Consider the following 57,671-nt stretch of genomic DNA (forward strand, 5'->3'; position numbering starts at 1 on the left):
ATACCAGCACTTCGACCATTAGCAAATGTTTGCGCCATCAAAAATGCATTTGATGGCCCAGGCGCTACTGCCATTAAAAAACTGGCTAATAAAAATGAGACTAGAAAGTCAGGATTGATCATTGAGTACTTTTAGCCGGGTGTAAAGTATGTGCTTTTTTGCTCATTAAAATAAGCCAAAGCGGAACTAGCAATAATAAGTGAAAAGCAATCAACCACGGTGTGCTTAGCCCTAAATATTGGGTTAAAACAACAAGTATACTCGCGCCACTCATTTGCATAGCACCGAGTAATGCAGAGGCTGTGCCTGCTTGTTTAGGAAAGCTAGACAGAGACATTCCTGCAGCAGAGCCTAAACTTAAAGCAAACCCTAATGCAGCAATTAAGATAGGTAGCATAAGCGCAAATGCTGTTTCTATATGACTCAAGGCTAGCATTAAAATGCCTGAGAAAACCAGTACACTCACACCGACACGCAAAGCACGTTGGCTATTTCGTTTAATGTAGGTAGGTAAAATAAAACTTGCGACAATACTTATTACGGCATTTAACGTAAACCAAAAAGTAAAGTCGGCTACGGTGCCGCCTAAATGTGTAATAAGCCAGCCTGGTGCGAGCGTTACATACACTAATATGGCTGACATTGAGACCATACAAATTAGGCTATTAAACAAAAATACCGGTGTTTTAATAATCGGTGTAAAGCGACGTAAATCTAAAATATGCCCCTGATAATGACTATCAGCAGGTCGAGTTTCTCTAAAAAAGAATAGGGTAACAATAAGGCCCAAAATAGCAAACGCGGTTAAAAACATAAAGTTCATACGCCAGCCAAACTGTACGGTAAGCCAAGCCCCTAAAATAGGTGCCATTGCCGGAATAAAGCACACAATCCCGTTAAGGTAGGTAATCATTTGTCCGCTTCGTTCACTGCCATATTTATCACGCACTATCGCAAATGCGACAACAAATGTGGCACACGCTCCAAATCCCTGAAAAGCACGTGCTATTAGTAATATCTCAAAAGAAGGCGAGTAGTATGCGAGTAATGCAGAGCTTGCATATAAACTAATGCCCACTATAGCCACTGGCTTTCGGCCAAATTTATCAGCTAAAGGACCTGCAATTAATTGGCCTAAACCCACTGTTAGCATAAAAATAGCAACGGTTTGCTGTACTTGTTGTTCAGTAACTGCAAATTGTTCTGCAATAGTAGGGAAAGCAGGTAGGTAAATATCGATTGCCATAGGGCAAAATATAACGAGTAACGCTAAGATAAGTAACAAAGTCATATTAGGTTTAGCGGGCTGTGTTTGCATTGAGTCTCCTTTTGTCGAGTATTTTAGGTGGGCACTCATAAAAAAGAAAGGGCTTATGACCCCTGCATAGGTCGTCATTCTTACTTTTTGATTGGATTAAGCGAAAAAGCCAGCATAAATGCACTTTTTAAAACTGGTCTGATGTGTTAATTTTAAAAAAGTAACTGTTGATGGAAAATAATAATGAGTAATAAATCTGCACTTGTACAAACATGGCATAAATTTAAGCGCCTACCTTTTGGGAATTGGCTTTTTACTAAAGCTGTTTGCTTTAAAGCGCCATATTTTGGTTCGATGAAACCTTACGTACTCGATTTGAGAGAGGGCCATTGTAGTGCGGTGGTTAAAAATCGTCGCAGCGTTCATAATCATATTGGAACTATTCATGCTATTGCGCAGTGTAATTTAGCTGAATTGTGTGCAGGTGTAATGGTTGATGCAACAGTGCCAGTTAAAACGCATCGTTGGATCCCAAAAGGGATGACAGTTAGGTATTTGGCTAAAGTAGATACAGATGTACGAGCAGTCGCTGAAATTGATTTACCACACAAGTGGATTGATAAAGAAGACTTAGTAGTACCGGTTAAACTGTATAATACCCGCAATGAGCTTGTTTTCACTGCAGATATTACTATGTACATTACTGAGAAAAATTAATTTACGTAAAGCTGATTTGACTTAGCTTTTATCAGCGGCTTGTTTATTTACAAATGATAAGTCGCTGCCATCTTCTTTTAATAATGCTTTAACTTCTTTTGCGGGTTTTAGTTCTTTCGAAATTAGTTCCGGCTCTTCTTTTTCAAAGCGTTGCTTTAAACTGCCTTCAATTACTGCGCCTGCATCAATACTCAATGTATCGTGAAATACATCGCCATGAACATGAGCGCCACTTTGTACTTTTACTTCACTGGCATTAATTGACCCAATAACTTTACCTTTAACAATAACGCTTTTAGCTTCAACAATACCTTCAACAACTCCCGCTGAGCCAATAACTAAATGCTCCACTTTTATGTCACCATCAATACGGCCATCAAGCTGTACTTCACCTTGGCTAACTAAAGTGCCTGTAAGGCGTACGTCTTCAGAAATAATAGACGGTGTGTGATTCACTCTTTTTAAATTAGAGCTAACTGTTTTTTGTTTTTTTCTACCAAACACGAGAAAGCGCCTTTGTTATTTTTAGAGGATTGACTTGTTTACCATTAAGTAATACTTCGTAGTGTAAATGCGTGCCTGTGCTTCGGCCGGTGCTGCCCATTAGGCCGATCACATCATGTTTAGTGATTGATTGACCTTTCTTTACTTTAATTTTATTTAAGTGTCCAAATCGAGTCACTAAGCCATTTTTATGTTCAAGCTCAATAAAGTTACCATAACCACCATTACGACCGGCACGAAGCACTACAGCGTCTGCTGGGGCGAATATTTCGGTTTTATGCCAACCGGCTAAATCAATTCCTTTATGAAAGGCGTGATTACTATTCATGGGATCTTTTCTAAGGCCAAAATTACTCGAAATATAGTATTTAGCTTTAGCTAAAGGCAGGGTATTTGGTAGCTCAGTTAAAAAGTTTTCTAAATTATTTAATATTAATAACTTATCAACGATGGCTAAAAAGTGGCTCGGAATTTTTGTTTCGTTAAATATATCAAGTGGCCCACCTTGTGCAGTTGTTTGGGCGCTTAATATTAGGTGTTGCTCAAGCGCAGACTCAATTCCTGCGCCTTTAACCATAGCTAAAATGGCTTGGTGACGTTCACTAATTTGGTTATCTAAATAGGTAAAGCTTTGCTCATAATGATTATTTAAGTTGGCCACTCTTGTTGCGAATGTAATTGGAGCGATTAACTGTGCTTGTTTACCTTTTTGATTTTCATCGACTAATGGTTCATGAAATTCATTGCCATTTTCATTAATAGGTACATCAAGTTCTGTATCAAGCTTAATAACGTCTTTGCTAATTGAAGCAGGAAGGGATTCTATCATGCTTTGCAGTAGCGCCTGCTTTTGCTCAAGAATTGCAAGTTGCTCTAATTGCGTTGCTTGAAGGGCTTGTTGCTCACTGACTTTTTGTTGCCACAGCGTTTGCTCGGTTATTTGATTTTGTTTTATGTCAGAGATTTTATTTGTTTGTGTATAAACACGAAAGCTTGAAATACTCAGCCAAGTAAAAGTGACTAAAATAAGCAACGCTACAAGAAGTTGAAACCAAGAGGCTAAAACAACATGCTTAACTTCGCCATTTTGACGAATAAGTAGCTGACGAGCAGGGAAAAATTTATGATAAAAAGACTTTATAAATACTGACATGGCATATAAACACTGGCTATTAACCGAATTAAGATAGCAATTTGAGTTAAAAAAGCTAGAAAAAAATTGTAACTGTTCAAAAATTAATAAAAAAGGGCTGCTTTTAGTAAGCAGCCCTTTTAATAAATTTTTTAATATGCGTATTATTTTGCCGGCAGTACAGTACTCTCTACAGAGCCAAAACCTATACGTGCATAGCCTTCTTTTTCACACCAGCCACGCATAATAACGTTATCGCCATCTTCTAAAAAGCTACGTTGTTCGCCATTACTTAGCGTGATTTTTTCTTTACCGCCACGAGAAAGCTCAAGTAATGAACCTGCTTCTTCGTGCGTTGGACCCGACTGAGTGCCCGAACCTAGCATGTCACCTGGCATAAAGTTACAGCCATTTACTGTGTGATGAGTAACCATTTGTGCCACAGTCCAGTAAGAGTGCTTAAAGCTAGATGTTGATACGCGCGTTGGGTTATGGCCTTCGCTACGCATTTTTTGCGTTTGAATTCTAACATCCATTTGAATATCAAAAGCACCTTGGTCGCGATTCGCTTTTGATTCTAAATAGTCCATAGGCTGTGGATCGTTTTCATCACGTGTCCAGCTTGTTCTGTAAGGCGCTAATGCTTCGGTTGTTACAATCCAAGGCGATACCGTTGAGGCAAAGTTCTTAGCTAAAAATGGACCAAGCGGTTGGTATTCCCACGCTTGCAAGTCACGTGCTGACCAATCGTTAAATACACAAAAGCCAAATACATGGTTTTCAGCATTTTCGATAGCGATTGCATCGCCCAGTGCATTGCCTTTACCTAAGTAAATACCCAGCTCTAGTTCGTAATCAAGGCGTTTACAAGGACCGAATGATGGCACTTCTGCGTCTGGCGCTTTAGTTTGGCCTTTAGGGCGATGAAATGTTTGACCCGATACGTCAATAGATGAAGAGCGACCATGATAACCAATAGGTACCCATTTATAGTTAGGTAATAATGGGTTATCAGGGCGAAATAAACTACCCACAGCTGTAGCGTGATAAATAGAAGTGTAAAAGTCAGTGTAATCACCGATGCGACAAGGCAAAGAAAACTCTATATCAGACTGTGCAACCAATGTATCGCTAAGCGCTTGTTGGTGCTCAGAGCCTGCTCTTAGTGCTTTTGAAAGCGCTAAACGAAGTGCTGACCAATACTGCCCCCCTAAACCCATAAATGTATTTAGAGTTGCTTCACTTGCTGCATCAGCGGCTGTTTTAGCGTCACCTGTTAAAACATTTAATTTACTCAGTTTTGCTAAATCAATTACTTGGTCACCAATTGCAACACCACCACGAAAGGCCTCATCAGACCCTTTACGGCGAAACTCTGCAAACGGTAAGTTTTGAATCGGGAAGTCGCAATTATCAACATTAGCTGACTCTACCCAGCTGGTTAAATTAATATCGTGGGTTTCGTTAATTAGGCTCATTACATTTCCTTTGGATTTTACTGTATGGCGACAAGGTATAGTTTATTTAATCATACTTGTACTTGGCGCCATACTTTTTAAATATTAAAACGACAAAAAGCAGCGAAGTTCGCTGCTTTTAATTTACTCAAATATTCTATAAAACGCCGCGACGCTCTTGGTCACGTTCGATTGATTCAAATAATGCTTGGAAGTTACCTTCACCAAAGCCACCATCATCAACGCGTTGGATCATTTCTATAAAGATTGGACCAAATAAGTTTTTAGAGAAAATTTGTAATAAATAACAATTTTCACTTTGGCTATCTACGAGTATCTGATGCTCACGAATTTTTTCTTTATCTTCAGCAACCCAAGGTACACGGTCAAAAATAGTATCGTAGTACTCTGGGATAATATCTAAAGTGGCAATTGTTGATTTATCAAGCTTATCAAGAGAGCTTACTAAGTCATCTGTTAAAAACGCTAAATGTTGAACGCCTGGGCCGTTGTACTCACCAAGGTATTCATCAATTTGGTTGTTATCGTTACCTTTACCTTCGTTTATTGGAATAGAGAAGGTGCCGCATGGCGATTTAAGTGCATACGAAATAAGCGCTGTTTTTTGACCTTTAATGTCAAAGTAGCGTACTTCAGTAAAACCAAATACGTCTTTATAAAAGTTAGCCCATTTTTCCATGGTGCCTTTATAAACGTTATTGGTTAAATGATCGATTCGGATAAAGCCTTTATCTTCTACAACATTTTGCGTTTCTAAGTCTTCAAAATCACTTTCGTAAATAGTGCCTTTGTCGCCAAATTGTTCAATAAAGTAAATTAGGCTGTCGCCAATACCATAGATTGCAGGGTAAGGCATATTTTTATGCGTTGAGTCGGTCGCTGGTTTTGCACCACGTTCTACAGCTGTTTCAAATGCTTTTTGCGCATTCTCAACACGCCAACCCATTGAACAAATAGCAGGGCCATGGCTTTTAGCAAATTCTGCAGAAAAACCTTCACGCTCGTTATTCAGTAAAAAGTGAATATCGTTTTGGTTGTAATAAACAATGTCTTTACCTTTGAATTTTTTAAGCTTAGAGAAGCCAAAATCAGTAAATACTTTATCCATATAATCAGCATCAGGTGTTGCGTACTCGGTAAACTCAATACCGACTAAACCCAAATAGTTATTTACTTCACTCATTATTATTACTCCCGCAATTAAGCACTGCGATTATGTGTTGTTGTCATATTGCAGTAGATAATCAACCAGATTTTTAATTTGGGGAAGAGGGGGGCGCTATTTAGTATGTAGTGCATGTGTAAATTTTATAGGACGGTTATTATAAAGTTACGTGTTTGTAATACAGTTAAGTAAAATGAAGTTATATGGTATAAATTCAAGTGGGAGCATTTGTTTTTAAGTCATTGTATTTAAATACTAAAAAGGAGGTTTAACCTGCGCTAAACCTCCTCTTACAATTAATAAGTAAAAGCCTTTTTGTATGTAATTGTTTACACTTTAAGAGCCGTTACCAAAGAACTTGTTCCGTTGTTCTATCCACATGTTAGTTTTAATTGCTGGAGCTGCTTGGTAATGGCGCTCAATGGTTTGATTTAGCACTCGCGTCGGTTGCTCAAAAGACAGCTTTTGTTGTGCGCCGCCCATACTTTTAATTTCATCTCTGGTCATAGCACGTCCTGCATAAAGCAGCGAATTTAAGTACCCTGGTACTGTTTCATAATTGTTATCTGTAAAAAGCAATACAGATTGATGGAGTGCCCAGCGACTATCGATTTCGCCATCCTCTTTTACGCCAGCAAGTTCTCCATCTATATAGACTTCAAACACCCCGTTGGTTGGTGCTGTATAAAATACAAAAGCTATACGATGCCAAGAGTCAGGTTGTGTATTGCCAAAATAGCCGCTATCACTAGTTGCTTGTCCATAGCCGCCGCTTGGGTCAATAAACATATCGGCATCATCATTAAGATAATCAGTTGTATTGGCTTGCATAATTGCACGGTAAATATCTTTACCTTCTGCGGGCCAGTATAAATCCATAACCAAGGTGTAGTCAGACACTATTCCTTCATTTGCAAAGTCACCATTTGCTGGTGTGTTTAAATCAATAAGTAAGCCTTCTGTTGGAGCGTGGCGAGAAAACGCCATAACACCTGAAGGACCATCACTTAAATCATCAATATTTAATTGAGTAGTGGTGCTATATTGTGTCTCTGCAGTGCCCCAGTTTGTTTCATCTGGATCAAAGTAGCTAAGTACCGAAGGTCCAAAATCAGCTGCTAACGGGTTGTTAGTATCGTCAAAGTTCCATACGGTTACATTTGCTAAGTTGTTGCATGAATAAAGTTCGGTGTCAGTGTCAAGGTGTAGGCACTGACTTGTTCTAGCACGTGCATATTTATCAAGTAGCCACCAAGCTTCAGCTATCGGTTCTACGTTTGAGAATGTAACACTATTAAAAAATAAATCAGGATTCAAAGCTGCTCCTTTAAATAGTGCAACTTCGTAATTATTAGTGGGTTGTATATCCTCAGGTTTAAGTAAAAACCAATCTGGTTGACTTGCAAACATCGTTGTTAAGTCGCTTCCCGATACAGTTACTTTATAAATAGAGTTAAACCCTGGCGTATTTGATGGCTGTCTTTCTACGTAAAAAGCTTTATGGAAGTCTTCTTGAGTAAGTGTGCCGGGTGTCCAGCGCTTTTGTACTAGTTCAGGATTAAGTAATGCTGCGCTAATTGTGCTTGAATGTTTTGCGGCTAAGGCGGTTATTTCGGCTAGCTGCGCATCAGTTGGATAGTTTTCAGAAATAGCGATTTCAGTTTCTGCATCGGGAGCATAACGCCCCATTATCTCATCTATAGCTAGTTTTGTTGCCTCATCGCGTTCATCAATTGTATCGGTTTCAATCGTTTTGTAATCAACAACTGGGGATGATTTATCAGCTAAATTAAAATTAAGCGTTAAGTCCGTAATACCTTTAGCGTAAAAGTCCGGTTGTAAAACAATAGCGCCGTTATCAAGGGTTGTGTAGCTTTCCCCACCGTGTGTATGGCCGCCAAGTACTAAGTCGATACCGGGTACGTTTGTTGCCATATCAGTATCTTGGCCTACACCTAAATGGCTCAACATAATCATGTAATCTACATCATCACTGTATTGGTTTACGATGCTTTGTGCGATTTGTTGCCATTGCCAGCTCATTTTAAACTGTTTAATAAAATCAGGGATCGGATCATCTTGAATAGGTTCATCTAGCTCATTCCATGGCACTGAGGTCATGCCAAACACACCAAGTGTAATACATCCTACTTGAACTTTTGCAAATCCTACGCCTGCAAAATCTTGTAGTTGCTCTGCTTCATAACGAGTATTACTAGCAAGTACGATTGCATTCTCGTCTTGGGAATAACTTAGTAATTTTTCAGGGCCCCAAGCATAATCATGATTTCCAACGACTCGTAGGTCAAACTGCATTGCTTTAATAGCTTCTTCTGTCGCGGTACCTTGTGATAATTGCTCAGCAACGGTGCCTTTTTCATAGTCGTCACCACCGTTTGTAAATAAGGTGTGCGGAGTTTGGCTTGCTACTTGGTTGTAGTAGGCTTTGATCCGGCTGAAATATTGCTCTTCATAGCCAAAGCGAGCATGTAAATCTGCAACGTGAACAAACCTTACCGATTGCTCTGTTGCATTAGCGTCGCAAGTTGGGCCGATATTTGCGAAAGCTTCATTGCGCTGCATTTGTATTGCATATGTGCCCAGTGTTGTTACTTGAGCGCTAACAAATCCATCTAAAACTATTGAATTTGTAACAGTATCCCAATTAGCGCCTGATAGTTTTGCGATAAACAGTTGTCCGCCTAATGCATAGTCATCAGGGATTTTTATTGTAATGGTAATAGGTTTTTCAAGAGTAAGCGTGGAGGGCGTAAGCGCATGTAAATCAGAAATTATATTTTGTTGTATATTCGTCTCATCTAATAATGTTTTCTCGTAGGTAAGCTCTACATCACTAGAAATAGCACTGGAAGGTGCATTAAATATAAAATTGCCTTCGTCTAATGTAGCCTCTAAACCATTAGCGCTTGATAGTGTTAATTTGCTAGGTTCAGGCTCAACAGGATCGTTTGGATTAACCGTCACTTCATCACCGCTACCACAGGCAGTTAGAATAAAGCTAAGAAATATAAATATAATAACACGTGATATCGTTAACGATTGCATCTACGGATGTCCCTGAGTCTATTCAATAACCAATCAGGATATAATATCAGTTAACGGGGGAAGGGCAAAGTTGAATAAAAAATTCCCCCATAGAAGCTATGGAGGAATTGTCTTAGGTTATATTGCTACATTTGAAATAAACAATAATTAAGAGACTTTCTCTTCTAAACCTTGTTTTTCCCATACTTTAGCTTTAAAAGTCATTAGTACTAAAACAACACCAACACCAATGCTAAATAATGCAATTTGTAAGTATAAGTTAGGAATTTCATCAACATTATTCGGATCGAAATTACCAGCAAGTAAACCTGCGATGATGTTACCGATTGAGTAAGTTAATACAAACACACCCATCATTTGGCCAGTGTAACGTTTAGGCGATAACTTACTTACAGCACTTAATGCTACAGGGCTTAAACAAAGCTCACCCACTGTATGTAAAAAGTACGTAGTAACAAGCCAGTAAGGCGCAACTTTTAAGCCTTCAGCTGCGTAATGAGCCGCCATAAACATAACTAAAAAGCCTGATGCCATGATAATTAAGCCAATTGCACATTTAACGCTGTAGCTAGGTGATACTAAGCTTTTAGATAAGTTAATCCAAAGCGCTGCAAAAAATGGCGATAAAGCAATAATAAACAGTGAGTTTAATGATTGAAACCACGTTGTAGGGATTTCAAAAGTACCAATAAGACGGTCAGTATAGTCGCGAGCAAATAAGTTTAATGATGAACCAGCTTGTTCAAAGCCAGACCAAAAACATGCAGATGCAATACATACTAAAAATAGTGCCCACATTCTTTGTTTTTCTGCATCTGTTAAATTACCTGTAAAGTAAATAACTCCAAAATAAACAAAAAAGATAATAGTAAATACAATGGCTGTGTAACCTGCAACTACAGTTGGATTAATAACAATAGCGCCGGTCATTGCAGCCGTAGTAACTGCAGCAGCTGCAATTACAAATGCAGCAATACCGCCCCATGCACGTGAAGTACCTTTAGAGCCTAATGGATTAGCCGGTAAAGCACTGTGCTTTGGTAAGTTATTAAGTGTGAGTTTGTACTGTACTAAACCAATGGCCATACCTACAGCTGCCGCACCAAATGCCCAGTGCCAGCCTACGTTCTCCATAAAGTAACCACATACGTAGTAACCTATTAAAGAACCCATGTTAATACCCATGTAATAAATAGCGTAACCGCCATCACGACGCTCATCAGCATCGCTATATAATTGGCCTACCATTGCACTGATATTTGGTTTTAGTAAACCAGTACCTGTTGCTACAAATATTAAGCCAACGAAGAAAGAATAATCATGTGGAATAGCCAAAATAATATGGCCAATCATAATAATTATGCCGCCATACCAAACTGCTTTTTGACCACCAAACAATCTATCAGCTAGCCACCCACCCGGTAAGCCTAAAAAGTATACTGCGCCTGTGTACAAACCATAGATTGCAGCAGCTGATGCAACAGTAAAGGCAAGGCCTTCTTCTTGTAAGCTTGCTGTCATGAATAATACGAGCATAGCTCGCATACCGTAATAACTCATTCGTTCCCACATTTCAGTGAAGAACAATGTCGAAAGTCCTTTAGGGTGGCCAAACCAACCACTATCTGGAGCTGAACTCATATTTACTTCCTAACTTTAAGAATTGTTGTAATGGCCTTATAATTTTTTGCTTTAGCTATCTTAATATTTAGTCATACTAAAATGCTCGACCATCAGTTTATTATTTGTAGCTAAGATAATGATTTGCTATATGGTAGTAACACCAGAAGGTAAGAGACACACCCTTATCCTAGTTACAATTGAGCACAAGTATACATACACCTCAAGGCGAGGGGAAGTACTGAGCGGTGTATCACCTTATGCTAAGTTAGAACTCAGCATAAGGGATAATAGGTGTACCCGGAAATTCGAGTGTCCCGTAAACAGGATTGAAGTAGTAACGGATATACAGTTGGCCAAAATTAGGTTCGTAAAAGTCAGAACGGTCAATAGCTAAATAACCACCAAAGAACCAATGTGGGGTTATTCTGTATTCAAAGCTGCCTTCTAAGTTGTACGATACGCCCGCACTTGTATCTGAATCAAAGGCCGGATCTACACCGGTTTCAAGTTGACGCGCAAAGGCCTCTGCTTGAAGGTCAGGATCATTAGGGAAAAAGTCGATTGCTTGCGTTTTAGTTTGTGAATACGACACGCCTGTTTTTACGCGGTATACAAAGTCATCACCCCATCGTGCATCGTAGGTTAAAGGAACCGATAACCCAATATAGTTCTGTGGGCTGTAGTAGCCGCCGTGGCCCCAGGTTTCTTCACTTAAATTAAATTTATAGGCCCAATGCAATAAACTTGCACCCACTGTAAATTCGCGGTCTTGATTACTTATCACACGATAATAGGTGCCGCCCATCAAGCGGTAGCGCTGGTTATCTTTTACGTTTTGACCTTTATACAATGTAAAGTCAGCACTAGACCAAAATCCCCAATTGCCGCCTAAATCATGAGAAACATTAGCGGTTAAACCGGTTGAGCGCACACCCCCCCAAATTTTACCTGTATTAACGTCTTCAAGACCTGCATAGGCGAGTACTGAGCTGGTTACTGGTCGTTTTTCTAATTCAAGGCTATAACCAAAGTCACCAAAGTCGTCCGAGTAATTAACACCCCACACAATGTCTTCGATTAAAAAGCCCAGTGGTGTTGTCCCAATATCTACGCGCCAGTTTTCGTTTTGCCAACCAATACCAATATCAACGCCATCTTGCTCAGGACTTACTTCGTCAATACCACAGGTAAATATACACAAAGCGCCTTGACCGTATCGACTGCCAGCAAATTGCTCGTCAAATCGTGTTGTTTGAGCGCTAATACTTGTAGGATCTATTTTTACAAAGCCTTGCCCTTGCCAAAGCGGAAAGTACGCTTCAATAGGGACTAAACCAGCGCCCAATGTAGCCTCACTTTCAGTACTTACTTGTCCGCTAAAATTTACACCAACAGCAATGTAGGCTTGGTTTTTGTTTTGTTGGCTGAGTAGTTCTCGTTTGGCACCGTTTATATACCACTCGTCGTTTTCATTAATGCGCGAAAGTGATGCGTAGAGTTCTTTTTCATTTAGTTGACGATTAGGTGAAAGCGTTTGTGCGTACCACGTTTGTGCTTGCTCTGTTTCATTAAAATTAGCAGCAACTTGCGCGCCTAAATAACGAAGCTCTAAATCATTAGGTGCTTTTTGAATAAGCTGTTCAGCTAAGTAAAGGGCATCACCTGCGTAATTAAAATCGTTTAACGATTCCATAATTTGACGCTGAAAATAACTTTCTTGCGTTGTACTTTGTTCAATGGCGAGCTGTGTGACTTCTTTCGATTGGAAATCATCACCAAGTGCTCTATAGGCTTTGGATATTGCCATTAAAGCTTGAGGTTCAATTAACTGATTATTTTTTAGTTTTTGTTCGTATAAAATAATCGCTGATTGGTTTTGATCAAGTGCTAAGTTTGCATTTATTAGCGCAGTTGTTGTTGCTGATGAACTTGGGTATTTTTGATCAAGCTGATTTAGCTTCGCAATAAGATCACTGCCACTAAAATACTTAGAATAATAGGCATTTTGTAATTGCACAAACTGATCTATTTCACCCTCAGAGGCATTTTCAGGAAGCCGATATTGATTAAACCAATCCGTAGTCTGAGCTTTATTACCCTGTGCTAAAAGCCATTCTCCATACAACATATGCCAATAGGCTGATAATGAGGGGTCTTCAGCTAATGCGTCACGCATGAGTTTTAAAGCGTGGTTTTGTTCTTCTATGCTAAACCAGCTTCGTGCTAGCTCCGCTTTCATTGGTGGCGTTAAATTTTGTGCTTCTAACGCACTTAAGTGATAAATAGCAGCCGCTTTATTTTGAGAATTAATAAAACGTTCGCTTTGTGCTAAAGACTCATTAAGTTGTAACTGTTGTTCAAGAGATACAATGTCAGCATCGCGAGATTTAAATGGAATATACTGAAGCGTAGCAAGCGCACCTTGGTAATCATCTAAAGCGCGCAAAAACAGTGCATGGCTATACCTAAGCTGTGAATTTAGCGGAAATTGCCACAATACATTATTAAACAATGAGCGAGCTTTGTCGGTGAGTCCTTTTTGTTGATATATAAACGCTAAGTCGTAATATAACCAAGGCTCTTCTGGTGTTGCCTGAATAGCCTCTTTTAATATTTTTTCAGCCTCTTCTAATTCACCAGCTTCAGTTAGCTTTGTTGCCTTAGCTCTATACACGCTACTTAATGAGCTTAAATATGACGCTCTTAATATTTCTTTTTGTGAAAATGAAAGTCGATTAAAAAAAGAGGTGAGCGTTTTTTCACTTTGTTCAAGCTTTGCAATTTCAAGTAAGCCAAATACGGCGCCTTCGTTTAAAGGCTCGCTTTTAAGCACCACTTGGTAGGTAAGCGCAGCTTGTGAATATAGCCCTTGGGCAAATTGTAAGGTGCCACGATTTACCAATACGGTATTAGGTTCTTCTTCTAATGCGGCGGCTAAATCGAGTTTTAGTTTAGCAACTCTAAATTCACTGCTATCTATAGCGTCTCTTGCTTGGCGAATATACAGCCAAAACTTAGCTGTTTTAGCCATGCTTTTAAGGGTATTTCGCTCTGCAAAGTCGGCAGTGTATTTTTGTGCACGTGTAAAATAATTATAGGCTTTACCATTTTCACCTAGTTGTAGGTAAAGTATGCCTAAGCTGTTCATGATTTCGCCGTCAGTAGGGCGGCCTTTTAATGCTTTTAATAGAAGAGGTTCTGCTGCTTTTAACTTTTCTTGTTCGAGTAGATTATTGCCTTTTAACCAGAGCTGATAAGCCGGGTCGGCTAATAATTTTTGGCGTGCTTTTAATTGCTTTTTAAAGTCTTGATACTGTAACTCTCCCTTATTACTAAACGGGTAAAGTATAAAGTATTGCTGAAATTGCTTGTCAGTATTACTGTTTATTGGCATATTTTTTAATGCAGAGAGCCAAATACCTTCAACTTCATCACTAAAACCCGATGTCGATCCATACTTACTTAAAATACGCATTGCTGCTTTATCGCGTGGGTTACGTCTTAGCAAATGTCTGGCATAAGCAACTTCTATAGTGCCTAGGTTGTCATAGCGTTTTAATAATTGCTTGTAACCATTTTTAACCCCTTGCCATTGAGCGCTGTCTTGTGCATACCAGCCTAAATGCTCAAGCTCAAAGTTTAAAGTAGGATAAACATCATTAAATATTTTATTGTAAATTTGACGTGCTTGTTCATATCTGCCGGCACGAGCAAGCAGCTTTGCTTCTTGAATTACTGCCTTGTCTTTACCTTGAATACGAGACATAACCTTGAGTTTTTTTACGCAAGGTGTTTGTTGTGTTAGTTGGTTATCAAGCTTATTTAATAACAAGTTTGCCTGGTCTGTATTGCCATTCGTAAAGTCGTAATGTGCAAGCGCACATTGCGTTTCTATTCGCGTAGGGGCAATTGCAACCAATTTTTGCAGGCTATCTTCAACAAGTCTTTTGTTTTGTTGTGCTTCACCAATACTAATTTGGTTTAATAACCAATCAACCGATTGTGTATCAATATCATTTATTGTTGCGGCATTTAAATTAGTGCTTAGTGCCAATGTACAAGCTAAGGCCAACCTTAACGACATTCAGTGCTCCAAGTAGGTTGTAGCGTTCCATCAGCCGTTATTTTAAAGCGCTTGTTTACAGCACTTTCACCAAATAAATGCAATACACTGTCGTAATAACGTGTTTGCGTAAAAGACTTATCAATCATTAGCTTTTGCTGAATGGCCATTACTAGCTCATCATTACCTTGCTCTGCTAACAAAGGCAACAGGGCAGCGTTAAAGCCCAAAGGTCCTCTTTTTTCAGATTTACCTGATTGAGCGTACGTATTTAAAGGAACATAGCCGCGCTCTTCAATAGTATCCACAAATGGTGCAAACTGAGCAAGAAGCTCTTGTTTGTAGGGTGCATCTTTTGCCATCATACTTGCCCAAAGGTAAACACGAATTGCATTATAACTACCTAAATCTGTATTTTTTCTGTTGTAGTAAAAACCACGGTTTGAATCAAACATAACCCAATCAGGGCTAACGCCTTGCTGTGCGGTATCTAAAATTAGCTTAGCTGATCCTTCGTGCAGTTGGTGCCACGGTGAATGTGGATAAAGCTTTTTAAATTGCTGGTAAATAAATAACGGCGAGTAGCTAGGATTTAGCTTATAGCGCTCATTGTCAAACTCAAAACCGGCAGGTGCGGGGAGTAAAGACAGGCCAAGGCCCGTTATGTAGGCGGTTTCTTCTCTGATTATACGTTGAGCAAGCACTGCGGCTAAAATACTATAGCGGCGTTCATCCCATAAAATTGCCGCTTGCGATAAACTGTAGGCAATCCATAGGTCTGAATCTGACGCAGGGTTTGAATCTAAAATACCCCCTACGCGGTTTTTATCTAGTCCCCATTTCCATGCTGGTAAACGCGTACTTAAATCGCCCTCTGATAAATGCTCTTGGGTCCAATTTAAAACAGAATCAAAAGCGGCTTTATCGTTGGCAATAAGCGCAAAAAATAGTGCATATGATTGGCCTTCAGAGGTTGTGATACTTTGATCACTGCCCAAGTCAATAACGCGGCCGTCTTGGCTTATAAAATGATTTTTAAACACTTGCCACGACTGCCAAGGTTCGCACTGTTCAACTTGTGCGTTGGCATTGAAAGCAAATAGTGCCATCACAGTAAAAAACATATTAACGAGTGATTTCATTATTCGTCTCCTTCAGCTAAACGCTTGTAAGTTAGTGCTTGTAATAATCGCCATAAGATAAATGAGATCAGCAATAGCGTTAAAATAGACAGTAATGCCAAAATAAATGGATGATCAGATAAGTGAAACCACACTAATGTATGGACTGGGATATGGCCTACAAAGTATTGCTCATCTACCTGAATGGTTTTAATACCCTGTGAGTTGATAATGGCTGCACTACCTTTTACTTGAGCTAATTTTTCTGAGTTCATTAGAACATCGTCAAGTATAGTAAATGCATTTTGCGTCGTAGCACTCAACGAGACGATAGAGCGGTCTGAGTCAAACGGTGATTGAAACCCTGTTATAACAGCCATATCGCCACTACTTTTAATACTAACCTCTACTTTATCGGTCGTTTGTTCGTCGTATGCACCATTATAAATTGCTTGTTTAATTGCGCGCTGATTATTGTTAAGCAAAACATTTGTTTGTGCATCTTCATCTAAGTCATTAGCAATACTGTTAGGTTTAGCAATAACGAGTATGTCTTTATCATCTAAATCAGCGTCCTCATTTAAATGAGCAACACTCATTCTGTGGGTTGGGTAGCCGGTGATTGCGCCAAAGTGCCCCGTTAAGTTAAATAAAACGGTTAAAGCATTAGGTGTTGGGTTTTCATCAATAAGTACAAGTGTTTTTTGTAAATCAGCATATTTGGTAAAAGGAAAGCCACTATTAGCAAATACGTTCAGATCTGGTAATGCGATGTAGTGATCAAATTCACTTACGTCAATGCTTGAATCGCCATCAATAACACCAAACTCACCGCCAGGAGGTGCAACAGCACATTCGCCTTTTTTGAGTACGCCAAACCTAAAGTCAAAGTTAAGTTCATTTCTGTTAGCTAAATTAATGCCATTGACAGAAAAGCCTTCTGTACTTTGTGTGGTGTCAGTATTGGCAACTAGTGGCAACAACGCTTGTGTTGTTTGTAATAAATCGTTGTTTTCATCTAGTAAAAAACCACTTATAAATTCTTGGTTTATTAGCATATTTAAACGAGAGTCGATGGCTTCTGATTCTGGCGTGCTACGGTACTGAAGAGTAATAGGTATTCCTCTTTCACGCCACGTGAATAGATCAGGTGCAAAGCGAATGTTTAGTTTTACTGGACCATTATTAAGACCTTGCGCCTGCAGTTGCGTAGGGTAGTCAATAAGCTCGTCAAAATGCACTGGACGATCGCTTCTAAGCCAGCGTGGTGCATCATACGCTTTTCGAAGTGGCAACTGATTTATGGCTTCAATACTTGCGCTTCTTCCAGTCATTACTTTGTGGCCAAATGCAAGGCCAGTCACCGCTGTTTTTAAATCAGCTTCATCACGGCCCAATATCAGTAACATTTTATAATAACGATTAAATGGGTTTGAAATGATTTCAATCGTTGGTTTTTCAACATTTGGGTAATCTTTCAAAAAATCAGGTTTTGAATCATTAGTAATAAAAACCACACTGTGTTGATCAGGCGATTTATTTAACGTTACGGGAAAATTAAATCCACGCCAATCAGCTTGGGCTCCAAACCAACTCGATAGCGTTGCTGCTGCCTCAATAGCTTGGGTATTGGGTGTTTTAGCAAATACAAATGGAAGGTTAAGCTTGTTGTAATCCTTTTCATCAAAAAACGGCTCTGGGAGGTATTCTAAACGGCTATCGATAGCAAGCTGCTTTTGGTCGAGCGTTATGTTGCTTGATTTATTTATTTCTGTCCAAATAGTACGGCTGAAGTAGTCTTGACATCTAAGGTCGTAATAACCAACCAATTCAAAGCGGACTTGGTTGTAATCTTGAATGTATTTAGCGTTAAGATCGAGGCTATGCTGCACTGTGTTTTTTACAATACTAAGTTGTTCGTTAATAGGTAAAACAGTGACTAAATTATCATTAAAGTATACTTTTAAGTGCGAAACATTCGCGATTAATGAAGGCGAGTTAGTATACGAAAAGTTAAGCTTTAAATTGGTGCTCAATTTATCTATTCGGTTTGTAAAGTCAACGCGGGAGTTATTATTTACCCCGTTGAGCCTAAAACCTGTAAAGCCTAACGCTTCAAAATCTAAGCGTAAACTCGACACCTGAGCGCTCTCAGGGTATCCATTAATGAACATTGATTTATTTTGTAATGGCTCAATTGCATGCGCAAAATAAGCGCAACAAATAAGCGACAATGTTAGGGATATATTAAGCAACTTTTTAATCATAATTATTATGCACTATTGGTCTTTTTGGAGTAAATGAGTTTACGTATACAACTAAATTAGTCATAAACTGAATGATAGGTTGAAGCACTCTTGGTGCGTGGAAGAGCAAGTTACTAAACCCTCTGAGGCTTGTTTTTTGCACTTCTTTAAAACTGTAAGATGGGCGGTCATGTCTAAAGTTATTTTGCCAGTCAAGCCACGCATCAGCTCGTGAAAATGTACATTGTATAAACGCGCGCTGTTTTTCAAGAGATAAATCTTTAATGGTTAAGCCAATTTGATTACCCCGAGTATTACAAACATGGGTAGTAAACGAAAATTGCTTATTACCGCGGCTCATTAATAATTCTATTTTATCGTTTACACGACAAGCATGTGCATGGTCGGTTTCTATTCCTACGCCGTTATCGGAGTAATCTGTAATTTTTACTTTTAATGTGTGGCCATTTGCTAAACGAACTCCCGCTGGGAAGTTTGCTTTAATACGGTGTGAATGCCTCACTTGGCGTGCTTCTGCTGCCACGGCAACCGCAGCACCCAAAATGATAATATTATAAAGCGCCCACCCCATACTAATCAGCAGTACACCAACTTGCGTAGGGTCGCCAAAAAACAGGCGTAAAATACCAATTAACATACCGACTAAATTAATGGCGAGTAAAACCAAATATGGCTTAGAAATACCCCAGTCATAATGCTCTTTATCGTTTAAGCCACCTTTTTCGGTAACGTTAAATTTACCTTTGTTTGGATTAAACAAAGCAACTGTTGTTGGCTTTAATATGTACCAAGCAAGCACAGATTCGTAAACTTCGCCCCAAAACGAATAGCGATACTTACCTTGTATTCGTGAGTTAGTTGCTTTTATCTGAATAAGTGTAGGTACAACGTAGATAAAAATAGCTAAAAATGGCGCGTAAATAATGTATGCATTAAAGTATATAAGTGCCAGGGGCGCGGTTAAAAATACAATGCGCGGAATACCTGATAGAAAATGCAGCATAGCATTTAAGTAACAAAGTCGCTGAGGTATGTTCAAGCCTTTGCCTAACAGCGGGTTATCGAGCCTAAATATTTGCGCCATGCCCCGTGCCCAACGAATTCGCTGGCCAATATGAGCCGATAAACTGTCAGTGGCAAGGCCAGCAGCTTGAGGAATATTTATATAGGCAGTTTTATAACCTGCGCGTTGCATTCGCAGTGCAGTATGAGCATCCTCGGTGACGGTTTCAAAAGCAAAGCCACCTATTTCATCAAGCGCTTCTCTTTTGAGTACCGCACACGAACCACAAAAGAACGTAGCATCCCACATATCGTTTCCGTCTTGAATAAGCCCGTAAAACAACATGTTTTCATTTGGAATTTGACTGTGGTTATTTAAGTTTCTCTCAAATGGATCTGCTGAGAAAAAATGATGTGGTGTTTGTACTAAACACACTTTACTGTCTTTTAAAAACTGTCCCATAGTCATTTGCAAAAATGAACGAGCAGGTACGTGGTCGCAATCAAAAATGGCAATATAATCACCATCTGTGTAGCGCATAGCACTATTCATGTTACCGGCTTTTGCATGGTTATTATCTGGTCTTGTTAAATAACCTGCACCAACTTGTTTAGCAAATTCAGCAAACTCAGGGCGTTTACCATCATCTAAAATATAGACTTTTAGTTTATCTGCTGGCCAATCTATGCTTAAAGCGGCAAGGGTAGTCGGCCTTACAACACTTAAAGGCTCGTTGTAAGTAGGAATGTAAATATCTACCGTTGGCCATAAGTTAGTATTTTTTGGCAACATGACAGGTTTTCTTTCAAGTGGGTTAATAGTTTGAAAAAAACCTAAAATAAGTACCATCCATGCGTATGTTTCTGCTAGTAACAAGCCTGCACCTAATGTAAGTGCTAAAGGGTCATCCCAGTTAAGTGTTTCAGTGTATCGCCACCACAAGTATCGAGAAGATGTAGTGACAGATAAGGTGATCATTACAATCGTGGCCATATGGCCTTTTACGCGTTTGAGCGCGTAAGCAACCAGTAAAATAAAGCTAATAAACACCGCTTGCGCTTCAAGGCTAAAGGGAATAGTAACAAATATGGCAAGCAAGAATAATATCAGTGCAACAACGATGTATTTAATAAGTTTGTTCTGCCAAATACGAGCGTCGGCCATTGTTTTAAAAGCACTTTTTTTAGGCTTGTTGTTTTTGGAAAAAAGGCGCCTTATTAATCGGCCTAATTTAAGGTCGTACCAACGAAGTTGCCTTAGGCTGTAACTGACTCCATCATAAAAATAATTTACAGCATGCTTTTTTATAGACACTGATTTTCTTTTGGGTTTATGAACAGCAAAAAGCAAAAATATGCTCTGAATAACAAAGCGTATAATATTGGAATAGATATAAGTTCTGTATGGCAATCTTAAATGTGGATAATAGTTATATAACGCTAACTCAAAGTTTTCTTTGTTCTTTTTAATATTCACAAATAATGAACCGAACAAAGTTATGAAGGGCATTAAAAAGGCTTCAATTACATTTACTTTGTGCTGATTAAAGTAACTATGAAATTTAAATAAAATGTAACGCACAAGCTTATCAGTGAATAATATACTCAATAGAATATACAATGTACTGTGTATGGGCCTTTTGTAAAAAAGAGTAAAGCTCATCGTCAGTTCGCCGCCTTGCTTACAAGCCAACCGGCCAGTGTTTCAAAGTCATCGTTCGCTACACTGTATGGTGCGCAATTAAGGGCTACATTACGATTAGCTGTGGCCTCTTTAATAACTTCATCACTGTTGATAAAAAACGGCGCCATAAATGGCAATGTAGATTGCCAAAGAGAAAATAGATCAAATTCTAACACTGAGGCTGCGTTGTAACGATTAACGACAAAAAAGTGTTTCCAGCTTGACTCTACTGACTTAAGGGTTTGTAGGCGCTTGTATATGAGGCTATGACAAATTGCATCGCAAGTGACTAGCTCAATAACAATATCGTTTTCTTCTAACGGGTAGCGAGAAATATTAATGTGTGAAGGGCAGTCGAATAATATCCAAGCAGATTCTTTATAGTCCAGTTTTTTGCAATTGTTAATTGTGACTATAATTTCATCTAGCGTTGCTTCGTTATCGCCATGGGGTAAAAAAAGAACGCCATCGCTGTCTTTACGAAAATGCAATAACGCATCGTCAAAAGTACTCTCGTTGCTCCAACCTTTTGTGGCTGTCCACTTAAGGCCAAAGTGCAAACCAAGGTCACTTTTAGCATCTAGGTCTATTGCAACCACATCAACATCAGATTTTTTCAAAACGCACGCTAAGTTTGCAACAACTGATGTGCTACCTATGCCGCCTTTGATACCTTTAATAAAAATCCTTTGCAATGGAGTTTACCTTTTTTATTTTTTTTCTTTAGATGTTTTTATTGCGTCATCAATTTCTTTCAATAGCGCATACTTGTTAATTGTTTTTTGATTTTTTTGTGTATTCATAATTTCTATATAGTCGTCACTTTTTCCACCAAAACGGCGAGCTAGGTTTTCTATGTCACTTGATGTGAGTATTTGTGAGCTTTTTGTAGCTAAATTGTTCATCACAACCTTTGTAAGCGTAATATTTATTTTTATTAAAAGTGGACAATATTTGGCTATTATATATAGAATAGCGGGTAAAACTAGTAAAAAAGTATTTTTTTGAGGGCTTTTTAAGTGCATAACTTTAACATAACGGGTTTAGAGCCGGCTGCAAAAGAGTTAAAATCGGCTTCAAGTTATGCTGTTTTAGCGCCTTTAGACAATTTTGTAGTTGAATTTGCTTTACATGCAATTAACCAAAATTGCGCAAACGATATTTACATTGTTTCTCAAGACGTTGAATCTTTTTTTGAGTCGTCATTTTCTGCAGCAATTAATACTGCGTACAAACGTAGTAAAGTTCATCCATTTTCTCTCTCATCTGAGACACAGCATTACTCAATAGAGCGAATAAACAAAGGTATAATTAAAGAGATAGGCGCGTATAAAAAATTAAAAAATGCGCTAGTGTTTATTCACTTCAATACAGAGCTACTTAGTGCAGCAACCGAAGCTAGCACAAAAGCAATAATGAACGATTACAGTGAGTTTGCAAAAAAAACAGGGGTTACCTTATTATTTTTGTTATCTGGTCCAGAAGTAACACACTATCGATTTTTAATAAGGCAGCTTAATAAATCTTTTGATGGATTAATTTTTGTAGATAATGATTCCGCTACCCGCGTTTTAGAGTACGATTATTGGCATCACACTACGGGTGTATTTGCTGATATGCAGTTTCAACTTTCGCTTGAAGATAATCAGTTTTTGGTACAAGAGGGAACTGTAAACGATCTAAAAGTATTCAATGGCTCGCATTTTCCAGATGAGGACGATGTTTGGTTAGTGCAAAGCGCGGTACCAATCGGTACAAAATTGCCTACGCATTATTATACCGCAAAAGACAATAATGAGCTGTTTGACAAAGGCCCCAAATTAAAAGCGGCAACATTGGTGTTTGCTGTTACGCGTTACACAGATTTAGTACTGCTTGGTAAACAGTGCTTTGAACTCAGAAAAAGCTGCGGTCGTTGGTTGAAATTGGTAGTACAAAATGTTGATGGCGTTATTCGCCATCAAGATGAATGTTTATTTTTAACTTTAGGCGTTAACCTTATTTTGTATAGCTTTTCTGAACCTTCGCGATTATTATCTCAAATTCAATCTATTCAAGGGTTTCAATTTTCTAGACCGTTACCGCCATCTGTCGAGCACGTTCTGAAATATACTGAAAATACGTTTTCTAAAGGCTATTTACCTTTTGATGAATTTACGCGCCAAGTAGAGGTTCATAGTGACTCGGCTGTTAATCTGGGTGTTAGCGGCGTGTTGGTTAAGCTTGAGTTACTACCCCGCATAGAGCCCATTCACCCTTTACACTTGTTTCATATTAAGCGTGAAGGGGATGTATTTAGCCTTGCAAATAACACCGTGTATTTGTACTTGCATGCGTGTAGAGAGAACGACGTAAATAATGCAATTAAGCATTTATTCAAGCTACAAACGAGTGACTTTTTTGTGCAGCAAAATGTTATTTCAGATCATTTTCATATACAGCAAGAATGTAAGCAATTAAGGCGGCTTTATAGCGGTAAACATGTTACTGATTATTCTAAACAGTTAACAGAGAATGATAGCTATAAGTTTGAACCCGGTGTGTCAAAAGGGATTACTGAGTCGTTAGACACACCTGAGTTTACAAATGATGCGCGCCCCGATGCTGTGTCATTTGTAATGAGATTAAAGGCTTAACCAATGAGTATTAATCAGCTTTTTATTACCGTTATTTTGGCAATTATAGTCGGTATTGTGCTTTGTATGTCGGCAACTCAAATATTGGCCAGAGTAAAAACATATTATTACAAGCTTACTTTTAAACACGAAGTACTTGAACCTTATACACCGAATAAAAAAAAGAAGGATGAGCAGTGAAATTATCAGGTTTAGGAGCGTGGAATCTTTATTTCTTAGCTAAATTTGCCTTGTTTTATTACGGCGCAATTGATTTTAATGTATTAACCAATGCTGCCCTTGCAGCACTTTTAGCAATCAAATTTAATAAATCGACTTTTGAAAAGTTAAAACATGTACTTGGTGGTATTTTTGCGATTATCATACTTTACCAAGACTCTTGGTTGCCGCCAATAAATAGGCTGACAAAGCAAGCTGGTAATGTTCAAGATTTCAGCTTTGGTTATTTTTTTGAACTTTTAGCACGTGTAATCAGTGTAGATATGCTATTGGCATTATTCGTTATTACCGTGTGTTTTTGGTATACATCTCAGTGGTTACGTTTTACAACAATTACAATTGTTGGGCTGCTTTTGATTGGATGGCAAGGAGAGGGTGAACAACCAGGCACAGTAGTAAATGCCAAATCTACAAATACAACAATTAGAAATGAGCCTACTAATCAAGCACAAGTCATTACTCGCGAAAGCCAAACGCCTGACCAAAAATTGTCAGACTTTTATCAACAACAAAGCCATTTAATTAGCCATTTTCCTTCGCAAGTTAATGGCGAACTGTTCGATGTCATCGTTTTAAATATTTGTTCAATGGCGATTGATGATTTGAACGCTATTGGCGTTAGTGTTGAAGACATGTTTAATGATTTTGATGTGGTGTTTTCAGATTTTAACTCAGCAACATCATACAGTGGGCCTGCAGCTATAAGGCTTTTACGCGCAAGTTGTGGGCAAACAAGCCAAACGGCTTTATTTAGTGATGCACCAGAGCAATGTTATCTATTTAAAAACTTAGAAAAATTAGGGTATCAAAGCAGCGTTGTGATGAACCACGATGGCCACTTCGATGACTTTAAAGGTTTGGTTAATCGCTTTGGTGGCCTAAACGATAAACCACTTAATATTGATTCGCTTCCAGTAGCGCAATACGGTTTTGACGACAGTCCTATTTATTCTGACGGTGCAGTGCTAGATAGTTGGCTTAAAAATGAAGCGCAAGATTGTGAGCCGTGTGCAATGTATTACAACACAACAAGCCTTCACGATGGTAACCAGCTGGCCAATAAAAAACGCATGAACAGCCTTGAAAGTTACCCAATCAGGCACGCTAATTTATTATCTGATATTAATCGTTTTATTCAAAACCTTGAAAAGCGCGGCCGTAATGTCATGTTAATGGTAGTACCCGAACATGGTGCAGCATTAAAAGGTGACAAGGTACAGTTTGCTGGCCTTCGTGAAATACCAAGCCCTACTATTGTATCTGTACCAGCTGCTATAAAATTTATTGGCCCAGACGTTAAAAGTTATTCGCAAATTATGATTAACGAATCGACTAGTTACTTTGCCTTATCTGAAATTGTTGCAAAAACACTTGAGACAAATGTTTTTGGGGGTAATAACAGCATTGCCAATTTAGTTGAAAACTTGCCAAAAGCACCAAAAGTTGCTGAAAATGCCGGCACAATCATGATGTATGTTAATAAACGACCTTACATACAACTTGATGGCGAAGAATGGTCTGCTTACCCTCAAGGTTAAAAGTAATTTAGCTACGCAGCAGGCTAGCTCTGCTGTGTAGCGTGTTTATGTTGTTATTCTTATGTGTTAATTAAAACGCAGACTTGTCCAAAAATGTTTACAATAAGCTACCTTATCAAAGCGACTTAGCGTATTATTCGGCTAATTTAGTTTTTCCTGCTTTGAGGATGTATGCGTCTAGATATTCACTGTGCTGATAGGATCGGTATAGCCCAAGAAATCCTTAATATTTTAGTTAACTACAGTGTTGATTTAAAAGGTATTGAGGTCGATTCTGTCAATTGCCGTATGTATGTGAGCTTTCCAGAAATAGAGTTTGAGCAGTTTCAAAAGATTATGCCATCGATACGTTTAATCGACGGCGTACATGACGTGCGTACCACTGCGTTTTTACCATCTGAGCGTGAACACAACGAATTAAATACTTTGCTACGTGCATTGCCTGATGGTGTTATCTCTATTGATGCTAAAGGTTGGGTACGCTTATGCAACGATGCAGCATGTAAGGACTTACAGTTAATTGAAAAAGAAGTTATTGGTGCAAATATTAATAACTTACTTAAAGGGTTTAACTTTACGCGTTGGCTAGAAGGTAAAGAAGTGCTTGGGCAAACCACGCGCGTTGAAGTGGCGGGTGAAGATTTTATTGCAGACATTTTACCAATTGCCGTGCCACAAGGCAGTGAAGGCGATGTTTTAGCGGGTGCGGTTATTAACATTAAATCGCAAAGCCGCTTAGGGCAGCAGGTCAGTGCATTTAGACGCTACGGGCAAGAAAGCTTTGCTACTATTCATAACTTTAGTACGGCAATGCGCCGAGTTGTGCGCGAAGCACGCAAAATGGCGCAACTAGAAGCCCCTATTTTGATTACTGGCGAAACTGGCACTGGTAAAGAGTTATTAGCTCGCGCGTGTCATTACGCATCTAATCGCTCTGTTAAGCCTTTTATTGCGCTATCGTGTGCTTCACTTCCTGATGATGTTGCTGAGTCTGAATTATTTGGTTATGCCGGGTACGAAGAAAACGCAGCGCCAAAGCGTGGTGTATTAGAGCAAGCTGATGGTGGAACTGTATTTTTAGATGAAGTTGGCGAAATGTCGACTCAACTACAAACTAAGTTACTGCGTTTTTTACAAGATGGTACGTTTAGAAAAGTAGGCGATGAGAACGAAGTTAAAGTAAATGTTCGTATTGTAGCTGCTACTCAAAAAGACTTACCTGCAATGGTACAAGAAGGGGTTTTTAGAGAAGACTTATATTACCGTATAAACGTGCTTACTTTAGAAATAGCGCCACTAAGAGATAGAAAAGCAGATGTAGGACCACTTGCAGAGCATTTTATTCAAAAATATGCGCAACAAAATGGTCATGCAATTCCTGTTTTATCACAAGAGTGTTTAAGCTTTTTACAAGAGTATCCCTGGCCTGGAAATGTACGTCAGCTGGAAAATGCAATTTACCGTGCAGTGTCGTTACTAGATGATAGCGAGCTTCGCGTAGAGCATTTGCAGTTACCAACTTTTACTCATGATTTAGGGTATTTAGAGTCTGATTTTGAAGGCTCACTAGATCAAGCTGTTAAACGTTTTGAAGCGACTTTACTTCGCAAACTCTACCCTGCTTACCCAAGCTCACGTCAGTTAGCTAAGCGATTGGGCCTAAGTCACACCGCTGTAGCTAATAAGTTACGTGATTACGGGATTAATCGAAAAACAGTAAAAGTGTAATTGGCCTAAATAAATTAAAATATGGGGACTAATTTTTAGTGCCCATATTTTTTGTTACCCCATCAATTGCAATCGTCTCAATACCTTCTTCGTTAAAGTTCATTACGATACTGGCGTTATTACGAGTGAAAAAATAGCTACGGCCATTTAGCTCAATAACATAGTCACCTTTTACGGGATCGCTAAACTGCTGCTTTTTTAAAGTGACTGTATGTTCGCCAATTTGCCATTCAAACTCTTCAATAAACCCATTATTAAATTCTTGAACCCATACTTGGCTGTCATCTTTTGAAAGCGTGATAGCGACAGAATAAGAGCTAGGAATTTGCTCCATATTGTAACTTTTAGATCCAATAGTGAATTTCTCAGCTTTTTGCTGCCATTCAAAACCAAATTTAAATTCTTTAACTACACCGGTAGGGTAAGTTACTGAGCCTTTACCTGGTAACGAAAAATCGGCAAAAGCATTGTAGCTAGGGACTAATAGGGCCAGTGCAGCGATAATTTTTAGTTTTGATTTCATTAGTTATCTTTTTTATTGTAATAATGATTTAAGATTAAAGTAGAATATTCGTCTTCGCAAGGGGCTATGCTACACTCGAATAAATTTAACTGGTAAGACCTTTTTTGTGAACTTATATATTCGACTTTTATTATTATTTTTCAAAATTAAACGCAATAAGCAATATCAAAATCTACTTGATACAGTAGATATTGATTACAAAGCTTTGCCGACTGATTGTGATATTAATTTACATTTAACAAACTCACGCTACCTTGCGATGATGGATTTATCTCGCACGTGGATGACGGAGCGTGTTGGCTTACTAAAGCAAATAATGAAGCGTCGTTGGTTTCCGATTGTTAACGCAACTGCTATTACTTATATCCGCGATATTAAACCTATGCAGCGATATACAATAAGTACTAAGTTAGTTGGTTGGGATCATAAATACTTTTATATTGAGCAAAAGTTTCACTCAGAGCGAGGCTTACATGCTATTGCTTATGTACGCGGTGTATTTAAAAGTAAAAAGGGTATTATAAGTATTGAAGAAATGCTTGAAGTTGCTGGTTTTGATGGGCAAACACCTATATTGCCAAGTGAAGTAATGCACTGGAAAGAAATGTTAGAGCAGAAAAAGTTAAGTAACCTGCCAAATCGCTAATACCCTACAAATGAGAAAAAAGGCCTTTCGGCCTTTTAACACACATTGTAATTGGGTAACTATGTACTACTTCATATATGCTTTAAAAGCTGTACCTAACACCAAACATAGCCACAACAGGGTCAAGCTCAACAGTTGATGTAAGCGATTTTGCACCATTAGCATAAACAGTGGCATCGGTATCAATATCCATAATTGATACCATAGCGTGTAAACCCCAGTTTTTATCAATTTTATAGTTAGCACCTACCTGAGCCACAAAGCCAAACGAATCATCTAACTTTACTTCTACATCGTCTGTTCCTAGTGTTGCTTTAAGTGCTTGAGAGGGTTGCTCATCAAAAAATGTAGTGTAGTTTATGCCTACGCCTATAAAAGGTCTTAGCGCATAGCTTGTATCTAAAAAGTGGTATTGTGCAACCAATGACGGTGGAAGTTGTTTTATATCTGCAATTTTGTTGCCTGCTAAGCCGTCTGCGCCATTTACATCGTGTGAAAACGGTGTTGCTGCTATCAGCTCTAACACCCATTGATCGTTAAATGCATAATCTACGGTGATACCTAGTTGAGTATCTGAATCACCTTTAAGGCCTAGCGTAGGTGCTTCATTAATCGCTGAGCTACTGTTATCAGGGTTTACGTTAATAGCGCCAACATTTACGCTAAAGTTAGCGTGTGCAGCTGGAGAGAGTGCTAATAAAGAGGTTAATAATGCGATGCTAATTTGAGTTTTCATGTTGTTCTCCAAGAACTACTGTTTGATTGGCGCTATTATTACCGAGCAATAAATATGAAAACCTGTTCTAGATCAAAGTTTAAAAAGCATTTGAAGCTTATAAAATATTTTATTGATTTAGATTAATTTTAGTGTCGTTATGCTTTTGTAAAGATTGACATATTTATTTAATTAACAGTCACATGAATATATTAAGGCAGGCACTGCCTTGCCATAATCTCGTGTTTAACCAAGGGCCTTAATAAACAAGAAAATATGTTTTTAGCAGGGTTCAAAAAATAATTAAAACAGCCGACACTTAAAAAAGTATTGGAAGACTTAAATGCGATTGAGTCGGTTTGTATAATGAAATATAAACCGAGTATTTTATAATACATAAAATACTCGGTGCACTGACTTTACTTATCAATAGTTATTCTAAATAACGTTTAGCTTTGTTTTCTTTCACACTTTTAAGATCGACTAATACCAATCCATCAATACAATTATTAAAATCGGGATCAATGCTAAAGCTTAAAAATTGTACACCGCCAGGGTTGCAAAGCTCAGTATATTGTTTAAATAAAGTAGGGACTTGAGCGCCCATATTAGCTAACACATGTTTTAACTCTACAAAATCTTCTTTAACATCGTTTCCATTAAAAAGAATATTGCATTGAGTTAGCTGTTGCTCAGTTAATTTAAGCTCATTATTAGGCGTAGCTAGTTCTATACTGCTTTTATAATAATGTTGATAGTAATAAACGAGCATGGCTTTGGCTTGCTCAGGTAGAGCGTTGGACACGCTTACAGCCCCAAATAAATATCTATACTGTGGGTAGTTTTTTATAAAAGCACCAATACCGTACCATAAATAGTCGAGACTCTTACGTCCCCAATACTTAGGTTGTACAAAACTTCTACCAAGCTCAATACCTCGGTGCAGATAGGGCGTCATAGCGTCGGTGTAAGAAAATAAACTATCGGTATATAAACCTTCACGTCCATGCTTTTGTATTATCTGTTGTGCGCAGGCTAATCGATAAGCACCTACTAGCTCTAGTTGCATAGGGTCCCACAGTACAAGGTGTTGGTAATCCATATCATATTTATCTATATCACGACGCTTACCACTTCCTTCACCTACTGCTCTAAATGCAATTTCTCTGAGGCGTCCTAGCTCTCTAAAAATAGGTGAACTACCTACATATTGATATAAATGAATGTGCATGCCATCGTGTGTCTTACCCAGAAGCTGACATTGCTCAATTGCTCTTTTTAGTTCTTTTCTACACTCGGGCACAGCAATAGGTGTTTGTGTTTTTAGCGGCAGTGTTTTTTTAGTTGTAAGCCTATAAAGCTGCTTACGGATGAGGTTTACAATTTCTTTATCTTTAAGGTTTTCTATCAAGTAGGACTCAGGAGGGATAGAAGCACCAATTTCAAACTCTAAAGATTTTTTGCGCTGCTTAAACATTTCTGTCACTAATAATAAACTTGCCAAAGGTTTATAAATCATTGATGTACCATAAAAAAGCGGACTATTTTTGGCTTTAATAAAAATAGGTAAAATGGGGCAGTTGGCTTTTTTTGCCATACGTAAAAAACCGCTATTCCATTTGCAATCCTTAATACCGGTTGGTCCTAGGCGCGACACTTCCCCTGCTGGAAATATAAGTAAGGCACCTCCACCTTTTAAATGGTTTTGTATATTACTAAGCTCTTGCTTTTTACTCATACCAGATAAGTTATCAACAGGGAGTAAAAGAGAATGCATTGCGCTGACCGACATTAACATGCGGTTTGCGACTACTTTTAAATTCTGCCTTACTGTAGAGAGTACTTTGATAAGTGCTAAAGCATCTAGTGAACCAATAGGGTGGTTAGCAACAATAACAAGTTTACCCTCGCTAGGAATATGTTCTATCTGCTTAGGTTTATAGCGCGTATCAAAATTGAGTTCATCAAGTACTTGCTCAACAAATTCTAATCCTTGTAGGTGAGGGTAGGTATTACCAAAGGTGATAAACTCTTGTTCATGTAATAAGTAACCTAAGCCCTTTTTTACTAAACCTTTTACTTTTGGAGAGTTCTCTAGTTGTGGTAAGTTTGCTGCAATTACTTTATCAACACTTATCATATTAACCTCATATTCCGTTTGGTCTATTCGCTATACATGTAAGATTAAAAAAAGGGTGTGACAGTTACTTTGCAGTAGTGTGACTTTTTAAAGTACTAAATTATAAACTGTGAATTGCTAGGAGAATTTATGTCGGTATTGGTGGCTATAACGGGGCGCAACAACGAAAAGCTAATAACGAAGTTACAAGAGCGATTACCAAATACATTGATAGAGCAATGGCCTGATTGCAAAAACGCAAATAATGTGGATTTTGTACTTGCGTGGAATGCTCCTGAGTCTCTGTGGCCGCAGCTGCCTAACTTAAAAGCTGTGTCGTCATTTGGTGCAGGCGTAGACAGTATCGATTTAACATTATTACCTGAACATGTCGAAGTAGTACGTATTGTTGACATGCAACTTGCTGAAGATATGGCGGAATATGTACTTACACATGTCTTAGCTCAAAAATTACGCTTAAAAGAGTATTACACTAAACAAACACAGCAAACATGGAAGCCAAAACGAGCTTTTAGTAATAAACATGTTGGTATACTTGGATTTGGCGAATTAGGTAAAGCATGTGCGCAAAAACTTGTAACTAATGGTTTTAAAGTAAGTGCCTGGGCGCAAAGTAATAAAAGCGCGGCTAATGTCGAAATTTTTTATGGCGAGGAAGGCCTCAATAGTATGCTTTCTGATGTTGACTATCTTGTATGTCTATTACCCCTTACGCAAGCAACGACAGGCATTATTAATCACTCAATGCTCGCTAAGCTACCTTCACATGCTGTTGTTATTAATGTAGCACGTGGTGCTCATGTGGTTGAGCAAGATTTATTAAATGCATTAAATAACGATAGCTTACGCGCTGCTACCTTGGATGTTTTTGACCAAGAACCTTTAACGCAGAATCACCCTTACTGGGGAAATCCCAAAATAACACTTACACCACATTGTGCAGCGCTATCTGATTTAAATAGCGTTATAGACCAAATAGCCGATAATATTGAACGTTTGAATATGGGCTTAGCACTCAATAATTCAGTGGATAGAACTAAAGGTTATTAGCTGATAGCTAATTAGTTTAAAAAACAGCTTGTTAACATTTGTAATTTTCATTAGTGTAAAAGATATTCTCACTAATAAAAATATAAAGAGGGTGTTATGAAATCCAGTCAAAGTGGGGCTAAATTAAGCCTCGTTGTTATTTCAATTATCGTGCTAGGTGTTTCAGCTTGGTTTAATCAGGCTAACGCTGAAGATAGTCCATCTAAAACACAAACCCAAAGTGAATTAACAATAGCAGATTAACCTAGCTTATTAGGTATTTTCAGTTTTCGTCTTTCTTCTCGTTTCACTCAACAGTACATGCACAGCACCATTATTGCAGTGGTGCTTTAGTGGCGCTTAATACTGTCCTGATCTAACGTGTTTCTAATATTTTAAAAATTCGCAACAAAAAAGCCCAGCAATGCTGGGCTATTAAATATTCTAAGGAAAAGTTGTTAACTTTGGGTTACATTAAATTGCCCAAATGTATAAACTTTAAACAGGTAAAAAGTGTTGATCAACACTAAACTCATATTTGAAATAACGCTCGACGACATAAGATCTAGGCTAAATGATAAGAATAATAAACCACATGCACTAATGGCGGCAACGCGCAGCAGTGTTATCTGGTTAATAAAGAATGCACCTAAACCTAGTGCAAGTAGTGTAGTATTTAAAAGCCAATCTAGCTCATTTAGCATGGTCGTTTCAATAGTTCAGTTGTTGAAAAAAGGAGCGCCATTATGTTGATCTTTTGCACACCTTTCAACCAAGTAATTTTAAATTTTCAGATTAGTTTTTTTAATGCTAAAAGTAACTGCCAATTGCCGAAAACAAACCATTGTCAGCAATTACTTGATACTTCTGACAGCTCTGTGGTTTTTGTAAATCACTGCATAAATAAAGGGATTCACGGCTAGAATCATAGTTGGGGTGCAAGTTGGAATCAATTAAAGTAGCTCCGTAACCTAAAAGTCCAGGCCAGTAAACACTCTCACTTACCATCCCTAATTTTTTATAGGTGAGCAAGGTTGGTTTTGGAAAAGCTAAAATTATTACAATAACAATGGCCAGAGATATAAATAGCCCCTTTTTTGACTTTGTTTTTTGGCTAGTGCCATTGTTTATGTTTGTTTTTTCCTCTGCGGGTATAGAGCGCTGAGTAGGGCGTTGCGGCTTTCTTTTTTGCGCTGTTTTTTTTCTTGTTGGTGCTTTACCTAGCAACGACTGTTTATTTGGGGTTTTAGACATAAAGCAAATCTGGCCTTTTTTCCGTAGGTCTCTATAATTAAATGAGCAAATTTATATACTAAGCTAATTATTATGATAACTTAAAGTTAGCTTATAGCCTACGAGGAATAAAGATGAATACGCAGCTATCAATTTTAATTGTAGATGACGTTAGCACAGTGCGTAGTTTTTTGAGCCAAACGCTCATGCACTTAGGGATAGATAACGTAAAGGAAGCATCTACTGCCTCACAATGTATTAGTGAGTGCCAGGCTGCAAATTATAATATCATTTTTTTAGACATAGAACTGCCGGACGGCGATGGCAAAGATTTGATTGCGCAAATCAATGAATTAAGCCCTGAGACAAATGTAGTAATGGTATCTGCACATTCAGGTATTGAAAATGTTAAGGATGCAATTGATAAAGGCGCTAAAGGATTTGTAGTGAAGCCGTTTACACCTAAAAAAATAGCGGCAATGCTTAAGAAGTTTTATCCAGACTTGGAAAATGTATGACACCAATCTGTTTAAATATTTATGTCGACTGTTATTAAAGTACGAGATTAAATCTTAGATAAAAAAAAACCGGCAAAAGCCGGTTTTTTATATTCTATCAAAAACAAATTATAGAGCTTTAATCTTAGCTGCTATACGGCTCTTATGACGAGCTGCTTTGTTTTTGTGAATTAGACCCTTAGTTGCGTAACGGTCTAGGATAGGTGTAGCAACAGAAAAAGCTTGCTGTGCAGCTTCTTTATCGCCCGCTTCAATAGCAACAATTACTTTTTTGAAGTAAGTGCGCATCATTGAACGACGGCTTGCGTTATGCTGACGGTTTTTTTCGCTTGTGATAGCGCGTTTTTTTGCAGACTTGATGTTAGCCAAGGTTTGCTCCTAACAATCTTAAAATAAAGCTTAAATTAAAGGCCGTGGAATATGCCTGTTTCTATCATGGATGTCAATTTAAATTTAACAATCCAAGAAAAACTGCACCATATAACGAGCATCAATTTGCCGCTTTAGCAGTTAATATAGACATTGTAACAAAGCACAGACCCCCAGCCTAGTGCTTTAAAGCGATTTATAAAAAAGACTGTGGCATAATCGCCTATCTTGAGGATTTTTGAGTAGGTTTAAGGTGTCAAAAGGTTTATTTCGCTCTGGTATGATTGTTAGTTGTATGACTATGATATCGCGTATTTTAGGGCTCGTTCGAGATGCTGTCGTTGCCAATTTATTAGGCGCAAGTGCAGCGGCTGATGTTTTTTTATTTGCTAACCGTATTCCTAATTTTTTACGCCGTTTATTTGCAGAAGGTGCCTTCGCACAAGCATTCGTACCTGTGCTAAGTGAAATTAAAGAACAGCAAGGCGACGACAAGGTCAGACTTTTTGTTGCACAAGCAGCAGGCACATTAGGAACCATTTTACTAATTGTCACTATTATAGGTGTTGTTGCTTCTCCTGTTATTGCAGCATTATTTGGGACCGGTTGGTTTATTGAGTGGTGGCAAGGAGGGGCCGATGGTGAAAAATTTGTTTTAGCCAGTAGTTTACTTAAGCTCACTTTCCCTTATTTATTTTTTGTAAGCCTTGTTGCGCTCAGTGGGGCGGTGATGAATGTTTATAATCGTTTTGCTGTGGCTGCATTTACGCCAGTTTTACTTAATATTTCGATTATAGCCTGTGCCATATTCTTACATGATAAATTTTCAGTCGGTGCCTATGCACTCGCTATCGGTGTATTTGTAGGTGGTGTCGTGCAGTTATTGTTTCAATTACCGTTTTTATATCGCGCAAAAATGCTAAGCCGTCCGCGCTGGGCTTGGCAGGACGACAATGTAAAAAAAGTCCGCAAGTTAATGTTACCGGCGCTGTTTGGGGTATCGATCAGTCAAATTAACCTACTCCTCGATACGATGATCGCCTCCTTGTTAATGACCGGGTCGATTGCTTGGTTATATTACTCTGATCGGTTAATCGAATTTCCACTGGGGTTATTTGGTATTGGTATTGCTACGGTGATTTTGCCGGCATTATCAAAATTACACAGCAGCAAAAAAAGCAGTGATTTTCAGCATACCTTAGATTGGGGGGTGCGCTTTGTTATTTTTTTAGGCCTACCGGCAATGGTAGGTCTAATGATCATCAGCCCACTTATTATTACTGTGTTGTTCGACCACGGTGCATTTAAAGAAGACAGTATTGATCATGTCAAAGCTGTAAGCTTAGGCGTAGTCGCATATTCGGTCGGTCTTGTAAGCTTTATGCTAATAAAAGTACTCGCTCCTGGCTTTTATGCTCGTCAAGATACAAAAACACCGGTGCGTATTGGTATTATTACCTTAGTACTTAATATGGTGTTTAACATTATGCTGGCTCCTTTCATTGGTTATTTAGGGTTGGCACTTGCTACTTCGTTATCGGCTAGCTGCAATGCATTTTTATTATACAGACAGCTTAAAAAAGAAAATGTATACCAGTTCTCATCAATGAGTATGCGTTTTACACTTAAATGTGTTGTTGCAAGTATTGTTATGGGAGCTGTCACATGGTTTGTGAGCAGTTACTATTATTGGGCTACATGGGCCTTTACACAGCAAGTAATATTATTAGTAGCGCTAGTGGCTTTGGCAGGTATTAGCTACTTTGCAATGCTATTTGTGATGGGCGTTAGACTAAATACGATAAAAAGTGTAGCAATTACTGAATCAAACTAAAAAAAAGATTATAATCGGCAACTCTGCGGCTTTAATCATTTTTTAGCCGTAATTAATAGCTCGCTAAACAAGGCATTAGGTGGCATGGAGTTAATTAGAGGTATACACAATATTCGCCCACACCATTTTGGTTGTGTGTTAACTATTGGTAATTTTGACGGCGTTCATTTAGGCCACGCAGAAGTACTAAAAGGTTTACTTAGCGATGCTAAAGCGCATAGTTTGCCTAGCACTGTAATGCTGTTTGAACCCCAGCCACAAGAGTTTTTTGCTAAAAACAATGCCCCTGCACGGTTAACGCGCTTACGAGATAAGTTACGTTTATTGAGTGATTTAGGTATTGAGCGAGTTATTTGCATTAGCTTTAATCAGCAATTTGCAAACATGCATGCTGAGCAATTCGTTAATGAGATTTTGATTAAAAAGTTAGGTGTTAAAGCACTTACTGTTGGTGATGATTTTAAGTTTGGAAAGCAACGCCAAGGTAACTTTCACTTACTTGCTAGCATGGGTAAGCAAGCTGGCATGGATGTAAAAAGCACCGCGAGCTTTCGTCAATTAAATGCTAGAGTAAGCAGCACTTTAATACGAGATGCTTTAGCATCCGGTGACTTAGCGAGTGCTAAAATAATGCTTGGTCACGATTATGCTATTTCTGGGCGTGTTATACATGGCTGGAAAAGAGGACGTGAACTCGGTTTTAGAACGGCAAATATTGCCCTAAAACGCCAAGTGTGTCCTGTCAACGGAGTGTTTGCAGTGCAAGCAACGATTGCAGGAAAACAGATTTTTGGAGTTGCAAATGTAGGTAATAAGCCGACATTTAATGGAACTCGTGCATTATTAGAAGTTCACCTTTTTGATTTTGCACAGGATATTTACGGACAATTTATGCATGTGGAGTTAATAGAAAAACTTCGCGATGAGAAAAAATTCGAGACATTAACACAATTAACGGCGCAAATAGCAACTGATGTTGCTGCCGCTAAGCAGTGTTTTGGTTTAAATCAGGTAGCCGATAGAGACGGAATGTAGGATAAATGAGCGACTATAAACATACTTTGAACTTACCGGAAACACCGTTTCCAATGCGTGGCAATTTGGCACAACGTGAACCAAAAATGCTTAAAGCATGGTATGAGGACGACCTTTATGGTCAAATTCGCAGCGCTAAGAAAGGTAAAAAAACCTTTATTTTGCATGACGGCCCTCCGTATGCAAATGGCGATATCCATTTAGGCCACTCAGTTAATAAAATATTAAAAGATATTATTGTTAAGTCTAAAACATTATCTGACTTTGATTCACCATTAGTTCCAGGTTGGGATTGTCATGGTTTACCAATCGAGTTAATGGTTGAGAAAAAAGTAGGCAAGCCGGGTGTAAAAGTTACTGCGAGTGAGTTTCGTGAAAAATGCCGTGCATACGCTAAAAAACAAGTTGAAGGTCAAAAAGTTGATTTTAAACGTTTAGGCGTATTTGCAGATTGGGATAAGCCATATTTAACAATGAACTTTGACTTTGAAGCGAATGCAATTCGTGTGCTTGGTCGTATTATTGAAAAAGGTCATTTGCATAAAGGCGCAAAGCCTGTGCATTGGTGTACAGACTGTGGCTCTGCATTAGCAGAAGCAGAAGTTGAATACCAAGATAAGCAGTCTCCAGCAATAGATGTGCGTTTTACATTTGTTGATCAAGATGCTGTTGTTAGTGCCTTTGATCTGGCTGATGGTCATAAAGGTGAAGGCAGTGTTGGTACTGTTATTTGGACAACAACACCGTGGACGCTTCCTGCAAACCGCGCTGTGGCTGTGCATGCCGATTTAGAGTATGCGTTAGTACAGGTTGAAGATGAAGGCGTACAACAACGTCTAATTTTAGGTTCTGAGCTTGTTAAAGATGCTATTGACCGTTTTGGTTTTAATCACTTTCACGTACTAGGGTATGTAAAAGGTGCAGCGCTTGAAAACTTGCAAGTAGCCCATCCTTTTTATGATTTTAATGTACCAGTGATTGTTGCAGAACACGTAACTACTGATTCAGGTACTGGTGTTGTACATACCGCCCCAGGCCATGGTCAAGAAGATTTCGTGGCTGGTTTAAATTACAACCTTGAAGTGGCTAACCCTGTTGGTGCAAATGGTGTTTATTTACCAGATACCGAACTTTTTGCAGGTCAGCACGTATTTAAGGCAAATGCGAGCGTAATTGAAGTATTAAAAGAGCGTGGTGCGCTTATGCATCACCATGCGCTTACGCATAGTTACCCACATTGTTGGCGCCACAAAACACCAATCATTTTCCGTGCTACACCCCAGTGGTTTGTAAGTATGGATCAGGCTAACTTACGTCAAGATTCTCTTGCTGAGATTAAAAACACGCAGTGGTTACCAGAGTGGGGTGAAAGCCGTATTTCTAACATGGTTGAAAGCCGCCCAGATTGGTGTATTTCTCGCCAGCGTACTTGGGGCGTTCCTATTGCATTGTTCGTTGATAAAGACACCGGTGCACTTCACCCAAATACACAAGAGTTAATTGCTCAAGCAGCAGAGCTTGTTGAAAAGTCTGGTATACAAGCATGGTACGATTTAGAACCAGCTACTTTACTTGGTGAAGAAGACGCCAAGCAATACATGAAAGTGCAAGATACGCTAGATGTATGGTTTGACTCAGGTGTGTCACACGCTTGTGTAGTAGATGCACGTGAAGACCTGGTTGGTCCAGCTGACTTATACCTTGAAGGTTCTGATCAGCACCGTGGTTGGTTTATGTCATCAATGATGACATCTGTTGCTATTAATGGTCATGCGCCATACCGCCAAGTATTGACTCATGGTTTTACTGTTGATGAAAACGGCCGCAAAATGTCTAAGTCACTAGGTAATGTTATTTCACCACAAAATGTGATGAATAAACTAGGTGCTGACATTCTACGTTTGTGGGTGGCTTCTACCGATTACACGGCAGAAATGACTGTGTCGGATGAAATATTTAAACGCTCAGCCGATCGTTACCGCCGTATTCGTAACACCAGCCGTTACTTGCTTGCTAACCTAAATGGTTTTAACCCAGAAACAGATCAAGTAGCTGTTGATGATATGGTTGAGCTTGATAAGTGGATTGTTGGTCGCGCAGCTCAGTTGCAAGACGAGATTTTAGCCGCATACGACAGCTACCAAATGCTATTAGTAACTCAAAAGCTAATGAACTTCTGTACGGGTGAGCTTGGCTCGTTCTATTTAGATGTTATTAAAGATCGTCAATATACAGCTAAGAGTGATAGCCATGCACGTCGTTCTTGTCAAACTGCGCTTTATCATATTGCAGAAGCAATGACGCGTTGGATGGCACCTATTATGAGCTTTACCGCACAAGAAATTTGGGAAGCGTTACCGGGTGAGCGTAGTGACTACGTATTTACATCAGTTTGGTATGATGGCTTACAAGCACCAACAAATAGCCAATTTAGTAACGATGATTGGTTAGAGATTTTAACTGTACGTGACGAAGTAAACCGCTTATTAGAAGCTGCACGTAAAGAAGAAGTCATTGGTGCAACACTTCAAGCAACGGTGAATTTATTTACGGGTAAAGAGCTTGCCGCTAAATTAAACGCGCTTGGTGATGAACTGCGTTTTGTATTGTTAACATCAGCCGTGAATGTTACTGAAGTTGATAGCCAGCCTGTAGATACACAAGCTACCGAGATTGAAGGTTTGTTCATTAGCGTTGCTGCAACAGATGCTGCTAAATGTGAGCGTTGTTGGCATTACAGCGAAGATGTAGGCGTTGAGCCTGCTCATCCTGAAATTTGTGGTCGTTGTGTAAGTAATGTTGACGGCGAAGGTGAAAAGCGTCAATTCGCTTAGGAGTTATTCTTAGTGAGCAAACTAGCCCAAAAAAGTGGTTTAGTGTGGCTTTGGTTGAGTCTATTACTTTTAGTAATAGACTTTGCCAGTAAAACACTTGTTGTAGGGACTATGGCTTATCAAGAGTCTATAAACTTACTCCCTGTTTTTAGTATTACTTATGTACATAACTATGGTGCTGCTTATAGCTTTTTAAGTGAAGCGGGTGGTTGGCAGCGTTGGTTTTTAAGTACAATTGCCGTTGCTATTAGTGCTTTGCTTGTATGGTGGCTAAAACGCTTACCTGCTACAAATAAAGTACTATGCGGTGCTTATGCATTGGTACTTGCTGGCGCTATTGGTAATTTATACGATCGTATTGCGTATGGTTATGTAATCGACTTTATTCACGTTTTTTATAAAGACTCACATTTTCCTGTATTCAATATTGCCGATTGCGCTATTTGTATTGGCGCAGCATTATTGTTATTTGATGCCTTCACCGGCGAGAGTCCAAAGGAGCATAAAGCATGAGCCAAGCTGTAATTGGTGAAAACTCGCAAGTTATTTTCCATTTTTCTATTAAATTAGAAGATGGCTCTGCCGCTGATTCTACCAAGGTGCACAACAAACCTGCTAAATTAACAATGGGTGATGGCAGCTTAACGGCAAACTTCGAAAAGTGTTTATTAGGTTTAACTGCAGGCGAAAGTAAAACGTTTGAATTAGAACCTGAAGATGCTTTTGGTCAACCAAACCCAGATAATATTTACTACGTTGACCGTAGTAAGTTTGGTCCAGAAACACCAGCTAAGGTAGGTGCAATTATTGCGTTTACTCAACCTGATGGCACTGAGCTTCCTGGTTTAGTTCGCGAAGTGCAAGGTGAGTCGGTAACGATTGATTTTAATCACCCTTTATCTGGCCAGCGTTTAACCTTTGAAGTTGATATTATTGAGGTGGAAGGTTAATGGAAATATTACTAGCTAATCCTCGCGGCTTTTGCGCTGGTGTTGACCGTGCTATTAGTATTGTTGAGCGCGCTTTAGATATTTTTGAAAAGCCAATTTATGTTCGCCACGAAGTAGTACATAACCGCTATGTGGTTGATGGACTAAAAAGCCGTGGTGCGGTATTCGTTGAAGAACTTGATCAAGTACCTGACGACAGTATTGTTATTTTTAGCGCACATGGCGTATCGCAAGCGGTTCGCAGCGAGGCTAAACGTCGTGATTTAAAAGTATTTGATGCAACGTGTCCGCTTGTAACTAAAGTGCATATGGAAGTTACACGTGCGAGTCGCAAAGGTATTGAGTGTATTTTAATTGGACATCATGGTCACCCTGAAGTAGAGGGAACAATGGGACAATATGATAACTCAGACGGTGGTATTTATCTTGTTGAAACCGTTGATGATGTTGTTGCGCTTAATGTAAAAAATGCTGAAAATCTTTTTTACTGTAGTCAAACGACTTTATCAGTTGATGATACTGCTGATGTTATTGATGCACTACGCAATAAGTTTCCATCAATTGACGGACCTCGTAAAGATGATATTTGTTATGCAACGCAAAATCGTCAGGATGCTGTTCGTGACTTAGCTGACAAAGTTGATGTGCTATTAGTTGTTGGCGCTAAAAACAGCTCTAACTCTAATCGCTTACGTGAACTTGCAGATAAAATGGGCACTGTTGCTTATTTAATTGATGACGCAACTGATGTGCAAGAGCAGTGGGTTTCAGGTTCTAAATCAGTGGGTGTAACTGCGGGTGCATCTGCGCCAGAAGTGCTTGTACAACAAGTTATAAGCCGATTAAAAGATCTTGGTGGTACGCAGGTTGTTGAAAACCCAGGCGAAGAAGAGAATATTGTATTTGCTGTTCCTGTAGAGCTACGTTAATTTAAAATTTAGATTATAGGAGAGTCGTTATGAGCAAGTCACTAAAAAATGATGGTTTGCTTTTTTCGGCTCTTTTTAATGAGCGAGGCGTATTAGCTTCGCTTATCGTTTCTCAAGTTATTGCTATTGTTTTAGCCTTTGCACCCAATGTAGAAGGCGATATTTGGCTTCGACTTGGGATCATTAGTTTATTTTTACATTTAATTGTTTTAGTCGGTACCTCTTCTTTATACTTTTGTAGATTTTTCTTACAAACGCGCACTCAAACTTTTCAATTAAGTTTGTTTTTTATCTTTTTTTTATTATCTACATGCATTTTTAGTATTTTATTTTCCCATTTTGCTTTTGATATAGATGATACAGATAACTTAATTTATTTCACACTTCGCAATTGCATTATAGTGGCTTTGCTGGCGGCTTTATTCGTCCAATTTTTATTAATTCATTTTGAGAAAGAGCAGCAAACTAAAGCGCTTTCTCGAGCTGAGCTTGATGCCTTGCAAGCTAGAATACGTCCTCATTTTTTATATAATAGTTTAAACACTGCTGCAGAGCTTACTCATCATGATGCCGATGCGGCAGAGCAGGCTATTTTAGCATTAGCCGCCTTATCGCAGGCTGCAATGCACTCAGGAAAAAATGTATCTCTTGACGATGAAATAACGCTGAGTAAGCAATATATAGCACTTGAAACATGGCGTTTCGGTAATCGCTTAAGCGTTGATTGGCAAATACCCAATGAACTACCTGCATTGAGTATTCCTTGTTTAACACTGCAGCCATTAATTGAAAATGCAGTATGCCACGGTGTTGAAACAAGTGAGCATGGTGCAGAAATAAAAGTAGAGCTACATATTACTACCGGCTATATAACCATGATTGTTTCTAACCCAATAACAATTTCTAATGCTCAAACTAGGCCTAATAACGGCATGGCGCTTGAAAATATTCGCCAGCGATTAAATATTTATTATAAAAATAAAGCGCAGCTAACAATTACTAATAAAAATGATGTGTTTAGGGTCAAGGTTGTGATCCCTAAGTTAATTGAGGGCAGTGTATGAACGTACTCATTGTTGATGATGAACCTCTTGCGAGATCGCGCTTAATTCGTTTGTTGGCACATGATAAAAGCATAGTTGTACAAGGCGAGGCAAGTAATGGTAATGAAGCCCTAGTACTGGCTAAAAAGCAAACGCCGGATTTGATTTTTTTAGATGTTGATATGCCTGGTATGAATGGTTTACAAGTTGCTAATGAGCTCAATAGTTTAACTCTACCTCCTGCTATTGTTTTTATAACTGCTCACCCTGAGCATGCCTTCGATGCTTTACAATTAAGCGCTGCAGGCTATTTAGTTAAACCTATTTCAGAGCAATCATTGCAAAAGGTGCTTAAGCAAGTTGGGCGCTTAAATAAAGTACATATTCAAAAACAACAAAATGCAAAAATCTCTTATCAGCTAGCTGGTACTCTACGCAGTGTTGATATAAATGATGTTTTGTATTTTAGTGCCGAAGAAAAGTATACCAAAATGATATTCTGTGGTGGAGAAGCTTTACTTGAACAAAGTCTAAAACAATTAGAGTTACAATATCCTACACATATTTTGCGAATTCATCGCAATACATTGGTTAATAAACAAAAAGTAATTGCTTTGCATTCAAAAGCGAATGGCAATCATATGATTGAGCTACAAGGGTGCAGTGAGTTATTGCCAGTGAGCCGCCGTGAGCTTAAATTAGTAAAAAATTCGCTTTAGGCTTACCTTGCAATTAACCTCCCCTTGATTTAAATACATTTGAGTCTTAATTATCAACGGTGTTATTGAATAAACAGGTTTAATTAACCGTTTATCAACAAATATAACCGCTTGTCTTAGTCCTCATTGATTCCTCAAATAAATAACATAAACTTAAAATCAGATAATTTTTATTTGGTTTTATTATGCAATCACCTCACGTAAAAGTGCAAAGAGGCTTCACTCTGATTGAAGTGCTAATTGCATTTATTATTCTTAGTTTTGGCCTTTTAGGCGCAGTTGCTTTGCAAGCAAAAGCAAAGCAAGCAAGTTTTGATTCTATGCAGCGTGCTGCTGCAGTTGCACTTGGTAATGATATTGTGCAGCGTATCCGTGCTAACGATACCCCGCAAATAGCTAGCCTATATACCCAAACATTTAATAGCGAAGCCTTAACTAAAACCTCACAGACGTGTTTTACAAGCACTTGTAGCGCAGCGCAAGTTGCAGCCCTAGACCTTGAGCAATGGAAAAGAGCTATAAAAGCAAGGGAAAACACAGGCTCTTTAGATGACGCAACTGTATGTATTGCGGCTACTGCAGTTGCAGGTACAGGTGGTAAAGCATTTAATTTAGAGGTCGTTGTATCTTGGCAAGGGCGTCAAGAGTTTAATGCAAATGATGCTACTGGCGCTATAAAGTGTGGAACGGCTGATAAAAAGCGCCGTTTAGTTGTTTTAACTAGTTATATTTACCTTAGGAGCTAACATGAAGCAAAAAGGTTTTACACTTGTAGAAATGATGATTTCATTATTTATTGGTGGGTTAATTTTAGGCGGCGTTATGTTTACCTATATAGGTATGAAAGTAACCACTAAAGATACGATGACTATTGGTGAACTTCAAGAATCAGGACGCCTTGCAATTAACATAATGCAACGTGATATTGAGCAAATTGGCTTTTGGGGCACTTATTATGATGATTCTTTTACTTCGGTAAACACAGAAGCATTATCAAACCCGCTAAATGACTGTTTCGAAGGACTAAATAACGGTAGTTTTCCTGATTTGGCAACTGCGAGTAACTTTAGAACTATTTATGCGAAGGTTGCAGATGCTTCAAAAGAACTAAACTGCGTAACGAGTCCAGTAAAAGGTACCGATATTATTCAGTTAAAGTTTTTACAAGGTGATCAATTAACTGAAGCTGAGACTCAAACGAGTGAAAACTATTTCATAGCGGAGCAAGAGAGAGCTCAATTCAAGCGAGGTGAAATTACAGGAAGTTCTGTTAATGCCTCTATTTGGCCGTATAGCCATCATGTTTATTATATTTCAGAGCAAACATATAAAGTAAATAACAAGAACCTAACTGTACCTGCATTAATGAGAAAGCGCTTAGTTGGTGGAAATATCACCACAGAAACTATTATGGAAGGTGTCGAAAACATGCGGTTTGTTTTTGGTCTCGATACAAACAGCGACAATCGTGTAGATACATACCGAAGTATTAAAAGTATGGAGCACACTGATTGGGAAAATCGAAAGGGTATTTTAACAGTACAGGTATTTTTATTAATACGCGCATTGGAGCCAGACCCTGGGGTTAAAATTAAAAACCAAACTTACATATTAGGTGAAGATGAAAACAAGCGTGAATTGAAATTCACAGATAGTTTCAGACGCACAGTGTTTACCACGACTATTCGATTAAATAATGTTGGATCAAATTTATGGCGTATTTAAAACAATCACAGAAAAAGCAGCAGGGTGTAGTACTGATCACTGCTCTAATAATGGTAATTGCAGTGACGGGTATAGCGGTGACTCTTATGAGCAGTAGTAGTATTGATATTAAAATTACCAATGCAGCGCAAGAGCGTGAAGTGGCCGAAAATGAACTTATTGGCGAAGTACAGCGCATGATTTCTGATGAAGCAAATAAAGGTGCGAATAATCAGTTTTTTTTGAGTCCAGATGAAGTCACTTCGATTGCAGCCTCTGATAAAGAAGGCATGGTGATCGCAACACATGATGGTATGCAAAGCAAAATGGTTAATCTAAACAAAGGTGCGCTTGACCTAGAGTGTCCTCGACGCTTTAATTTTACTGCAGGTATATCGTGCAATATGTTACAGGTCGCCACTACGATAGAATATGGCTCTAAAAGTAAGCATGAACTAACCATTGTTACAGGTGTAGCACAAGAAATGGCTAGCGTAAGTAAGGGGATTTAAGATGAAATTTAAATTAAACAAAGTGCTAGCCTCTTTACTTGGCTTAACAATAAGTGCGTCAGTTTATGCTGAAGATATAGAGCTTTATGTTAATCATGATGTGGATGTTGAAGAAAAACCTCGAGTATTACTGATTTTTGATACATCAGGGAGCATGGCCTTTTCATCAAGTACAGGTAGTAATTGTGGGCAATATTCGAGTGGAGGTTGGGTTTTATGTTCTGATAGTCGATTAGCTGCAGCACAGTTTGCGATGAATAAAGTTATTACCGATAACGAAGATACTATCGACTTTGGTTTAATGCGCTTTAAAGCCACAGACGGTGGTTATATAGTTAATGGAGTTGGTAAAGATTCTACAATTATACGAAATTCACTTGCTGCTTTACCTGCTGCTGGCGGTACTCCTTTGACAGAAACCCTTTGGGAAGCTTATTTATATATTACAGGGCAAAAAGTTCAATATGGCTTAGAGGCCACAATTCTTGAACGTGATACGAGTGTCGAGTTAAGAACTGGAAGTGAGTTTACACAGCTTGAATGTGGTTGGGTTAGAAATAGAGGTCGCTGGAGTTATGAGTGTGAAAATGTAACTACAAATAATTATGAGTATACTTACATATCGCCCTTTGCAGATAGCACCGCTGAGGCTAAGCGCTGCGACAACTCGATAAATATCATTTATATGACCGATGGCGACCCATCTGGTGATAATGATAGTGACAGCCAAATTAGTGCAGAGCATGAGAAGTACTTTGGGGAAGGATTAAACTGGAATACGGATAGTTACTACAGTAGTTACCTACACCAAATGGCTAAAATTATTCATGGTACAAGTGATACTACTGTTGATTTATACCCGTCGACTCCCGATATTCATGAAACAGGCCGTTTATATACTATCGGTTTTGGCTCTGGTATGAGCGCGAGTGGACAAGAGCTTTTACGTAGGGCCGCTTCTTTAGGTGGTGGTGAAAACTTGCCCGCAAGTACGCCAGATGAGCTTTCTGAATCATTAAACAGTGCAATTTCTCGTATTCGTGAAGTAAATGATAGCTTTTCATCGCCGTCCGTTGCTAGTAACAACGTAGATCAAACCCGTAGTCGAGATGCTATTTATTTTGCAATGTTTTACCCAGAGACAAATACCCGCTGGGGCGGTAACTTAAAAAAGTTAAAGGTATCGGGTAGTAACATAGTTGATTCAACAGGCAATGTAGCGCTTGATTCTAATGGTTTGATAGACACTGATGCAAAAACATTTTGGCTTCCTGATGGTAAGTCAGCAGATGGGAACTTAGTAGCACAAGGTGGCGTTAATTATCAACTAAGTACCTTAACAGGAACCAACGCAGAAGAACGAAGAACACTATATACAGATAAACAAGGCGATATAGTACGATTTACTACATCGATTGTTAGTGACATTCTTGATTTAATAACTAATAACCCAATTAGCTTATCTAGTTCAGATATTAAATGGGCTATGGGTATTGATGTTGATGATGAAGATAACGATAACGATACCACGGATCAAAGAGATGATATTTTTGGTGATCCTCTGCATTCAAAGCCTGTTGCGCTTGATTACGGTAATGATGATATTCGTATTCTTATTGGTACCAATGCTGGTTTTTTGCATATGTTTAAAGACGATGATACAAATAATGAAGTATCTGAAAGCTGGGCATTTATACCCTCAGATCTGTACAGCATTATTCAACCGCTGCGCAACAAAGAAACGGGTAAAAAATATGGTATGGATGGTCCAATCAGCGTTTATTTTAATAATAAAAACTTAAATAGCGATGGTTTAAACGACGGGATTATTGATGCGAGTGGTGATGATGAAGTATGGGCTTTTGCAGGAATGCGTCGAGGTGGTAAAAACTACTACGCACTGGATATAACAAATCCCGATCAGCCTAAAAAACTATGGAGCGCACCAATAGAAGGCGGAAAAGGTGATTTTAAAGAGCTTGCGCAAACATGGTCAAAACCGCAAATAGCCTACATTAAAGCATTTGGTGACAAGCCTTTATTAATTTTTGGTGCTGGGTACGATACAAACAAAGATGCGGTGATTAAAAGTGAAGATAGTACAGGGCGAGGTATTTACATTGTTGAAGCAGAAACAGGTAAAAGAGTATGGGCATTAACACCCGATATTAATGGCTTTAAAGGTAAGCATAGTATTGCTGCAGATATTACCACGCTTGACTCAGATTATGATGGATATATAGACCGAATTTATGCGGCAGATACTGGTGGAGATATTTGGCGTATAGATATGCCAGGCACTAGTACTAGTGAATTTAGTCACTTTAAATTAGCTGAGCTTGGCAGTAATAAAGCAACTGAGGACAGACGCTTTTTTTACAAACCACTCGTTGCACGAACCATTTATAGTAAAGTAAGCGAGACAACGGTTGGTGGTAGTACCGTTATAACACGCTTAGATACGCCGTATGATGCAATAGTTATTGGTAGTGGTAACCGCTCAAAACCAACCGGTACCAATGAAAAAGATCAACTGTTCATGATCAGAGATGAAAATACAGTTACTAAATCATATAAAACGAATGCACCGGATACTATTGTACCTGCTGATTTGATGCAAATGAATTCAGACCCATTTGGTAATGCTCTAGATGACGTTAATGATTTTGTTGACTTAGAAGTCGACTTGGCTAAATTTAATGGTTGGAGATATGAGTTAGGAACGGGTGAAAAATCACTAGCTGCTGCTACAGTTGTTGGAGGTGTTGCTTATTTTACAAGTTTCACACCTGCATCAGATACATCGACTGAAAACCAATGTTCACTAAGTGGTGGTGGTGGTTCTTTATACGCATTTCACTTACATTACGGTACTAAAGTGTATGACGACCTTAAATTTACAACCAGCTATGATGTACCAGATACACCTCAGTTATACTTTGGCGAAGGCCCTTCATGCGTAGATGGTAATGGAGATGGTAAGTGTGATGACAACCCAACAGTTGACGTAACACAAGAAAGTCAGTTTTATCTAATTGGGCCGGGTATCAAAGGTGAAAATGCTGAAAACCCAATGAAGCCTGTTGAGATAAAGGGCCCTGGCTTAACAATTGTTGATGGTAAAGTTGTATTGGTTAATGACAATGCTGTAGGGTTTGGCTTTAAAACTCAACAAACATATATCTATAAACGTGAAGAAAATGACGAAGTTAATAATTAAGGAAATTAAATGAAGAAACAACATGGGTTTACCTTAATTGAGCTGATGATAGCGGTTGCAATTGTAGGCATACTTGCCTCAATTGCATTGCCCAATTATACAGAATATGTAAAGCGTGCTTCGCGCGCTGAAGCTGCTGCAGCATTGTTAGATGCTGCAAACAAAGAGGAGCAATATTTTGTAGATAATCGTGAGTATACGCAATCCTTTACTGACTTAGGGCTACAAAGTAAAACCGAAAATGGTCACTTTGAACTATCTATCAGCGTAGTCGATAGTAATACCTTCACTATTACAGCTAAGCCTATAGACGGTGCTGTAAAAGGAGATACTGATTGTAAAGAGCTTTCAATCACTGATATTGGTCTCAAAGGTGCAAAAGGGTCTAAAGGTGACACCGATGTTGGTTATTGCTGGGGTCGATAGCCTAGATTACTTCTTCTGGCACTTATCAGTTGATTTAATACGTATTCTGCCAGTTTGACTTACTGATAAGGCCAACCCCTCGAGGTTGGCCTTATTGCTGTTGGGGCAATATATAAAAGTACCATTTTGAAAACCATTCAAAGAACCATCAGGACGAAACGTAATTGCGCTGCGAGGGTATTTAAGACTGTCAGCTTCATGGATCTCCTCAAAAGTACTTAAGAGTAGTTCATCATCATCTAACGAGGTTGATTTATCTTTGTCGATAAAGAGTGACATTTGGCCATTCCACTCGTCCTTTGTACATTGACTGTCTTTTAGTGCACAAAGCGTGACGTAAGTAGTATTTTCAATGGCATATAAACGGCCATAATTTATATTTCGGTGTAGGAGGTTTACGTGGTTATCTAAGCGGTTTTTAGCTAAAAAATCTGGGTAAAACCACATAGATAATTGGCTGATAATACTGACAACAGCCATAGATACCATTAATTCGAGAAGTGTTACTCCCTTACTTTTTGATATTGATAATCTCATCCTTGAAGACCTGAGTTAATAAATGATTAACTCAGTCTAGTAAATGATACAAATATGACAAGATATAATTGTACGTTTTTTAATCGCACTTTTCAGTGGTGTCACCAAGGTAGAAAGCAGTGCCAGATACTGATACATTCAGCGCTTTATTGTTTTCATTGTCATTATTAGGGCAGTATACAAAGCCAGCAAAGTTACCGCTGGTGTTTAGGTTTGTTGTAATGCGCCCACTAGTATTAAAGCGAAGGCTACTATCACCAGTAAATTTAACCTTGTCTATACTATTTATCTGCTCCATGGTGCGTAAAATAGTATCTTCTTTCCAGTTATATATTCCGTTATTATTAGTATCTACAAAGAGAGTTATGATTGAATCCTCCCCCCATGAGCTTTGACATTTAAAGTATCTATTAATCTCAACTTTACTTATAGGAGCAGGGCATATGATAACAATTTCATCCGTACTTGCAGCTTGAGCACGGGCGTAGCTAATATTTCTTTTTAATTCCAACAAAAAATTCTCAGCTCTATTTTCTTCTAGCATATCGCTGCTATTCCAAATCGCAATTGATGCAATAATGCCAACGATAGCAACGGTTACCATGAGTTCTAAAAGGGTGAACCCGTTTTGTTTGTTTTTCATATTAATCTCATTTACTGCTAGTCATTTAAGTATAGCTATTTTTATATAATAAATTATACCACGATCGGTTGTTTTATCACCGTAATTCAATTGCTTTGTTTGCTATGAACACTATGATTGTCTAAAATCGAGGCAACTGAAGCTTTCAAAAGTAATTAATATGAAAAAAATAGAAGCAATTATCAAACCTTTTAAGTTAGACGATGTGCGTGAAGCGTTGTCAGATGTGGGTATTACGGGGATGACGGTAAGCGAAGTTAAAGGCTTTGGGCGTCAAAAAGGTCACACTGAGCTATATCGTGGCGCAGAGTATATGGTCGATTTTTTACCTAAAGTAAAACTTGATATTGTATTGACTGATGAAGATGTAGACCGTGCAATTGAAGTTATTGTAAAAACGGCGCAAACAGGAAAAATCGGTGATGGTAAAATATTTGTCACAGATGTTGAGCGTGTAATACGTATTCGTACTGCAGAGGAAGATGAAGAAGCGATTTAAGCTTGTTTTTCTATGTAGTTAAAAGGCGCTTTAGTAAGCGCCTTTTTTATTTATTTAGTTCTTTTATTTAGTTTTCGTGTTTGCTTTGCGTGCTCACTAAGCTCAGTTAAACCTAATTGGTCGTAACTTTTCTCCATCATTTCAAGCGCGGGATCTAAGTAACTGCTTTGTGAATAATGCTCAACAACAAACTTACCTCTATTAGCAGCAGCTAAATAAGCTTCACGTTCGTAATAGTAAGTTGCTACTTTTAATTCATAACGTGCCATGCGGTTTAAAAGCCACACTAAACGACGCTTAGCTTCAGGCGCGTAATCACTTTTTGGAAAACGTTTTACTAATGTCGATAAATCTGTAAATGCAACACGAGTACGGTTAGCATCACGGTCGGCTCTATCTACACCAAAGTACTCTTGGAACGCATTTTTATCTGCTTTAATATTTACTAAACCACGCATGTAATACATGTAGTCTAAATCTTTATGATTTGGGTTTAAGCGAATAAAGCGGTCAATGGTTGCAAGTGCTTGTTCAGTATTACCTGATTGATAATGTGCATAGACTAAGTCCATTTGTACTTGCTTAGAGAATGGGCCAAATGGGTAGCGAGAGTCTATAGCACTCAAAAGTTCAATTGCACGAGCATATAAACCAGAATCTAGCGTTTCTTTTGCATCTTCATATAAAGCGTGTGCAGACTTATTCGGTACACGTTGAATGTCTTCTTGGTCTGGAGCAGACGAACAAGCGCCTAAACTAAGTACAGAAACTGAAAAAACAATGGCAAATGCACGTTTCCCTATTTTATTTATCATTTTATTTGTTACCTTCGATGTCTTCGGCTAGGCCAAGTCGGTAAAACCGAGTAAACTATGCGTATTATATTATGCTTTTATTAAAAGCGATTCTAACCCAGTCGAGCAAAGCTTGCACTGGTAAATTGGGTAAAGTTACTAATGTCAGAGCAAATTTCTCTTCAAGCCGACGTTCCAACCGAATTAGGTGGTAAACGTCTAGACCAAGTATTAGCACAATTGTTCCCTGATTATTCACGTTCTCGTATAAAAACGTGGATTTTGGATGATAAAATCACTGTAGACGGTGAAATTTTCAACACTCCACGCGAAAAGCTACTAGGTGGTGAAGTTGTAAGTGTTGAAACAACAATTGAAGCACCACGCGAATACGAAGCACAAGATATCAAATTAAACATTGTTTATGAAGACGATGATATTTTGGTAATTAATAAACCAATGGGCCTAGTGGTTCACCCAGGTGCGGGTAACCCTAATGGAACAGTGCTAAACGCATTGCTACATTACTACCCTGAAATAATTAACGTGCCACGCGCAGGTATTGTACATCGTTTAGATAAAGACACGACCGGTTTAATGGTTGTAGCTAAAACGATTCAGGCCCAAACGCATTTAGTGAAAGCACTACAAAAGCGCGAAAATTTCACTCGTGAATATGAAGCACTGTGTAATGGCACCATGACTGCTGGTGGTATGGTTGAAAAAGCAATTGGCCGCCATCCTACGCAGCGTACGCATATGGCCGTACATGAAATGGGTAAGCCGGCAATTACGCATTACCGTGTTGCTGAAAAGTTCCGTGCTCATACTCGTTTACGTTTGCGTTTAGAAACAGGTCGTACTCACCAAATTCGTGTGCATATGGCACATTTAAATCATCCGCTAATTGGCGATCAATCTTATGGCGGCCGTCCGCGTCCACCTAAAGGTGCAACACCTGAGTTATTTGAGTTACTTCGTAGCTTTAGACGCCAAGCACTACATGCCGTAAAATTAAGTATTGCGCATCCAATCACGGGTGAAATGATGACATGGCAAGCTCCTATCCCTGACGATATGGTTGCTATGACACATGCACTACGTGAAGATACTAAAGCTAATCCTGATATCGATAGATAATGCACTTATTGTCAGCGACATGGCAAAACCTTCATAAAGTAGGAACGTTAAGTACTACTTGTGGAGGTGGTGTTTCAAAAACCCCATTTGAAAGTTTCAATTTGGGATACCATGTTGGAGATAATCAAGATCATGTATCAAAAAACCGCTCACTATTAACCAAACACTTACCTAAATCTGCCGTGTGGCTAAATCAAGTTCATAGCTCTGAGGTTGTTATTGTTGATGAACATTTTGACTCTAATAAGTTACACAATGCTGATGCGCTTTATACTCAGTTATTAAATCAGCCTTTGGCTATCATGACCGCCGATTGCTTGCCTATTTTATTAGTGAGTGATGATGAAAAGGAAGTTGCAGCTATACATGGCGGCTGGCGAGGGCTTGAGCAGGGAATTATTAAAAATACTTTAGAATGTTTTAGCTCAAAGTATGAAAATATAAATGCTTGGCTAGGGCCTGCAATTGGGCCAACTCAATTTGAGGTTGGCGCTGAAGTGTTTGAGTTATTTCAAAAAAGGTCTTCTTCATTTATTCAAGCATTTACACCACAAGCTAATGGCAAATATCTTGCTGATATTTATGGCATTGCGCGTACTTTACTTACCCAGCAAGGCGTTAAAAAGATTACAGGCGGCGACTATTGTACAGTCTCTCAAAGTGACTTATTTTTTTCTTATCGACGGGATGGACAAACCGGACGTATGGCAAGTTTGATCTGGCGCAAGTAATTAGCACCTTTAGCTATTATATTTCTCTCTACACCTTGAACAAACACCTAAACATACCCATTAATTAAGCAATTAGATTATTTAATAGGTAACACCATGCGTTTAGATAGATTTACAAGTAAATTTCAATCTGCGCTTTCTGATGCGCAATCGCTAGCCCTTGGCCGCGACCATCAATTTATTGAACCCGTACATTTAATGTATTCATTACTGCAGCAAAGCGGCTCCAGTGTGCGCGCGTTATTTGCCCAAACGGGGGTCAGCGCAGATGAACTTAACACCAAGCTTTCTCAAGAAATAGAAAAACTATTTAAAGTAGAAGGCGTAGGTGGCGACGTGCAGCTATCAAATAATATGGCTTCACTTATTAACCTATGTGACAAGTATGCGCAAAAACGCAAAGACAAATACATTTCAAGTGAATTGTTTGTACTGGCAGCATGCGACGATAAAGGTCCACTTGGCGATATATTCAGATCGTTAAATATTACCTCGACTAAAATTGAAACTGCAATTAAAGCGATTCGCGGCGGTCAAAAAGTTGATGACCCAAATGCCGAAGAAACACGTCAAGCGCTTGAAAAGTACACGATTGATCTAACTGAGCGAGCAGAGCAAGGTAAGCTTGACCCTGTTATTGGTCGTGATGACGAAATTCGCCGCACGATTCAAGTACTACAACGGCGCACTAAAAATAACCCTGTATTAATCGGTGAACCAGGTGTTGGTAAAACAGCAATAGCAGAAGGTTTAGCACAGCGTATTATTAATGGTGAAGTACCCGAAGGATTAAAAAACAAACGTGTTTTATCGCTTGATTTAGGAGCACTAGTTGCGGGCGCTAAATATCGCGGTGAATTTGAAGAGCGTTTAAAATCAGTGCTAAACGAATTGGCTAAAGAAGAAGGCCAAGTTATTTTATTTATTGATGAAATACATACTATTGTGGGTGCAGGCAAAAGTGATGGCGCAATGGATGCGGGCAATATGCTAAAACCTGCTTTAGCACGCGGTGAATTACACTGTGTTGGCGCAACCACGCTTGATGAATACCGTAAATATATAGAAAAAGACGCAGCTCTTGAGCGTCGATTCCAAAAGGTACTTATTGAAGAGCCATCTGTTGAAGATACCATTGCAATATTACGTGGCTTAAAAGAGCGGTATGAGCTGCATCATTCAGTAGAAATAACGGATCCCGCGATAGTTGCTGCGGCGCAGTTATCTCACCGCTACATTAGCGATCGTCAGTTACCAGATAAAGCAATTGATTTAATTGACGAAGCGGGGTCTTCGATTCGATTACAAATTGATTCAAAACCAGAGTCGTTAGATAAGCTTGAACGTCGTATTATCCAATTAAAATTAGAAGATAATGCACTTGCTAAAGAAAAAGATGAGGCGAGTCAAAAACGTCGCACTGAAATGCAAGAGTTGATCACCGACCTTGATGGACAATATCGTGAACTAGACGAAATTTGGAATGCTGAAAAAGCATCGCTTCAAGGTACACAAGTAATTAAAGCCGAACTTGAACAAGCAAGATTAGATTTAGATGTAGCGCGAAGAGCAAGTGATTTACAGCGTATGTCAGAGCTGCAATATGGGCGAATTCCAGAGCTTGAACGAAAACTTGATTTAGCCTCACAAGCTGAAATGCATGAAATGACTCTGCTTAAGAACCAAGTAGGTGAGGATGAAATTGCTGAAATTTTATCTCGCTGGACAGGTATTCCTGTTGCAAGAATGCTACAAGGTGAGCGTGAAAAGCTGCTGCAAATGGAAGATAAGTTACACAGTAAAGTAATAGGGCAAGATGAAGCGGTCGTTGCTGTTGCTAACGCAATACGACGCTCACGTGCAGGACTTGCAGATCCTAATCGCCCAATTGGTTCTTTCTTGTTTTTAGGTCCAACAGGTGTGGGTAAAACCGAGCTTACAAAAGCACTGGCAGGTTTTATGTTTGATACCGAAGATGCCATGGTACGTATCGACATGTCTGAGTTTATGGAAAAGCACTCAGTTGCACGCCTAGTGGGCGCACCTCCAGGTTATGTGGGTTATGAAGAGGGCGGTTATTTAACAGAAGCTGTTCGTCGTAAACCTTACTCAGTTATATTGCTTGATGAAATAGAAAAAGCACACCCAGATGTGTTTAACATTTTACTGCAAGTGTTAGATGATGGCCGATTAACTGACGGACAAGGTAGAACCGTTGATTTTAAAAATACTGTTATTATCATGACATCAAATTTAGGCTCAGATATTATCCAAGAACAAGCGGGGAATAATGACTATACGACCCTTAAAGCTAAAGTAATGGAAGTATTGATTAATGAGTTTAGACCTGAGTTTATTAACCGTATTGACGAGACTGTTGTATTCCACCCGTTAGCAAACGAGCATATAAAAGAAATAGCCGATATTCAGTTAATGAAATTACGTGAGCGTTTAACAGAGATGGGGTATCTGCTTGAAATAAGCGATGCTGCACTTGAGCGAATTGCAGCAAGTGGGTTTGATCCTGTGTACGGTGCACGCCCGCTTAAGCGTGCTATTCAGCAAACGATTGAAAATCCGCTAGCACAAAAGCTACTTAATGGGGACTACATACCAGGTAGCGTGATTGTTATTGATGCAAATGACGACTCTTTGGTATTTACCAAACGCTGATTGTAAATAATTAAACTCTAAAGCCGCTAAAATAGCGGCTTTTTTATGTTTGTTAAACTTTAAAGGTTAGTAATAAATCATTCACTCTACGTGAGCCTTCAACAAGCTCAGCTGCACCTTTTGCCACATTAAAGCTTAAACTTAAGTTGTTATCGCCAAAGTCTTTAATTTGCGAAACATTATTACTAATCTCGTTACTAACCATTTGTTGCTCTTCTGCAGCGGATGATATTTGTATTGCCAAGTGAGATATTTCACTGATTTGGATAAAAATATCCTCTAATTCAACTTGGGTTTTATCGGTTGTCAAAACACAGTTATCGGCTTGTGCTTTAGTGCTTTGCATTACTTTGGACCAGCTAAATAAAGTGTCTTGTATTTCTTTAATAGAACTATGGATTTGTGTCGTAGCATTTTGAGTGCGTGACGAAAGAGTCCTTACCTCATCGGCGACTACAGCAAAGCCTCGACCATGTTCTCCCGCTCTAGCTGCTTCAATCGCTGCATTAAGAGCAAGTAAGTTAGTTTGATCGGCAATTCCCTCTATTTCACTCATTACCTTACCAATTTTATCTGCTTCAGAGGCTAAGCTGGTGGCTGTATTTGCTGCTTGTTCTACTTGAGAAGCTAAGTCAGATACCATTTTACTATTATCAGCAATGTGGTCTTTTATCTCTGAGCAACTTTGATGGGTGTTATTCACTTTATCCGCTGTTTGAGCGGTATTTACTGATATTTCACCAATGGTAGAACTCATTTGAGTCATCGCTGATGCAATTTGTTCTAAACGCTCACCTTGAGAAGAAATCCCTTTTTCGGTGAGTGTTGATTGTTTGTCTAAATCAGTTGCGATGCCATTAAAGCTTAATGTTGAGTCTTTCATACGGCCAAGGACGGTGCGCAATTTTGCACTTAGCATTTGCTCTCTATAATCACTTACACTGTGCGGTGTATGGCCGCTGTAAATATAACGAGAGATTGAATCGGCTTTTGCTTTTTGTTCGCGTAATATTTTAGGGGTAACAATGAGTTCGTCATAATTTAGCACAATAACTAAAGCACAAATAAATAGGC

Annotated in this window: 50 protein-coding genes (2 of these 50 cut by a window edge); 26 read left to right on the forward strand and 24 right to left on the reverse strand. The window is 38.8% G+C overall.

Translation table 11 applies throughout. From position 1 onward, the window contains the following. Both H5089_RS15190 and H5089_RS15195 read right to left on the reverse strand, forming a co-directional pair. On the reverse strand, positions 1-122 hold the beginning of the coding sequence (locus H5089_RS15190) for a LysE family translocator (RefSeq protein ID WP_024595670.1). It extends 523 nt beyond the left edge of the window; only the first 122 of its 645 coding nucleotides appear in the window; its start codon is at positions 120-122; its stop codon lies off the left edge, out of view. Then, positions 119-1,318, reverse strand: coding sequence for a multidrug effflux MFS transporter (locus H5089_RS15195; RefSeq protein ID WP_024598245.1), 1,200 nt, complete (start codon positions 1,316-1,318; stop codon positions 119-121). Before H5089_RS15195 ends, H5089_RS15190 begins: the two co-directional genes overlap by 4 nt. Positions 1,319-1,501: 183 nt before the next feature. On the opposite strand from H5089_RS15195, the gene H5089_RS15200 reads away from it, so the two are divergent. Further along, a complete protein-coding gene (locus tag H5089_RS15200) occupies positions 1,502-1,975 on the forward strand; it encodes a hotdog fold domain-containing protein (RefSeq protein ID WP_024595671.1) in 474 nt (157 codons plus the stop codon). A 21-nt stretch (positions 1,976-1,996) separates the two neighbouring features. Here the strand turns inward: H5089_RS15200 and H5089_RS15205 are convergent, their stop codons facing one another. The 12 genes from H5089_RS15205 to bcsR form a co-directional block, all read right to left on the reverse strand. Next, positions 1,997-2,479 (reverse strand): polymer-forming cytoskeletal protein, encoded by a 483-nt coding sequence (locus H5089_RS15205; protein WP_002958196.1) that lies wholly within the window; start codon positions 2,477-2,479, stop codon positions 1,997-1,999. Continuing rightward, positions 2,469-3,632, reverse strand: a complete 1,164-nt coding sequence (locus tag H5089_RS15210) for a M23 family metallopeptidase (RefSeq protein WP_039487126.1) — start codon at positions 3,630-3,632, stop codon at positions 2,469-2,471. Before H5089_RS15210 ends, H5089_RS15205 begins: the two co-directional genes overlap by 11 nt. 143 nt (positions 3,633-3,775) lie before the next feature. Beyond that, positions 3,776-5,089, reverse strand: coding sequence for a fumarylacetoacetase (gene fahA / locus H5089_RS15215; protein WP_182712575.1), 1,314 nt, complete (start codon positions 5,087-5,089; stop codon positions 3,776-3,778). A gap of 136 nt (positions 5,090-5,225) precedes the next feature. After that, positions 5,226-6,272, reverse strand: coding sequence for a 4-hydroxyphenylpyruvate dioxygenase (hppD, locus tag H5089_RS15220; protein WP_002958202.1), 1,047 nt, complete (start codon positions 6,270-6,272; stop codon positions 5,226-5,228). A 318-nt stretch (positions 6,273-6,590) separates the two neighbouring features. After that, complete coding sequence (locus H5089_RS15225) at positions 6,591-9,320, reverse strand: metallophosphoesterase (RefSeq protein WP_182712576.1); 2,730 nt, start codon at positions 9,318-9,320, stop codon at positions 6,591-6,593. Positions 9,321-9,467: 147 nt separating this feature from the next. Continuing rightward, complete coding sequence (locus tag H5089_RS15230; protein ID WP_024598453.1) at positions 9,468-10,961, reverse strand: peptide MFS transporter; 1,494 nt, start codon at positions 10,959-10,961, stop codon at positions 9,468-9,470. Between the two features lie 247 nt (positions 10,962-11,208). Then, positions 11,209-15,027, reverse strand: a complete 3,819-nt coding sequence (locus H5089_RS15235) for a cellulose synthase subunit BcsC-related outer membrane protein (RefSeq protein ID WP_182712577.1) — start codon at positions 15,025-15,027, stop codon at positions 11,209-11,211. Beyond that, positions 15,018-16,148 carry a cellulose synthase complex periplasmic endoglucanase BcsZ gene (gene bcsZ, locus H5089_RS15240; RefSeq protein ID WP_182712578.1) on the reverse strand — a complete coding sequence of 377 codons (1,131 nt, stop codon included), beginning with the start codon at positions 16,146-16,148 and terminating at the stop codon, positions 15,018-15,020. The genes H5089_RS15235 and bcsZ overlap by 10 nt, the downstream gene beginning before the upstream one ends. After that, positions 16,148-18,394: a cellulose biosynthesis cyclic di-GMP-binding regulatory protein BcsB gene (bcsB, locus tag H5089_RS15245; RefSeq protein ID WP_182712579.1), complete on the reverse strand. Its 2,247-nt coding sequence runs from the start codon at positions 18,392-18,394 to the stop codon at positions 16,148-16,150. Before bcsB ends, bcsZ begins: the two co-directional genes overlap by 1 nt. Further along, the gene (gene bcsA / locus H5089_RS15250) at positions 18,387-21,059 is read right to left on the reverse strand and encodes a UDP-forming cellulose synthase catalytic subunit (RefSeq protein WP_182712580.1); all 2,673 of its coding nucleotides are present in this window, start codon (positions 21,057-21,059) and stop codon (positions 18,387-18,389) included. Before bcsA ends, bcsB begins: the two co-directional genes overlap by 8 nt. Before the next feature lie 2 nt (positions 21,060-21,061). Next, a complete protein-coding gene (bcsQ, locus tag H5089_RS15255; protein WP_182712581.1) occupies positions 21,062-21,775 on the reverse strand; it encodes a cellulose biosynthesis protein BcsQ in 714 nt (237 codons plus the stop codon). Between the two features lie 15 nt (positions 21,776-21,790). Beyond that, the gene (gene bcsR, locus H5089_RS15260) at positions 21,791-21,985 is read right to left on the reverse strand and encodes a BcsR/BcsP family cellulose biosynthesis protein (RefSeq protein ID WP_058429545.1); all 195 of its coding nucleotides are present in this window, start codon (positions 21,983-21,985) and stop codon (positions 21,791-21,793) included. Between the two features lie 114 nt (positions 21,986-22,099). On the opposite strand from bcsR, the gene bcsE reads away from it, so the two are divergent. The 4 genes from bcsE to tyrR all read left to right on the forward strand — a co-directional run bounded on the left by bcsE (position 22,100) and on the right by tyrR (position 27,201). Further along, a complete protein-coding gene (bcsE, locus tag H5089_RS15265) occupies positions 22,100-23,716 on the forward strand; it encodes a cellulose biosynthesis protein BcsE (protein ID WP_182694360.1) in 1,617 nt (538 codons plus the stop codon). Between the two features lie 3 nt (positions 23,717-23,719). After that, a complete protein-coding gene (locus H5089_RS15270) occupies positions 23,720-23,896 on the forward strand; it encodes a hypothetical protein (RefSeq protein ID WP_006791404.1) in 177 nt (58 codons plus the stop codon). Further along, the gene (bcsG, locus tag H5089_RS15275; protein ID WP_182712582.1) at positions 23,893-25,473 is read left to right on the forward strand and encodes a cellulose biosynthesis protein BcsG; all 1,581 of its coding nucleotides are present in this window, start codon (positions 23,893-23,895) and stop codon (positions 25,471-25,473) included. The genes H5089_RS15270 and bcsG overlap by 4 nt, the downstream gene beginning before the upstream one ends. Positions 25,474-25,644: 171 nt before the next feature. Beyond that, positions 25,645-27,201: a transcriptional regulator TyrR gene (gene tyrR / locus H5089_RS15280; RefSeq protein ID WP_002958215.1), complete on the forward strand. Its 1,557-nt coding sequence runs from the start codon at positions 25,645-25,647 to the stop codon at positions 27,199-27,201. Between the two features lie 28 nt (positions 27,202-27,229). On the opposite strand, the gene H5089_RS15285 is transcribed toward tyrR, so the two are convergent. Continuing rightward, the gene (locus tag H5089_RS15285; protein WP_024596632.1) at positions 27,230-27,724 is read right to left on the reverse strand and encodes a hypothetical protein; all 495 of its coding nucleotides are present in this window, start codon (positions 27,722-27,724) and stop codon (positions 27,230-27,232) included. A 106-nt stretch (positions 27,725-27,830) separates the two neighbouring features. Here H5089_RS15285 and H5089_RS15290 point away from each other — a divergent pair, with 106 nt between their 5' ends. After that, positions 27,831-28,370 carry a thioesterase family protein gene (locus H5089_RS15290; RefSeq protein WP_024596631.1) on the forward strand — a complete coding sequence of 180 codons (540 nt, stop codon included), beginning with the start codon at positions 27,831-27,833 and terminating at the stop codon, positions 28,368-28,370. Between the two features lie 82 nt (positions 28,371-28,452). On the opposite strand, the gene H5089_RS15295 is transcribed toward H5089_RS15290, so the two are convergent. Then, the gene (locus tag H5089_RS15295; protein ID WP_182712583.1) at positions 28,453-29,106 is read right to left on the reverse strand and encodes an OmpW family protein; all 654 of its coding nucleotides are present in this window, start codon (positions 29,104-29,106) and stop codon (positions 28,453-28,455) included. 412 nt (positions 29,107-29,518) lie between these two features. Then, entirely contained in the window at positions 29,519-31,225 is a 1,707-nt protein-coding gene (locus H5089_RS15300; RefSeq protein WP_182712584.1) for a lysophospholipid acyltransferase family protein, read from the reverse strand. Between the two features lie 129 nt (positions 31,226-31,354). Here H5089_RS15300 and H5089_RS15305 point away from each other — a divergent pair, with 129 nt between their 5' ends. Together H5089_RS15305 and H5089_RS15310 are read left to right on the forward strand one after the other, a co-directional pair. Next, positions 31,355-32,275, forward strand: a complete 921-nt coding sequence (locus tag H5089_RS15305; protein WP_182712585.1) for a glyoxylate/hydroxypyruvate reductase A — start codon at positions 31,355-31,357, stop codon at positions 32,273-32,275. 96 nt (positions 32,276-32,371) lie between these two features. Next, complete coding sequence (locus H5089_RS15310; protein ID WP_002958221.1) at positions 32,372-32,518, forward strand: hypothetical protein; 147 nt, start codon at positions 32,372-32,374, stop codon at positions 32,516-32,518. A gap of 194 nt (positions 32,519-32,712) precedes the next feature. Here H5089_RS15310 and H5089_RS15315 read toward each other — a convergent pair whose 3' ends face one another. Both H5089_RS15315 and H5089_RS15320 read right to left on the reverse strand, forming a co-directional pair. Further along, positions 32,713-32,958 (reverse strand): hypothetical protein, encoded by a 246-nt coding sequence (locus tag H5089_RS15315; RefSeq protein ID WP_002958222.1) that lies wholly within the window; start codon positions 32,956-32,958, stop codon positions 32,713-32,715. Positions 32,959-33,064: 106 nt separating this feature from the next. Continuing rightward, complete coding sequence (locus tag H5089_RS15320; RefSeq protein WP_024603734.1) at positions 33,065-33,508, reverse strand: hypothetical protein; 444 nt, start codon at positions 33,506-33,508, stop codon at positions 33,065-33,067. 113 nt (positions 33,509-33,621) lie between these two features. Between H5089_RS15320 and H5089_RS15325 the strand changes: the two genes are divergently transcribed. Beyond that, positions 33,622-34,005 (forward strand): response regulator, encoded by a 384-nt coding sequence (locus H5089_RS15325; protein ID WP_002958224.1) that lies wholly within the window; start codon positions 33,622-33,624, stop codon positions 34,003-34,005. Positions 34,006-34,113: 108 nt separating this feature from the next. Here H5089_RS15325 and rpsT read toward each other — a convergent pair whose 3' ends face one another. Beyond that, positions 34,114-34,374 carry a 30S ribosomal protein S20 gene (rpsT, locus tag H5089_RS15330; RefSeq protein ID WP_002958225.1) on the reverse strand — a complete coding sequence of 87 codons (261 nt, stop codon included), beginning with the start codon at positions 34,372-34,374 and terminating at the stop codon, positions 34,114-34,116. A 295-nt stretch (positions 34,375-34,669) separates the two neighbouring features. Here rpsT and murJ point away from each other — a divergent pair, with 295 nt between their 5' ends. The 13 genes from murJ (at position 34,670) to H5089_RS15395 (ending at position 49,580) form a co-directional block, all read left to right on the forward strand. Further along, positions 34,670-36,208: a murein biosynthesis integral membrane protein MurJ gene (gene murJ / locus H5089_RS15335; RefSeq protein WP_404936391.1), complete on the forward strand. Its 1,539-nt coding sequence runs from the start codon at positions 34,670-34,672 to the stop codon at positions 36,206-36,208. 84 nt (positions 36,209-36,292) lie between these two features. After that, complete coding sequence (ribF, locus tag H5089_RS15340) at positions 36,293-37,243, forward strand: bifunctional riboflavin kinase/FAD synthetase (protein ID WP_024596625.1); 951 nt, start codon at positions 36,293-36,295, stop codon at positions 37,241-37,243. Between the two features lie 5 nt (positions 37,244-37,248). Beyond that, on the forward strand, positions 37,249-40,077 hold the full coding sequence (ileS, locus tag H5089_RS15345; RefSeq protein ID WP_182712586.1) for an isoleucine--tRNA ligase: 2,829 nt from the start codon (positions 37,249-37,251) through the stop codon (positions 40,075-40,077). A 12-nt stretch (positions 40,078-40,089) separates the two neighbouring features. Continuing rightward, entirely contained in the window at positions 40,090-40,590 is a 501-nt protein-coding gene (lspA, locus tag H5089_RS15350) for a signal peptidase II (protein ID WP_182712587.1), read from the forward strand. Next, positions 40,587-41,027, forward strand: a complete 441-nt coding sequence (gene fkpB, locus H5089_RS15355) for an FKBP-type peptidyl-prolyl cis-trans isomerase (protein WP_002958231.1) — start codon at positions 40,587-40,589, stop codon at positions 41,025-41,027. The genes lspA and fkpB overlap by 4 nt, the downstream gene beginning before the upstream one ends. Continuing rightward, positions 41,027-41,956: a 4-hydroxy-3-methylbut-2-enyl diphosphate reductase gene (ispH, locus tag H5089_RS15360; RefSeq protein WP_002958232.1), complete on the forward strand. Its 930-nt coding sequence runs from the start codon at positions 41,027-41,029 to the stop codon at positions 41,954-41,956. The genes fkpB and ispH overlap by 1 nt, the downstream gene beginning before the upstream one ends. A 29-nt stretch (positions 41,957-41,985) precedes the next feature. Further along, positions 41,986-43,020 (forward strand): sensor histidine kinase, encoded by a 1,035-nt coding sequence (locus H5089_RS15365; protein ID WP_182696010.1) that lies wholly within the window; start codon positions 41,986-41,988, stop codon positions 43,018-43,020. Then, positions 43,017-43,718, forward strand: a complete 702-nt coding sequence (locus H5089_RS15370; RefSeq protein WP_149603008.1) for a LytTR family DNA-binding domain-containing protein — start codon at positions 43,017-43,019, stop codon at positions 43,716-43,718. Before H5089_RS15365 ends, H5089_RS15370 begins: the two co-directional genes overlap by 4 nt. Before the next feature lie 185 nt (positions 43,719-43,903). Then, on the forward strand, positions 43,904-44,464 hold the full coding sequence (gene pilV, locus H5089_RS15375) for a type IV pilus modification protein PilV (protein ID WP_182712588.1): 561 nt from the start codon (positions 43,904-43,906) through the stop codon (positions 44,462-44,464). A gap of 1 nt (position 44,465) precedes the next feature. After that, positions 44,466-45,443, forward strand: a complete 978-nt coding sequence (locus H5089_RS15380) for a PilW family protein (RefSeq protein WP_182712589.1) — start codon at positions 44,466-44,468, stop codon at positions 45,441-45,443. Beyond that, on the forward strand, positions 45,431-45,934 hold the full coding sequence (locus H5089_RS15385; RefSeq protein ID WP_165723619.1) for a pilus assembly protein PilX: 504 nt from the start codon (positions 45,431-45,433) through the stop codon (positions 45,932-45,934). Before H5089_RS15380 ends, H5089_RS15385 begins: the two co-directional genes overlap by 13 nt. A gap of 1 nt (position 45,935) precedes the next feature. After that, on the forward strand, positions 45,936-49,154 hold the full coding sequence (locus H5089_RS15390) for a PilC/PilY family type IV pilus protein (RefSeq protein ID WP_182712590.1): 3,219 nt from the start codon (positions 45,936-45,938) through the stop codon (positions 49,152-49,154). Between the two features lie 9 nt (positions 49,155-49,163). Further along, on the forward strand, positions 49,164-49,580 hold the full coding sequence (locus H5089_RS15395; protein ID WP_182712591.1) for a type IV pilin protein: 417 nt from the start codon (positions 49,164-49,166) through the stop codon (positions 49,578-49,580). A gap of 6 nt (positions 49,581-49,586) precedes the next feature. On the opposite strand, the gene H5089_RS15400 is transcribed toward H5089_RS15395, so the two are convergent. Then, positions 49,587-50,117 carry a GspH/FimT family pseudopilin gene (locus H5089_RS15400; RefSeq protein WP_024596577.1) on the reverse strand — a complete coding sequence of 177 codons (531 nt, stop codon included), beginning with the start codon at positions 50,115-50,117 and terminating at the stop codon, positions 49,587-49,589. Positions 50,118-50,196: 79 nt separating this feature from the next. Further along, positions 50,197-50,760 (reverse strand): GspH/FimT family pseudopilin, encoded by a 564-nt coding sequence (locus H5089_RS15405; RefSeq protein ID WP_165723617.1) that lies wholly within the window; start codon positions 50,758-50,760, stop codon positions 50,197-50,199. Between the two features lie 160 nt (positions 50,761-50,920). Here H5089_RS15405 and glnB point away from each other — a divergent pair, with 160 nt between their 5' ends. Further along, on the forward strand, positions 50,921-51,259 hold the full coding sequence (gene glnB, locus H5089_RS15410; RefSeq protein WP_002962211.1) for a nitrogen regulatory protein P-II: 339 nt from the start codon (positions 50,921-50,923) through the stop codon (positions 51,257-51,259). 50 nt (positions 51,260-51,309) lie between these two features. Here the strand turns inward: glnB and H5089_RS15415 are convergent, their stop codons facing one another. Continuing rightward, positions 51,310-52,074 (reverse strand): outer membrane protein assembly factor BamD, encoded by a 765-nt coding sequence (locus H5089_RS15415; protein WP_002962210.1) that lies wholly within the window; start codon positions 52,072-52,074, stop codon positions 51,310-51,312. Positions 52,075-52,215: 141 nt separating this feature from the next. On the opposite strand from H5089_RS15415, the gene rluD reads away from it, so the two are divergent. The 3 genes from rluD (at position 52,216) to clpB (ending at position 56,597) form a co-directional block, all read left to right on the forward strand. Then, positions 52,216-53,193, forward strand: coding sequence for a 23S rRNA pseudouridine(1911/1915/1917) synthase RluD (rluD, locus tag H5089_RS15420; protein WP_149594281.1), 978 nt, complete (start codon positions 52,216-52,218; stop codon positions 53,191-53,193). Then, positions 53,193-53,924, forward strand: coding sequence for a peptidoglycan editing factor PgeF (pgeF, locus tag H5089_RS15425; protein WP_182712592.1), 732 nt, complete (start codon positions 53,193-53,195; stop codon positions 53,922-53,924). The genes rluD and pgeF overlap by 1 nt, the downstream gene beginning before the upstream one ends. 96 nt (positions 53,925-54,020) lie before the next feature. Next, positions 54,021-56,597 carry an ATP-dependent chaperone ClpB gene (clpB, locus tag H5089_RS15430; RefSeq protein ID WP_182712593.1) on the forward strand — a complete coding sequence of 859 codons (2,577 nt, stop codon included), beginning with the start codon at positions 54,021-54,023 and terminating at the stop codon, positions 56,595-56,597. Between the two features lie 52 nt (positions 56,598-56,649). Here the strand turns inward: clpB and H5089_RS15435 are convergent, their stop codons facing one another. Continuing rightward, positions 56,650-57,671: the 3' portion of a methyl-accepting chemotaxis protein gene (locus H5089_RS15435; protein WP_182712594.1), read on the reverse strand. The gene runs 526 nt beyond the window's last position; only the last 1,022 of its 1,548 coding nucleotides appear in the window; its start codon lies off the right edge, out of view; it ends in the stop codon at positions 56,650-56,652.

The sequence above is a fragment of the Pseudoalteromonas sp. SR45-1 genome (assembly GCF_014163655.1).
In the GTDB taxonomy this organism is placed as follows: domain Bacteria; phylum Pseudomonadota; class Gammaproteobacteria; order Enterobacterales; family Alteromonadaceae; genus Pseudoalteromonas; species Pseudoalteromonas distincta.

Coding starts and splice junctions, on each gene's coding strand:
- H5089_RS15195 (WP_024598245.1), bottom strand. CDS start 1,318: ATGCAAACACAGCCCGCTAAACCTAATATGACTTTGTTACTTATCTTA.
- H5089_RS15200 (WP_024595671.1), top strand. CDS start 1,502: ATGAGTAATAAATCTGCACTTGTACAAACATGGCATAAATTTAAGCGC.
- H5089_RS15210 (WP_039487126.1), bottom strand. CDS start 3,632: ATGTCAGTATTTATAAAGTCTTTTTATCATAAATTTTTCCCTGCTCGT.
- fahA (WP_182712575.1), bottom strand. CDS start 5,089: ATGAGCCTAATTAACGAAACCCACGATATTAATTTAACCAGCTGGGTA.
- hppD (WP_002958202.1), bottom strand. CDS start 6,272: ATGAGTGAAGTAAATAACTATTTGGGTTTAGTCGGTATTGAGTTTACC.
- H5089_RS15225 (WP_182712576.1), bottom strand. CDS start 9,320: ATGCAATCGTTAACGATATCACGTGTTATTATATTTATATTTCTTAGC.
- H5089_RS15230 (WP_024598453.1), bottom strand. CDS start 10,961: ATGAGTTCAGCTCCAGATAGTGGTTGGTTTGGCCACCCTAAAGGACTT.
- H5089_RS15235 (WP_182712577.1), bottom strand. CDS start 15,027: ATGTCGTTAAGGTTGGCCTTAGCTTGTACATTGGCACTAAGCACTAAT.
- bcsZ (WP_182712578.1), bottom strand. CDS start 16,148: ATGAAATCACTCGTTAATATGTTTTTTACTGTGATGGCACTATTTGCT.
- bcsB (WP_182712579.1), bottom strand. CDS start 18,394: ATGATTAAAAAGTTGCTTAATATATCCCTAACATTGTCGCTTATTTGT.
- bcsA (WP_182712580.1), bottom strand. CDS start 21,059: ATGAGCTTTACTCTTTTTTACAAAAGGCCCATACACAGTACATTGTAT.
- bcsR (WP_058429545.1), bottom strand. CDS start 21,985: ATGAACAATTTAGCTACAAAAAGCTCACAAATACTCACATCAAGTGAC.
- H5089_RS15270 (WP_006791404.1), top strand. CDS start 23,720: ATGAGTATTAATCAGCTTTTTATTACCGTTATTTTGGCAATTATAGTC.
- tyrR (WP_002958215.1), top strand. CDS start 25,645: ATGCGTCTAGATATTCACTGTGCTGATAGGATCGGTATAGCCCAAGAA.
- H5089_RS15285 (WP_024596632.1), bottom strand. CDS start 27,724: ATGAAATCAAAACTAAAAATTATCGCTGCACTGGCCCTATTAGTCCCT.
- H5089_RS15295 (WP_182712583.1), bottom strand. CDS start 29,106: ATGAAAACTCAAATTAGCATCGCATTATTAACCTCTTTATTAGCACTC.
- H5089_RS15300 (WP_182712584.1), bottom strand. CDS start 31,225: ATGATAAGTGTTGATAAAGTAATTGCAGCAAACTTACCACAACTAGAG.
- H5089_RS15305 (WP_182712585.1), top strand. CDS start 31,355: ATGTCGGTATTGGTGGCTATAACGGGGCGCAACAACGAAAAGCTAATA.
- H5089_RS15310 (WP_002958221.1), top strand. CDS start 32,372: ATGAAATCCAGTCAAAGTGGGGCTAAATTAAGCCTCGTTGTTATTTCA.
- H5089_RS15315 (WP_002958222.1), bottom strand. CDS start 32,958: ATGCTAAATGAGCTAGATTGGCTTTTAAATACTACACTACTTGCACTA.
- H5089_RS15320 (WP_024603734.1), bottom strand. CDS start 33,508: ATGTCTAAAACCCCAAATAAACAGTCGTTGCTAGGTAAAGCACCAACA.
- H5089_RS15325 (WP_002958224.1), top strand. CDS start 33,622: ATGAATACGCAGCTATCAATTTTAATTGTAGATGACGTTAGCACAGTG.
- murJ (WP_404936391.1), top strand. CDS start 34,670: ATGACTATGATATCGCGTATTTTAGGGCTCGTTCGAGATGCTGTCGTT.
- ribF (WP_024596625.1), top strand. CDS start 36,293: ATGGAGTTAATTAGAGGTATACACAATATTCGCCCACACCATTTTGGT.
- ileS (WP_182712586.1), top strand. CDS start 37,249: ATGAGCGACTATAAACATACTTTGAACTTACCGGAAACACCGTTTCCA.
- fkpB (WP_002958231.1), top strand. CDS start 40,587: ATGAGCCAAGCTGTAATTGGTGAAAACTCGCAAGTTATTTTCCATTTT.
- ispH (WP_002958232.1), top strand. CDS start 41,027: ATGGAAATATTACTAGCTAATCCTCGCGGCTTTTGCGCTGGTGTTGAC.
- H5089_RS15365 (WP_182696010.1), top strand. CDS start 41,986: ATGAGCAAGTCACTAAAAAATGATGGTTTGCTTTTTTCGGCTCTTTTT.
- H5089_RS15370 (WP_149603008.1), top strand. CDS start 43,017: ATGAACGTACTCATTGTTGATGATGAACCTCTTGCGAGATCGCGCTTA.
- pilV (WP_182712588.1), top strand. CDS start 43,904: ATGCAATCACCTCACGTAAAAGTGCAAAGAGGCTTCACTCTGATTGAA.
- H5089_RS15380 (WP_182712589.1), top strand. CDS start 44,466: ATGAAGCAAAAAGGTTTTACACTTGTAGAAATGATGATTTCATTATTT.
- H5089_RS15385 (WP_165723619.1), top strand. CDS start 45,431: ATGGCGTATTTAAAACAATCACAGAAAAAGCAGCAGGGTGTAGTACTG.
- H5089_RS15390 (WP_182712590.1), top strand. CDS start 45,936: ATGAAATTTAAATTAAACAAAGTGCTAGCCTCTTTACTTGGCTTAACA.
- H5089_RS15395 (WP_182712591.1), top strand. CDS start 49,164: ATGAAGAAACAACATGGGTTTACCTTAATTGAGCTGATGATAGCGGTT.
- H5089_RS15400 (WP_024596577.1), bottom strand. CDS start 50,117: ATGAGATTATCAATATCAAAAAGTAAGGGAGTAACACTTCTCGAATTA.
- H5089_RS15405 (WP_165723617.1), bottom strand. CDS start 50,760: ATGAAAAACAAACAAAACGGGTTCACCCTTTTAGAACTCATGGTAACC.
- glnB (WP_002962211.1), top strand. CDS start 50,921: ATGAAAAAAATAGAAGCAATTATCAAACCTTTTAAGTTAGACGATGTG.
- H5089_RS15415 (WP_002962210.1), bottom strand. CDS start 52,074: ATGATAAATAAAATAGGGAAACGTGCATTTGCCATTGTTTTTTCAGTT.
- rluD (WP_149594281.1), top strand. CDS start 52,216: ATGTCAGAGCAAATTTCTCTTCAAGCCGACGTTCCAACCGAATTAGGT.
- pgeF (WP_182712592.1), top strand. CDS start 53,193: ATGCACTTATTGTCAGCGACATGGCAAAACCTTCATAAAGTAGGAACG.
- clpB (WP_182712593.1), top strand. CDS start 54,021: ATGCGTTTAGATAGATTTACAAGTAAATTTCAATCTGCGCTTTCTGAT.